This is a genomic window from Pseudomonas sp. TMW22089 (assembly GCF_022496645.1).
In the GTDB taxonomy this organism is placed as follows: domain Bacteria; phylum Pseudomonadota; class Gammaproteobacteria; order Pseudomonadales; family Pseudomonadaceae; genus Aquipseudomonas; species Aquipseudomonas paraversuta.
In genome coordinates this window covers 1-57,215 of the sequence record NZ_SCFG01000011.1, presented here as the reverse complement: position 1 = coordinate 57,215, position 57,215 = coordinate 1, and the positions used below count along the sequence as shown (strand labels likewise).

Genomic DNA, 57,215 nt, shown 5'->3' with positions numbered 1-57,215 from the left:
ACGGTTGAATACCGGCTGGCCAGGTTTCGAGTCCTTGATATCTGCGCAGAAGTAACCTTCGCGCTCGAACTGGAAACGGTCTTCCGGCTGTGCGTTGCCCAGCGACGGCTCAGCACGACAACCCGTAAGAACCTGCAGCGAATCCGGGTTGATGTTTTCCAGGAAGCCCGCACCATCCTCAGCCTTTTCAGGGTTCGGCGAGCGGAACAGACGATCGTACAGACGCACTTCGCATTCGACGCTTGCAGCAGCCGGCACCCAATGCACAACACCCTTGACCTTGCGGCCTTCAGGGTTCTTGCCCAGCGTTTCGGGATCGTACGAGCAATGCAGTTCAACGATGTTGCCATCGGCGTCTTTAATCGCTTCGTCAGCACGAATCACATAGCTGCCGCGCAGGCGCACTTCACCGGCAGGCTCAAGGCGCTTGTAACCTTTTGGCGGCTCTTCCATAAAGTCGTCACGATCGATGTAAATCTCACGGGCGAATGGCAGCACTCGTACACCCATGTCTTCTTTAGGATGGCGAGGCAGCTCCAGGTTTTCGACCTGGCCTTGCGGGTAGTTGGTGATGATGACTTTCAATGGACGCAGCACACACATCGCGCGCGGAGCGCTGTGGTCCAGATCGTCACGAATGCTGAACTCCAGCATGCCGAAGTCAACCACGCCATCGGAGCGGTTGGTGCCAACCATGTCGCAGAAGTTGCGGATTGATTTGGGCGTGTAACCACGACGACGGAAACCCGAGAGGGTCGACATGCGCGGGTCATCCCAGCCATGTACGTGCTTTTCATCAACCAATTGCTTGAGCTTGCGCTTGCTGGTGATGGTGTAGTTCAGGTTCAGGCGCGAGAACTCGTACTGACGCGGCTTGCTCGGCACCGGCAGGTTGTCGAGGAACCATTCGTACAGAGGGCGATGACCTTCGAACTCCAGGGTGCAGATCGAATGGGTAATGCCTTCGATCGCATCCGACTGACCATGGGTGAAGTCATAGTTCGGATAAATGCACCACTTGTCACCGGTCTGATGGTGATGGGCATGACGAATGCGATACAGGATCGGATCGCGCAGGTTCATGTTCGGTGAAGCCATGTCGATCTTGGCCCGCAACACACGCTTGCCGTCTTCGAACTCGCCAGCCTTCATGCGGGCGAACAGGTCGATGTTTTCTTCGACGCTACGCTCACGAAACGGGCTGTTTTTGCCAGGCTCGGTCAAGCTGCCACGGTATTCCTTGGCCTGTTCAGGTGTCAGGTCGCAGACATAGGCCTTACCTTCCTTGATCAGGTAAACCGCCCACTCATGCAACTGATCGAAATATTGCGAGGCAAAGCGCACTTCACCCGACCACTCAAAGCCCAGCCACTTGACGTCACTTTCGATCGCATCAATGTATTCCTGGTCTTCTTTGGCCGGGTTGGTGTCGTCAAAACGCAAATGGGTGACGCCGCCAAATTCCTGAGCCAGCCCAAAGTTCACGCAAATGGACTTGGCGTGACCGATGTGCAGGTAGCCGTTGGGCTCAGGCGGGAAGCGGGTCACGATCTGTTTGCATTTACCCGAGTCAAGGTCCGCCTGCACGATGGGACGCAGGAAATTAGCCGGTACAGCAGGGCCAGCCTTAGGATTCAAAGTAGGGTCGACAGTGGGCTTGCTCATAGGATCCTTGAACGTAACAGGTGCGCGGCCTGGGTCGGCCGACTAAATCAAAGCGCCTATCATAGCCGATGCTGTCAAGTCCCTGACAGAGCAGGCGCTCAATCAACGCATTTGAAATAGCGCCTTTTAGCCCCCATATCGCAAAAACAGCATCGAAATGCCGTGCGGGCACGCTAAACTGCGCCGCGCGGCTGTATCTACCCAGCCAGCTTTTAGTCTCCGAGCCAATTGGCCGGACCAAAAAGCTCACCGAATTCATCTGATAGAGCGATAGCAATCATGTCCAAAGTAAAACTGACTACCAACCACGGCGACATCGTGATTGAGCTGAACGCTGAAAAGGCGCCGATCACCGTCGCCAACTTCATCGAGTACGTAAAAGCCGGTCACTACGAAAACACTGTGTTTCACCGTGTAATCGGTAACTTCATGGTTCAGGGCGGCGGTTTCGAACCTGGCATGAAAGAAAAGAAAGACAAGCGTCCAAGCATCAAGAACGAAGCGGACAACGGTCTGCCGAACGAGAAGTACACCGTGGCCATGGCTCGCACCATGGAGCCGCATTCGGCTTCCGCCCAGTTCTTCATCAACGTGGCTGACAACAGCTTCCTCAACCACACCGCACCGACCGCTCAAGGCTGGGGCTATGCAGTGTTCGGTAAAGTGGTTGAAGGTCAGGACGTGGTCGACAAGATCAAAGGTGTCAAAACCACTTCCAAAGCGGGCCATCAAGACGTGCCGGCTGAAGACGTGATTGTCGAGAAAGCAGAGATCATTGAGTGATACTGCTGATTTCAGATTTGCATCTGGAAGAGGAGCGCCCGGACATAACCCGGGCGTTTCTGGATTTCCTGACCGGGCGTGCGCGCTCGGCTCAGGCGCTGTACATCCTGGGTGATTTTTTCGAAGCCTGGATAGGCGACGATGCAATGACGCCCTACCAGCGCTCTATCTGTGAAGCGCTGCGAACACTGAGCGATAGCGGCACGCAGATTTTTCTGATGCACGGCAATCGCGACTTTTTGCTTGGCCAGGCCTTTTGTAAAGCGGCTGGCTGCACCCTGATCAAAGACCCCAGCGTTGTAGATTTCTACGGCGAACCGGTCTTGCTGATGCACGGCGACAGCCTGTGCACCCGCGACGAATCCTACATGCGCCTGCGGCGCTACCTGCGCAACCCCGTAATCATGTGGATTTTACGCCACCTGCCACTGGGCACCCGGCAAAAACTGGCGCGCAAGTTACGCAGCGAAAGCCGCGCCCAGACCCGCATGAAAGCCAACGACATCGTTGATGTGACCCCCGAAGAAGTACCGCTGATCATGGCCCGGCATGGCGTACGCACGCTGATTCATGGCCACACTCACCGCCCGGCCATTCACAAGCTGCAGATCGGCGAACATGCCGCCAAACGCATTGTGCTCGGCGACTGGGACAAACAGGGCTGGGCACTGCAGGTGGATGAGCAAGGCATGCAACTGGCGCCGTTTGATTTCGCCACCCCGCCTTTACTGCAACACAGCCAACAGTAGGATGGTGGGAGCCGGCTTGCCAGCGATGGCATCACCCGGCATCAGCCAGACCCCGGCGATATTATCGCCGGCAAGCCGGCTCCCACAGCCTTGCGGCTTTTACCGCATTAATGTCCGCTCGCCTCCGGCCCCGCCTTCGCGGCAAACGGCGGTTTGGCCAGCCACACCAGCAAGATCAGCCCCATGAACATCCAGCCCATCAACGTGAAGTAGTCCACAGTCGAGAGCATATAGGCCTGACTGGTCAGGACTTGATCCAGCTGGGCGTAAGCCTTGGTGCTCGCCCCGCCGAGATTCTCCAGCGCGTGCCGGGTGATGGGGTCATAGGTACTCATGCTTTCACTCATGTAGGCATGGTGCTGATCAGCACGACGAATCCAGATCCAGGTGGTCAGGGATGCCGCAAAACTCCCCCCCAGCGTTCGCAGGAACGTCGCCAGCCCGGCGCCATCGGCGATCTGATGTGGCGGTAAATCCGACATCAAAATGCTCAAGGTCGGCATAAAGAACAGCGCCACACCTATCCCCATAAACAGCTGCACCAGTGCCACATGCTGGAAGTCCACCTGGCTGGTGAAATCGGCCCGCATAAAGCAGCTCAGGCCAATGGCCAAAAAGGCCAGCCCCGCCAACAGGCGCAAATCGAATTTATGCGCGTACTTGCCCACAAACGGCGACATCAGTACCGGCAAGATACCGATCGGCGCCACGGCCAGACCGGCCCAGGTCGCGGTATAGCCCATCTGCGTCTGCAGCCATTGCGGCAAAATCAGGTTGATGCCGAAGAAGCCTGCATAGCCCAATACCAGCACGATGGTACCGATACGAAAGTTGCGATAGGCAAATAAACGCAAATTTACGATGGGGTGCTTGTCGGTCATTTCCCAAATGATAAAAGCCGCCAGCGCCACCACTGACAATGCAGTGCCCATAAGGATGAAATTGGATTCGAACCAGTCCAGATCATTGCCCTTGTCGAGCACTATCTGCAGCGCACCAACGCCAATGATCAGAGTTATAAGACCCACATAGTCCATCGGCTGACGGGTAATCACCACCGGACGCGCCTTGAGTTGCTGGCGAACCACCATCACGGCAAAGAAGCCGATCGGGATATTAATGAAGAAGATCCACGGCCAACTGTAACTGTCCGTGATCCAGCCACCCAATATGGGGCCCGCAATGGGCGCAACCACCGTGACCATCGCCAGCAATGCCAATGCCATCCCCCGTTTCGCAGGCGGATACACCGCAATCAGCAGGGTCTGGGTCATGGGATACAAGGGGCCGGCGACCAGGCCTTGCAACACCCGAAAGCCCACCAGTTCAGGCATCGAGGTTGAAATACCGCACAGGAACGAAGCCAGCACGAACAGAACCGTGGCCCACAGAAACAGCTTCACCTCACCAAAGCGCCGGCTCAGCCAGCCAGTCAACGGCAAGGCAATAGCGTTACTTACGGCAAATGAAGTAATTACCCACGTACCCTGCTCCGAACTCACCCCCAGGTTGCCGGAGATAGTGGGCAACGCCACGTTGGCGATGGTGGTATCGAGCACCTGCATAAAGGTCGCCAGCGACAGGCCAATGGTGGCAAGCACCAAGCTGGGCGGGGAAAAAGACGCGTTTGTACTCATCGCAAATCCTTTAAAACTCGGGCTGCAGCCCTGCCCGTGCGGCAGAGCTTATGGATTGGCGAATCAGCGTTGAGCCGCAGTGTTGCCCGTCAAGGCGCTGTTGCTGTCAATCAAGCGCGTAATCATGGCTTCGGCGTCCGCCAGCTGCTGCTCGTATACATTGGTGGTGAACGACGCTTTTTGCGGCGGCTGCTGGGCCAGCACCGGGCCACTCTGGTCACGCAGGTTCACATCGACCGTGGTCGACAAGCCGACCCGCAGTGGATGCTTTTCCAGCTCCTGGGCATTGATATGAATACGCACCGGCACCCGCTGCACGATCTTGATCCAGTTGCCGGTGGCGTTTTGCGCCGGCAAGAGGGCGAATGCGCTGCCGGTACCGGCACCGATACTGTCGATGCTGCCGCTGTACTTGACGTCACTGCCATAGATGTCCGACTCGATGTCCACCGGCTGCCCGATGCGCATCTTGTGCAACTGGGTTTCCTTGAAGTTGGCATCGATCCACAACTGATTCAGCGGAATGACGGCCATCAAGGCAGTACCCGGCTGAACCCGCTGCCCCAGCTGAACCGTACGTTTGGCCACATAACCGGTCACAGGAGCAATCAACGTGGAGCGGGCATTCGCCAGGTAGGCCTGACGCAACTGCGCTGCTGCAGCCTTCACATCGGGATGATCGGCAATCGTGGTGTTATCCACCAGTGCACTGGTGGTATCGAGCTTCTGCTCGGCATTGCGCAAGGCACTTTGGGCAGAGGCCAGATCATCCCGGGCGTGGGATAGTTCTTCCTGGGAAATCGCCCCGCCTGCGGCCAGACTTTTACGACGGTTGTAATTGTCCTGGGCTTTTTGCACCTCGACTTTTTGCGCCGAGACCTGGGCCTTCATGCCGTTCACATCACTGAACAGGCCGCGGACCTGACGCACGGTGCGGGCCAGATTGGCTTCGGCACTCTGCAGGCCAACCAGTGCATCGCTTGGGTCGAAGTTGAGCAGCACCTGCCCCTCATGAACCAGATCGCCATCATCGGCGCCAATACTCACCACCGTTCCGGTGACCAGCGGGGTGATCTCCACCACATTGCCGTTTACATAGGCGTCGTCCGTGCTCTCACTCCAGCGACCATAGAGCTCATGCCAGGCCCAGACGCCCAACGCGACCAGGATCACCAGAATCGCCAGCCCGCCGAGCCAGAGCTTGCGTTTGCGCTGATTGCCAGCGTCCTGGTTTTGTTGCGTTTCATTCGGTGTTTGCACAGTGGCCATGACGAGTACCTAAATTTATTCTGCCAGCGAGGCTTGAGTGGGAACGACCGCAGCCGTGTTGCCGGGCTCAAAGCCACCGCCCAGGGCTTGCATCAGTTGAATCGAAAGATCGATCTGCTCAGCATTCAGGTCCGCCAGCTGGCGCTGGGCCTGAAGCAGTTGTTGCTCAATGCTGAGGACATCAAGGTAATTGCCCACGCCCGATTCATAGCGCTGCAACCCGGTGTTGTAGGACTCTTGAGCAATATCCGCCGCACGCTGCTGCGCGCCGATTTGCAGCCCCATGGCTTTTAGCTGCTCCAGGGTATCGCTGACATCACCGAGTGCCGCCACCAGGGTCTTGTTGTACTGCGCCACGGCCAGATCGTAGTTGGCGTCTTCAGCATCCAGACCGGCACGCAGGCGCCCGCCATCAAAGATCGGCAGCGAAACCGCAGGTGCAATATTGAAGAAGCGGCTGGCCGAGCCGAACAGCGCATCCCCCAGCAACGACTGGGTACCCGCCGCCGCAGTCAAATTGAGGTTGGGATAAAAACGCGTTTTGGCGGCGGCAATGTTCTTGCTGGCAGCCTCTACCCGCCAGCGGGCAGCGACCAGATCGGGACGACGACCCAGCAGCTCGGCGGGCAAAGTGCTTGGCAACGCCACGGCACCGGGTGCCAGAATCTTCGGCCGGGCAATCTCGATGCCCCGGTCAGGCCCCTTGCCCAACAACACCGCCAACGCAATACGGGCGCTTTTGAGTTGTTTTTCGGCATTGATTACCTGCTCCTGGGAGCTGGCTTCAAGGCTTTCGGTTTGCTGGTACTGATAGTGACTGTCAATCCCGGCTTGCAGGCGCCGCTTGCTCAAGTCGAGCATTTGGCGAGTACGCGCCAGATCGTCATTGGCCAGATCACGCACGCTGTAGGCATGCCCCAGGCTGCTGTAAGCCCGCGCCACATCAGCAGCCAGAGTCAGGCTCGCGGCCTGGCCGTCGACCTCGGCGGCACGGGCTTCGCCCAGAGCGGCCTCCCAGGCATCACGCTGACCGCCCCACAGATCGAAGGTGTAATTGAACGTCAGATTGACGTCGCGCACCGTGTCATAAACACCGCCGCGACCGCTCGGATCCTGGGAGCGCGCCAGGCGCGAACGCGTAACGTCCGCCCCGGCATCCAGGGTCGGCATGCGTGCGGCATTGGCTGCACCGGCCGCTGCGCTCGCCTGGTGAGCCCGGGCACTGGCAATCTGCATATCAGGGCTGTCGCGCAATGCTTCCTGAATCAGGCCGTCGAGCTGCCCGTCGCCCAGGCGTTTCCACCAGTCCTTTTGCGGCCAGGCGGCAGGCGTGACGCTGACACCCTTGAGCGTCTGCGCTGCCTTGAGGCTTTTGGCTTCAAGGCTGGCACCCTCGGTGCCCAGGCCGCTATAGCTGGCGCAACCGGCCAACGCCATGCAGACAAATACCAGGCTCAGGCCTGTACGTAGCGTTTTGTTGCTCATTTTTCACCCAAGCGCATGACAGTGATCGGATCACCGGCCGCCAGCAGTATTTTTTTGAGGATCTGTTCCAGGCTCTGCAACTCTTGCGGGCTGATAGCAGCCGCCAACTGGTTCATGGCATCGGCGCCAACCTGCGGTAGCAAGGCCGCCAGTGCTTGCCCGTCATCGGTGAGTACCAGTCGCACCTGACGTCGGTCAGCCTCGGAGCGCTGGCGTATAAGCAGGTTTTTTTGCTCCAGCCGATCAAGCATGCGAGTCATCGAGCCGCTGTCCAGTGACAGGTGGCGGCAGAGTTCGGCCGGTGTATCGACGTCGAACTGGGCCATGATGATCAGCACTTTGAACTGCGCCGCGGTGATGCCGAAAGGCTCCATGTGGCGGTCAATGATGCGGTCTTTGAGCATGGCAGTACGCCCCAGGAGCAAACCCAGGGTGCAATTTTGAAAAGTATCGGGATGGAAATGCTTCATCAGGAAGCTGCCCAGGCAGTAATGTTTCTAAATGTTACTGCCTAGGCAGCTAATGTCAAGCCGACTATTAGCCGGCTATCTATTTGCCTGTCTGAATGTGCGTAGCCGCTGACGCAGGGAGGAGGCTTATGCCTGGGCTGGCACGCCGCTATGGAAACGGAACTCAACATCCGGCGACTCGATCAGTTCCTGCTCGGCCGCCCGCACCCGTTCGATGACCTGGGCAATATCCTTGGCATCGCCGTATTGATAGGCGAGCTTCAAGTAGCCCTGGAAGTGTCGCGCTTCGCTTTTGAGCAGACCGAAGTAGAACTTGCCGAGTTCTTCATCCAGATGCGGCACCAGGGCTTCGAATCGCTCACAGCTGCGCGCTTCGATAAAGGCCCCCACCACCAGGGTATCCACCAGCTTCACCGGTTCGTGATTGCGCACTACCTTGCGCAGCCCTGAGGCATAGCGCCCGGCCGACAGCTGACGCAGTTCGATCTTGCGCTTTTTCATCAGGCGCATGACTTGCTCGTGGTGAACCAGTTCTTCACGGGCCAGACGCGACATCATGTTGATCAGATCGACGTGGGAATGGTACTTGGCGATCAGGCTCAACGCGGTGCTGGCTGCCTTGAACTCGCAATTCTTGTGGTCGATCAGCAAGGTTTCCTGATCCGCCAGGGCAGCCGCAATCCAGCCGTCAGGGGTACGACAGCCCAAAAACTCATGAATTTCTGGAAGAATCACGGGCGCGCTCCCGAACATGGGGGGGTGCACAGCAGACCGGCAGTGTTTTGAAAAATCGCTGACATGTGGCTCACAAAGACTGGATTGAGGCGAGGGCCGCTGATTATACGGGCCCCGCGTCGCAGCACCAGCCGCACGACTTGATATGTATCAACACGGCTACAACTGACGAGCAACTATAGTGACTTCAAATCGCCTGAAAACATTTGGAGCTACCGGTCATGCAAACCATACGCAGCCTTTTGGTCGTCATCGAACCCCAATTGATGGAAAGCCTCTCCCTCAAGCGTGCCAAGGAAATCGCCAACAGCACCAAGGCGCACTTGCACCTGTTGATTTGCGATAAGGAAAATGACCATTCAGCCTTGCTCAGCGTGTTGCAAAGCAGCCTGGCGAGCGAGGCTTACAGCGTAACGAGCAACCAGACCTGGTACGAAAACCAGCACACCACCATCATCAAGGAGCAGCAAGCCAGGGGCTGTGCGCTGGTGATCAAGCAGCACGCTCCCGATTCCATGCTGAAAAAACTGCTGCTCACGCCGGAAGACTGGAAATTGCTGCGCGATTGCCCGTGCCCGGTATTGATGGTCAAACACGCCAGAAGCTGGAGCGGCGGCGTGGTGCTGGCGGCAGTGGATGTGGGCTGCAGCGATGACGAACACATGGTTTTGCACAAAACCATTATCGACCAGGGTTTTCGTGTCGCCAGCCTCGCCCACGGCCAGCTGCACGTGGTCAGCGCCCATCCAGCACCCATGCTGGCAGCAGTCGATGCGGTCTACCCCGTGGACACCCAGTACGAAGCCAGCTACAGAGCGGCCTGCAAAGAGTTCCAGAACCAGTACGAAATCGACGACAGTCGCCTGCACATCAATGAAGGGCCGGCGGACATCATCATTCAACAGGTCGCCAAAAAGCTCGATGCAGTGGTAACAGTCATCGGCACCGTAGCCCGTACCGGACTGTCCGGGGCGCTGATCGGCAATACCGCAGAAGTGGTGATCGACAAGCTTGAATGCGACATTCTGGTGCTCAAGCCCGATGACATCATCCAGCACCTGGAGCAAAAAGCGGCCAAGGCCTGATCCTCATGGCTACAACCTCACCACTGCAGGAGCCTGCCGGCGATGGCTGCATCGCTGGCAGGCCAGCACCTACAAGATCGCATCCTTGAGAAAGCCGGGCGCGATATAGCGCTCGTAGTGCGCTTCGGAAAGCAGGAAGAATTCCCGATCAATGGCGTCGCGCAACTCGGGCAGACCCCAGTCGCGAAACTCCGGCAACAGCACCATGCCGTACATCTCCAGCTGATTGATCACCCGCGCCCCCCGGGCAATCAACTGGTAGGCCCAGCAATATTCCGACTGATGCGGCACAAAACGGATCTTGCGGGCCACCAGCTGAGCGCGCAACGCAGCCGGGTCGAAAACCTCCACCTTACCCGTCATCACCTGCACCAACAGTTGCTCAAGGCGTAGCCAGACCGCACGTTTGGCCTGTTCGTCATAGCCGTTCCAGTTGATCACTTCGTGATGGAAACGCTTGCAACCGCGGCACACAAGGTCGCCGTAAACCGTAGAGCAGAGGCCGATGCAGGGAGTCTTGATGGTTTGATTGGACATGGCGAAATAGAGCACTGCAGAGCGAAACAGGTGCACATGTTAGCCCTTTGTCTAACGCAGATCACCCCTCAACCTTCAGGGGCTAACTTACCTTTAACAATTTTTTACCGTAGAATCGGCCTGCCTTTTAAGGCGCCAATGTCCGTTAGAAGCTGTTTTCAAAGCGTCACGAGCACAGTTGATCCCGAAGAACGGTGTTGGTGTGGGGTGTTTGCACTGCAAATGCCCGCATCAACATTCATCACCCTCCCCGTTCGGAAGGCGTAAAACTTTGAAAACAGCTTCTGTTGGGAATCCTTGAACTCTGGCTAAGCGGCTCAAAAAGCCCCGCAGCGCATGGGTGCTCGGCATTCCTGGATGAGCGTCCCGGACACCCATTTGGGACCAATGATGAGGGTAATAACTGTGCTTGAAGCCTACCGCAAACATATCGAAGAGCGTGCAGCCCTGGGTATCGTTCCCCAGCCGCTTAACGCCGAACAAACCGCAGGCCTGGTCGAGCTGCTGAAAAACCCGCCTGCAGGCGAAGAAGCATTCCTCGTCGACCTGATCACCAACCGTATTCCACCTGGTGTTGACGAAGCCGCCTACGTGAAGGCCGGCTTCCTGTCCGCCATCGCCAAAGGTGAAGCGACTTCCCCGCTGATCGACAAAAAACGCGCTGTTGAACTGCTCGGCACCATGCAAGGCGGCTACAACATCGTGACTCTGGTCGAGATGCTGGACGATGCAGAGCTGGCACCGGTTGCCGCCGAGCAACTCAAGCACACCCTGCTGATGTTTGACGCCTTCCACGACGTCGCTGAAAAAGCCAAAAACGGCAATGTCCACGCCAAAGCCGTGGTGCAGTCCTGGGCTGACGGCGAGTGGTTCAAGAACCGCCCTACCCTGGCTGACAAAATCAGCCTGCGCGTATTCAAGGTTACCGGCGAAACCAACACCGACGACCTGTCGCCGGCACCGGACGCCTGGTCACGCCCAGATATCCCGCTGCACGCCCTGGCCATGCTGAAAATGGCTCGCGACGGCATCGTGCCGGACGTGCAGGGCTCCATCGGTCCGATGAAGCAAATTGAAGAAATGCGTAACGCCGGCTTCCCTATCGCTTACGTCGGCGACGTAGTCGGTACCGGTTCTTCGCGTAAATCGGCAACCAACTCCGTACTCTGGTTCTTCGGCGACGACGTTCCTTACGTGCCGAACAAGCGTGCCGGTGGTTTCTGCTTCGGCAGCAAAATCGCTCCGATCTTCTACAACACCATGGAAGATGCTGGCGCACTGCCAATCGAATTCGATGTCAGCAACATCAACATGGGCGACGTGATCGACCTGTACCCGCACGCCGGCAAGGTTTGCAAACACGGTACCGACGAAGTCATCACCACCTTCGAAATGAAGACCCCGGTTCTGCTGGACGAAGTTCGCGCTGGCGGCCGTATCCCGTTGATCATCGGCCGTGGCCTGACCGAGAAGGCCCGCGCCGAACTGGGTCTGGGTCCATCCGACCTGTTCAAAAAGCCGGAAGCGCCTGTTGAAAGCACCAAGGGTTTCACCCTGGCGCAAAAAATGGTCGGCAAGGCTTGCGGCGTGACCGGCGTTCGCCCGGGCACTTACTGCGAACCGAAGATGACCACCGTAGGTTCTCAGGACACCACCGGTCCAATGACCCGTGACGAACTGAAAGACCTGGCGTGCCTGGGCTTCTCGGCCGATCTGGTCATGCAGTCGTTCTGCCACACCGCGGCCTATCCAAAGCCGATCGACGTGACCACGCACCACACCCTGCCAGACTTCATGATGACCCGCGGCGGTGTTTCCCTGCGTCCGGGCGACGGCATCATCCACAGCTGGCTGAACCGTATGCTGCTGCCGGATACCGTCGGCACTGGCGGCGACTCCCACACCCGTTTCCCGATGGGCATTTCGTTCCCGGCCGGTTCCGGCCTGGTGGCCTTTGCCGCAGCCACTGGCGTAATGCCACTGGATATGCCGGAATCGATTCTGGTTCGCTTCAAAGGCGAAATGCAGCCAGGCATCACCCTGCGTGACCTGGTTCATGCCATTCCTTACGTCGCTATCCAGAAGGGTCTGCTGACGGTAGAGAAAAAAGGCAAGGTCAACGAATTCTCCGGTCGCATCCTGGAAATCGAAGGCCTGGACAACCTGAGCATCGAGCAAGCGTTCGAACTGTCCGACGCCTCGGCAGAACGTTCGGCTGCTGGCTGCACCATCAAGCTGTCCAAAGAATCCATCACCGAATACCTGAACTCCAACATCACCCTGCTGCGCTGGATGATCGGTGAAGGTTACGGCGACGCCCGTACCCTTGAGCGTCGTGCTCAAGCGATGGAAGCCTGGGTTGCCAACCCTGAGCTGATGGAAGCCGATGCTGACGCCGAATACGCTGAAGTCATCGAAATCGATCTGGCTGATATCAAGGAGCCTGTGCTCTGCGCGCCAAACGACCCGGATGATGCACGCCTGTTGTCCAGCGTTGCCGGCGAGAAAATCGACGAAGTGTTCATCGGTTCGTGCATGACCAACATCGGCCACTTCCGCGCTGCGGGCAAGTTGCTGGACAAGGTCAAAGGTCAGCTGCCAACCCGTCTGTGGCTGTCGCCGCCGACCAAGATGGACGCTCACCAGCTGACCGAAGAAGGCTACTACGGCATCTTCGGCAAAGCCGGCGCGCGCATGGAAATGCCAGGTTGCTCGCTGTGCATGGGTAACCAGGCACGGGTTGAACCGAACTCCACCGTGGTATCGACTTCGACCCGTAACTTCCCGAACCGTCTGGGCGACGGCGCGAACGTTTACCTGGCCTCGGCCGAGTTGGCGTCGGTAGCCTCGATCCTGGGTCGCCTGCCTACCGTAGAGGAATACATGGTCTACGCGGCAGAGATCAACACCATGGCGGCGGACGTGTACCGCTACCTGAGCTTTGATCAGATCGCCGAATTCCGTGAAGCGGCAGCCACTGCCAATATCCCGGTTATTCAAGCGTAAGCTGATGCAGTAACGAAAAAGCCCCGGCTCTTGTGAGCCGGGGCTTTTTTATGTGCGGGATAAAAGCTCTAAAGCAGTGGCGCGACGATTTGCTGCTCCCGCGGCCAGGCATCCAGTACGGCCTTGAACAGGGTCGCCAGCGGTATAGCGAAGAACACCCCCCAGAACCCCCACAACCCGCCAAACAACAGCACCGCGCAAATGATTGCCACCGGGTGCAAGCTCACTGCCTCGGAGAACAGCAAGGGCACCAGCACATTGCCATCCAGGGTCTGAATGATGCCGTAGACCGCCATCAGATAGATGAACTGGTCACTCCAGCCCCACTGAAACAACGCAATCAGCAGCACCGGAACCGTCACAACCACTGCCCCCACATACGGCACCACCACCGAGACGCCCACCAACAGCGCCAGCAGCGCCGCGTAGTTCAGGCCCATGGTGACAAATGCGATGTAGGTCACACCGCCGCAAATAATGATCTCGATGACTTTGCCGCGAATGTAATTGGCAATCTGGCGGTTCATTTCTTGTGCGACACGGGTAATCAACGCCCGCTCACGAGGCAAATAACCACGCACCCAACGGCCGATCAGCGCCCGGTCTTTAAGGAAGAAGAACACCAGAATCGGCACCAGCACCAGATAGATCATGATGTTGACCAACAACGGCAAACTGGACAGGGAAAAGGTCAGTGCCAGCTGCCCGAATTTGCCGATTTCACCGCGGGCGACTTCAATGGCCTGCAGCACTTGCTCATCCGACACCAGATGGGGATAGCGCTCCGGCAACAGCAACAACAGTGACTGCCACTTGGCCAGCATGCCCGGCAGCTCGTTGAACAGCGTGATCAACTGATGCCAGAGCAACGGCAGCACTACTACGATAAACACCAGCAGTAACCCCATGAACAGCGCAAATACCAGGCCGACCGCTGCGGCAGCCGGCACCCGCAGCCGCTCCAGAGCCACCACCAGCCCCTGCATCAGGTACGCCAGCACCATGCCTGCCAGTACCGGCGCCAGCATGCCGCCCAAGGTCAGCACGGCGGTAAAGGCCAGCACCAGCAACACCGCCAGCACCACCGCCTCTTCATCAGAGAAATAGCGCTGAACCCAATCACGCAACACTTTGAACATCGATATTCCTTAGAAGAAGGCCCGCATCTCAGGCCTTGCGTAACCAGTAGCAATAGGTGCCGGCATCATTCTCTTCACGCAGCAGTTCATGGCCTGCCAAACGTGCAAAGGTCCGAAAATCTCGCTGCGAACCGGCGTCCGTGGCGATCACTTTGAGGGTCTGACCACTGACCAGGCGATTAAGCTCCAGCTTGGCCTTGAGCAGAGGCAACGGGCAGTTCAGGCCACTGGCATCCACCAGCGCATCATGCGCCAACGCATCAGTCATTACGTGCTCCTTCAGAGTCGGCATTTTGCGGCCGGTTAGAATACCCCAAGCGGACCCGCTACTGGTCGCCAGACACGTGTGCGGCTACAGTAAGCGCTTTACCGACCAGAGCTTTGTGCATGACTTTTCTGCGCCCGACCCTATTGACGCTCGCTTGCCTGCTCGCATCACCGAGTTTTGCCGACGATTTACCGTCTCTGGGTGACGCCAGTTCGTCCATCGTCTCCCCCCAACAAGAATACCAACTGGGTCGCGCCTGGCTGAGCATGCTGCGCGGCCAGGTGGCGCAACTCAACGATCCGCAGCTCAAGGACTACGTCGAAACCAGCGTCTACAAACTGGTCGAAACCAGCCAGGTACAAGACCGGCGTCTGGAATTCATTCTGATCGACAGCCCGCAGCTCAACGCCTTTGCCGCGCCCGGGGGGATCATCGGCGTCAATGGCGGCCTGTTCCTCAACGCGCAAACCGAAGGTGAATATGCCTCGGTGATGGCTCACGAACTGGCTCACTTGTCGCAACGCCACTTCGCCCGGGGCGTAGAAGCCCAGCAGCGCATGCAGCTGCCGATGATGGCGGCCTTGCTCGCAGGGATCATCGTCGCGGCCTCTGGTGCAGGCGATGCCGGGATCGCCGCCATTGCCGGGAGCCAGGCTGCCGCGTTACAGGAACAGCGCCGCTTCTCGCGACAAAATGAACAAGAGGCCGACCGCATCGGCATCCTCAATCTGGAAAAAGCCGGCTACGACCCGCGCTCGATGCCGACCATGTTTGAACGCCTGATGCGCCAGTACCGCTTTGACGCCAAACCGCCGGAATTCCTGCTGACTCACCCGGTGACCGAGTCGCGTATCGCCGACACCCGTAACCGCGCCGAACAGGCAAGGGCCGGTGGCACCGAAGACAGTTTGCGCTACCAGCTGATTCGCGCCCGCGTGCAGCTCAACTACGAAGAAACACCGGGTATTGCCGCCAAGCGCTTTCGCCAGCAACTGGATGAAAACCCGAAAAACGATGTGGCGCGTTATGGCCTGGCAATAGCCCAGATCAAGGGCAGCCAGTTCAACGAAGCGCGAGAAAACCTCAAGCCGCTGCTGGACAAGGCACCAAACGACATCACATACAACCTGGCGCAGATTGAGCTGGACACCGACAGCAACCGCCTGGCGGAAGCCCAGCAACGGGTCGATCGAATGCGCACCCTGTATCCGGGCAACTACCCGCTCAATCAGGCCAGGGTCGATCTGTTGCTCAAGCAAAACCGCCCGGCCGATGCCGACAAGGCGCTGGAAGCATTGCTCAAGAGCCGTCCGGATGACCCGGATGTGTGGTACTCGGTCGCCGAAACCCGGGGGTTATCGGGCAACATCATTGGCCTGCATCAGGCCCGCGCCGAGTATTTCGCTCTGGTCGGTGATTTCCGCCAGGCCATACAACAGCTGGATTTCGCACAAAAGCTCACCAACAACTTCCAGCTGTCATCGCGCCTGGATGCCCGCAAGCGCGAGCTGATGGATCAGGAACGTGCGCTCAAGGACATGATGAACTAACCCGCCCCACCCCTGTAGGAGCGAGCTTGCTCGCGAGCTCTATTCTCGCGAGCACCTCGTTGGTACATAGGGAAAAGCTCGCGAGCAAGCTCGCTCCTACGGTTTGTTTAGTCGTTATCAGGCATTGCCCGCCAGTTTCAAACGCGCGGCCTGGGTGAAATCCAGCATGCGTTTAAGCGGACGAATGGCCTGAGGCACCAGCGCCGGATCGACAAAGATCTCATTGCTCCCCTGCTGCAGGCACTCAAGGGTGCGCTCCAGGGTGTTCATCGCCATCCACGGGCAGTGAGCGCAACTGCGGCACGCGGCACCGTTACCTGCGGTAGGGGCTTCAATAAACACCTTGTCCGGGCACAGCTGCTGCATTTTGTAAAAAATGCCGCGATCGGTGGCCACGATAAAGGTTTTGTTCGGCAGGTTTTGCGCCGCCGCGATCAGTTGGCTGGTAGAACCTACCGCGTCAGCCAGATCAATCACCGACTCCGGTGACTCCGGATGCACCAGAATGGCCGCATCGGGATACAGCGCCTTCATGTCTTCCAGCTGCTTGGACTTGAACTCTTCGTGGACGATACAAGCGCCGTCCCACAGCAACATGTCGGCTCCGGTCTGGCGCTGAATGTAACGCCCGAGATGCTTGTCCGGCCCCCAAATGATCGTCTCGCCGTTGTCCATCAGGCTTTCGACGATTTCCAGTGCGCAGCTGGAGGTCACCACCCAGTCAGCCCGGGCCTTGACTGCCGCCGACGTGTTGGCATAAACCACCACGGTGCGCTCGGGATGCTTGTCGCAAAAGGCCGAAAACTCTTCAACCGGGCACCCCAGATCCAGCGAACAGGTCGCCTCCAGCGTGGGCATCAGCACGCGTTTTTCCGGGGTTAGGATTTTGGCTGTCTCGCCCATAAAGCGCACGCCGGCCACCAGAATGGTTTTGGCAGGATGGGCAGCACCAAAACGGGCCATCTCAAGGGAGTCGGACACACAACCACCGGTTTCTTCGGCCAGGGCCTGAATGACCGGATCACAATAAAAATGCGCCACCAACACCGCGTCGCGGGCTTTAAGCTCAGCCGCGATCTGTGCCCGCAGGCCCTGTGCTTGAGCCTCGGTCAAAGGCTTGGGCTGCCTGGCATCGAGGTGGGCTTGAACCAGAAGTCGTTCAGAAATTTGCGTCATGTTCGCAAGACCTGCAAGCGCTAGTGCGCGAAAGTCGAGTGTACCACCAGCTCTGGACCCTTCGAGTCCCGCTGGGAGAATGTGTGTGTCATCAGGCACGGACAAGCAATGAAGCGCGACAAGGCTACAGAATATCCTTGGGATTCAAAAGTTTATTGTTGCCATGAGCGGCGGATAAGCGATGCCGGACGGACGGCCCGGCATCGGTCTGAAACGGCTGCTATCTCAACCGCAAGGTTTGGCAGCGGCCGGGGTTACTTGATGGCGGCCAGCACCAGATCTGCCACCGGACCGCCGGACGCAGGATTTTGCCCGGTAATCAGCCGCCCGTCGGCAATGGCAAAGGGTGCCCAGGGCGTGCCGGCCTTCAGATACTGAGCGCCACGCTTCATCAACTCACTCTCGGTCAGATACGGCACAACGTCAGCCAGGCCTGCCAGTTTCTCTTCTTCATTGGAAAAACCGGTGAGCTTTTTGCCCTTGATCAGCAACTCGCCGTCAGACAGTCGGATATTGAGCAGCCCCACTGCACCGTGACAAACCGACGAAACCACCCCGCCCCGCTCATAGATATGGCGACTCAACGCCTGCAACTGCGGGTTGTCCGGATAGTCCCAGATCACCCCGTGGCCGCCGGTGTAATAAATGGCGACGTAATCATCCGGGTTGACCTGGTCCGGCTTGAGCGTTGCCCCGAGGCGATTCATGAAGCCCTTGTCGTGATACCACTCCCAGTCAATCTGCGACGCCATGTCCTTGGCCAGACTGTGGGGATCGATCGGCGTGTAACCGCCCTGCGGACTGACATAGTCAACGGCATACCCCGCGGCCTCGACCTTGTGCACAAAATGCACTGCCTCGCCCAGCCACAACCCTGTGGCGCGATCGAGGTCGGGGTATTTTTCGACACTGGTCAGTACCACCAGAATTTTCTTGCTCATCGTTAACCTCCTGCTGAGAGAGACAACCCATAGGTGCTGCAGGGTAGACCATGCTGATCAGGCAACCGTTCAGCCGCTGCCGCCCCGTTGGTCCCTCAACAGGCCCGCAGTGCTTTGACCGAAGTGCCCGCTTTTGAGCCAGGGACCAGAACAGGCCATAAAGACAGGAGCGAATACAAATTCACTGCATATGGTAATAATTACTATTTACATATGCGAATAAATCTCTACCATTCCGCCCTGCGTAGTCTTTGCCATACGTCTGGCGCCCCGCTGCAAGGTGTCCGCAAAGGCGACACGTCTCCCTCCCCTCTACAGGATCTCTGAGATGCTTCGTCCCTTTATGCCCGTGATGACCGGTTCTTTGCTGTTGGCTTTTTCGGCGGCGGCCCTGGCGGCTGACGAATCCGCCGACCGGCAAGCACCAGCCGCAGGCCCGTTGCCCTCGACAGCGTCAATGTGAATGCCGAAGCCGGTATTTCAGGCACCGCCACCACCGAAGGCAGCGGCTCGTACACCACCGGGGCCATGAGCACTGCCGTCGGCCTGCCGTTGTCGATCCGCGAAACACCGCAGTCGGTGAGCGTCATGACCCGCCAGCGCATGGATGATCAGGGCATCAAAGACCTCAACGATGTGGTCAAGTACGCACCGGGCATCACCCTGCGCAAGTTCGGCGGTGACCGCCAACAGTTTCTGGCCCGCGGCTTTACCATCGATAACCTGATGTACGACGGGCTGCCCACCAGCCTCAGTACTTTCACCCTGGACACCATCGCCGGGGCTGACCTGGCGATGTATGACCGGGTGGAAGTGGTACGCGGCGCCACCGGCCTGATGACCGGTGCCGGCAGCCCCTCGGCCACCCTGAACCTGGTGCGCAAGCGCCCCACTGCTACGCCGCAAGTGAGCATCACCACCAGCGCCGGCAGCTGGGATCGCTACCGCACCGAGGTCGACGCCTCGAACAGGCTCAATGAAACGGGGACCGTTCGCGGGCGGGTAGTGGCCGCTTATGAAGACAACAAGAGCTATATCGACGTACGCGACAATCAGCGCCAGACCTTCTACGGGGTTATGGAAGCCGACCTGAGCGACGCTACCACCTGGACCCTCGGGGCCTCGAAACAGCGTGACGATGCAACCTCGGACTGGGGCAGCCTGCCGGCCGGACCCAATGGTGAAAACCTGCACTTGCCACGCTCGACCTTCCTGAGCAACGACTGGGCCTACTGGGATCGGGACAACGTCTCGTTGTTCACCGACCTCACCACCCGCTTCGACAACGGCTGGACCTCAAAACTGGCATTCGCCAAAATCTGGGCCGAGTCCAACACCTTCTCCAGCTACCTGAGTGCTGCCAAGGGCGGCGGATTCAACCAGTCGTCAGGGCAATATGACACCACCGACGTGCAGACCAATCTGGATGGCTCGCTCTCGGGCCCGTTCAGGTTGTTTGGCCGTGAACATGAACTGACCCTGGGCGCGAGCCGGCGTCAGGAAAAGTTCGACCAAAAAGGCGGCTTCTGGTCCAAGGCGACTCCGATCGATATCTACAACTTCGATCCGGGGGTCATTCCCAAGCCGGACATTGCCGATCGCACCCCGTACCAGAGCCAGAATACGGCCACCGAAGAAGGCGTTTACGCCGCCGCCCGCTTCAACCCCATCGACCCTTTGCACCTAATAGTCGGCAGCCGGCTGAGCTGGTACGACTACGACAATCGCTCGGGCACCGGCGATTACAAAGTCACCCAGCAAGTCACGCCCTATGCAGGCGTCATCTACGACCTCAACGATACCTACTCGGTTTACGCCAGCTACACCGAAATTTTCAAACCGCAAACCCAGCAGGACGTCAGCGGCGCGGTGCTCAAACCGATGACCGGTGAAAGTTATGAAGTGGGGATCAAGGGTGAGTACTTCGATGGCGAGCTGAATGCCTCCCTGGCGCTGTTCGACATGACCCAGGAAAACCGTGCCTATGCGCTGGACACCCAGCCCGCCAGTTGCCTGGCCACCAACCGCACCTGCTATGAAGCCGCCGGCGAAGTCCGCAGCCGCGGGCTGGACGCTGAAATCAGCGGTGCCCTCACCCCGTACTGGCAAGCCTCGGCTGCCTACACCCTGGTGCTGAGCCAGTACGTCAAGGACAAGTCCTTTGACAAAGGCAACCTGTTCGCACCCAACCAGCCCAAGCACCTGTTCAAGGCCGCCACCACCTATCACTTGCGCGGCGACCTGGAAAAACTGCGCATCGGCGCCGACGTACTGGCCCAAAGCGAAACCTACGGCCGGGTCGGTAATGGCCATGCGGTACAGGATGCCTATGCAGTTGTCGGCTTGATGGCAGGCTATCGCCTGGACGAGCACTGGGACGCCCGGGTCAACCTGAACAACCTGTTCGACGAAAAATACTGGCAGGGCATCCCCACCGCCAGCGGCAGCGGGACCTACGGCGACCCGCGCAACCTGATGGTCTCGCTGAAGTGGACGTTGTAAGACAGCACCTCAGACACCGCGCGGGCCTCAGGCGGTCAGCGCGGCAATGACCTGAACTTCAATGCGATAATGCTTTTTCGCCATGGGCGATTGCACACACACCCGCACCGGCGCCCCCACGCCTGTCAGCCAGGCATCCCAGGCCTGATTCATGGCCTCATAGTCCGCCATGTCAGCCAACCAGATCTGCGCCGACAGTAGATGGTTCTTGTCTGAACCTGCGGTGGCCAGCAAGGCATCGATTTTACCGAATACGTCCTGCGCCTGGTCGCTGATATCACCCTCAATCAATTGCGAGACCTGACCTGCCAGATACGCGGTGTGCTGATGGATGACGATTTGGCTGAAACGCGGGGTGGTGCCGAGACGTTGAATAGCAGAGGTCATGATGCAGATCCGTTTGGGTTAAAAGATGGGTATTTAGTTGTTGTCGCTCAGTCCGGCACCGGCGCCCAGTAGCCGCGATGCTTCGGTAGCGGGCACGTAGGTACGGGCGGCCAGTGATTGCAGATAGGCAAGGTCAGATTCGGCGACCGGGCGAACGCTGCCGGCAAGCGCACTGGCCGGATCCAGAGCATCCGTGCCTTGCTTGCAGCACACACTGACTGCGCGCTGCTGGCCGAGCCCCCCTGCGTCATTCAGAAAAACCCCGCCCAGACTGTCGAAGCCCAGGCTGCAACCCGGCCACGAGAGCTCGACGGGCGCCTTGAGGCGTCTGGCCATGGCGCTGACAAAGGGGATCAGTAACTGCGGGCTGGCCACATCGTTCAACAGAATCTGTCCGTGGCTACCCAGCAGATAAGCGTGGTCACTGAGGGCCGCGCCTGTGATCAAGGGGCACAGCGCAGCGCTGGCCCCGTGCCAGGCGCCAGCGCCGATCACTGGCGCCAGCTCGCTATAAACAACCCCGTCGTCACGCCGCAACTGCCCGGCAATCACCTGCGGGCCATCGAGACCATGGGCCGACAACCATTTCGCCGCCTTGCCGGCCTCCTCCGCCAGCCCCCAGGACATGCCCGCACCACGGGCGGCCTTTTTGCACAGACTTTCGATCTCATTCAACGATGCATGCATGGCGCTGCTCCTGACTGCCAAGACCGGGATAAGACCAGTCATCGACCAACACCTGACTCAACTCATGGGGAAAGGGGGCGTTCTGATACATGTTGATGCGCACCCAACGATCGGAACGCGGGTCGAACCGGGTGGCGCCGAAGAACGAAAGTTTGCAGCGCAGCAAGTCGATCGGCAGCAGAGCCCGGTCAATCAGGTTGTCCTGTATATCGGCGTACGGGCAGCCCGGCGCCAGCTGCACACGCCTGACCACATGCCGGTGCTCGGGATGCTCCAGCAGGAAGGTGGCCACCGTCTGCCCGTCGTCGCAACCATTGAGGGCCTGCTGCAGCCGGGAAATATCCCGCGCCACTGCCAAAGGCTGCTCCAGTGCTTCGCCCGGCTCGCTGAAGCGCTGCCCGATCCGCGGCTCGAGCTTTTCCTCGGACACATACCAGAACAGCGAGTGACTCTGTTCGGTGGAAAAATCGATGGCCGCGACCCAGGCGTAATCAGTGGCAAGAATCTGTTTAAGGGCACCCACCCCCATGCTGCCGTCCACCGCGAAACCCAGCTGTTCATCGGCCTGCATGGTTTGCCCCAGATCGTCGATCAAATGCCCGTAGGGCTCGAGCAACAAAGACACCAACTGCTCTTGTGCCTCCAGCGACAGCCGGTTTTCGGCCCAGCGATAAAGCGCATCCCATGGATACTCGCGCTGCAGAATGCCTTCGCCCATACACAGTTGCAGGGCCTTGAAGTCCTGTTGCAACTCGAGGATGCGCTGCCCTTGCAACGGGTGGTCCGAGTGCCAGCTGCGGGCGTCGGCTTGTGCGCGGCGCACAAAATCCACAAACATTCCCTGCTCCGCAGGCGTTGGCCGGCGCACTGCACGCACTCGCTGCAGCGCTGTTTCCCGGGCTTGCACCCAGTTGTTTAAAAGCATCGGGTGATTCAACAGAAAAGGTGCCATGCCCAGGCCCGTGGAGTTGCCCAGGCCGAAACGGCGGCGAATTCCGGGCTCCAGCACTACCGCCGTGCCCGGGGCCTGAACCTGTGCCAGATGCTCCACCAGATCGACGCTAAAGGCCCGAATCAGGAACACCGTGAGCATTTCCGCCTGAAAAGGTGCCGACAGCTCGGGGCGCGCGGCCACCGACTCACGATCGGCCGCGCCAAACTTGCCGCTGCCATAGACCGCCGTGGTGCGCATCAGGTAACCCACCTGCTCGACAAAAGCGCAGTCCGGCTGGCGGCCTGCGGCCAGTTCCTGCAGCACATGGTCAAACAGGCGCACCGAGCGGTTGGCTCGCGCCATGCACAGCTCACGGGACGACACGCGGCCCGCTTCCTGTTTCGGCACATTGGCTTGCAGGCGCTGCAGCTCGACTTCATCAGGAACCCCGTCGAACAAAGCGAAAGTGGCATCCCAGGCCGTGGCAATCACCCGGTCAGAGCGCAGCGCAGGGTCCAGATCATGGGCAAAGGCCACCAGGCTATATGCGCGCTCCGGCCCCCGGGCCACATACACGGCCCGGCCGACGCCCTGCCCGTCGATGCTCCAGACCGTGCGCTGGAACTGCCACTGCTCGCGCTTCAAGCGGCGCAGCAGTTGGCGCATGAACGACAGCCGGGACTGATGAAAGGCACCCAGGCGCGCGGCCTTCATGACACGGGAAGGTGGTCGCAGTTGCATATCAGATCACTCCCTGGTCACGCGCCATCTGCCGGGCAATGCGCACGGCATCCCACACAGAGGGCAAAATCAGGATCGACACAGGTACTGCCGTGATCACGATAAACGACTGCAAAGCTGTGATTCCGCCTTCACCCAGGGTGATCAGAATGGCGCCGACCACTCCCATGCCGACCGCCCAGAACACCCTCAGCCAGGTTGGCGACTCGCCATGATCGGTACTGATGGCCATGGCCACGGTGTAGGACATCGACCCGGCACTGGTCACCACCGAGAAAAAACTCAGGAACAGAAACAGTGCTGAAATCAAAGTAGGCATCGGCATCGCTTGGGCAACCCCCAGCAACAGTGCTTCAGGTTGCACCCCGTGGCTGACCACACTGCCCGGCGAACTCAGTTCCAGGCCAATGCCGGTACCACCCACCAGGGTGAACCAGACCATGGTGATCAGGGGCGCCGCCACCGACAGCAAGCCCACCACTTCGCGGATGCTGCGGCCGCGGGAGACCCTGGCGACGTAGATCCCCATCATCGGTGCATAACCGATAAACCAGCCCCAGTAGAACAGCGTCCAGCTGTTGAGCCACTGGCTGTCGTCACGGTACAGGGCAGTCTGGAAAAAACTGGTCACATGCAAGGCCAGGCCTTGCACGAAGGTCTCACTGAGAAACAGAGTCGGGCCAAAGATAAACAGAAACGCGGCCAGCCCCAGCATCAGCCACACATGGACCTTGCTGACCAGACGCAGACCGCCCAGGCCCACCACGCACGACAGGGTGTAGATGGTCGTGACCGCCAGAATCACCATGGCCTGGGTAGTAATGGTATCGGGCACGCCCCACACCGAGTGCAGGACAAAAGCGATTTGCAACCCCAGAAAACCCACTGGCCCGATGGTGCCGGCAACCACGGCAATAATCGCCGAGGCATCCGCAATCACGGCGATGGGCCCTTTAAGCGCTCGCTCTCCCAGCAATGGATAAAGCAGGGTTCGCGGCATCAGCGGCAGTTTTTTCTCGTAGTGCAGGTACATGTACACCACGGTCAACAGGCTGCCGAGAACGGCCCAGGCCATGAACCCCCAGTGCAGGAATGACTGCGAGAGTGCCGCCACCGCGGCCGGCGCACTCTGCGCCGCCACGCCGAAGTAAGGCGCAGGTTTCATAAAGTGCGACAAGGGTTCGGCAGCCGCCCAGAAAGCGCCGCCACCGGCCAGCAGTGCACACATGATCATCGACACCCAATTGAAGGTGCTCATGCCCGGTGTGCTGTTCACCCCGCCAAGGCGGACCCGGCCGACCCGGCTGAAACCGATATACAGGCTGGAGGCAAATGTCAGCAGCATCAGCACTTGCCAGTACAGGCCAAAGTAATGGGTGCCCCAGGAAAACGCTCCGCCGATCAGGCCGGACAGGGTTTTCAAATCAATCAGGGCAATGATCAGGAACAGCAGGAAGAAGCCGCCACTGATCCAGAACGTTGACCAGTCGAGTTTGCCGATAGCACTTTTACGAAGCGTGCAGGGTTCACTCCCCACCAAAACTTCAGTTGGAATTTCCATTGAGCCTCCCCTCCGAAGAGAGTTGTCGATCGCCAGTATTGTTATTGTTGGAAGTACTTTTGTTGTTATTGCGCGATGTCCTTGTCGGCCTTGCAGTTGCGAATCCGGGTGGCTGAAATACTTTAAATCGCGATATCTACGGTGCGAGCCGTGGTGCTATTGCGGGCATCTTCGGGTACAAAGCCCGCTTCGAAAAACCGCAGCCAGTTGCCGCCCATCAGGGCCGCTATATCGGCAGGCCCGAAGCCTGTGGCAGCGAGGCCTGCTTCAATGTTTACGAAGTCGCGGTTGTCACGGAACCATTCGGGCTGGTCTGGAAACCCCGGATTTGCCGCAGAACCTTCGCCGTAGTCGACTTCCTTGGTCCAGCGCCCCACCCGCATCCACTCAACCACGCTGTAAGGCTGGTCCTGGCACAGGTCGGAACCCAGCCCGAGGTGTTCGACCCCCACCAGATCGGCCGTGCGGGCGACCATCTCGCAAAAACTTTGCAAGGTGCAGGCGCTCTTGCCGTGCAGGTGATGGGGGTACAGAGAAAAACCGAACATGCCGCCGCTTTGGCCCAGCGCCTTGAGCACCTGGTCGGACTTGTTGCGCAAGGCCGGATGCCAGAACGCCGGGTTGGCATGGGTGATCGCAATCGGTCGCTGCGAGTGCTCAATAGCCTCCAGGGTGGAGCGGTCGGACGAGTGCGACATGTCCACCACCAGCCCCACACGGTTCATCTCGCGCACCACCTGCTTGCCCATGCGGGTCAGCCCGGTGTCATGTTGTTCATAACAGCCGGTGGCCAGCAGCGACTGGTTGTTGTAAGTCAGCTGCATAAAGCGCGCACCCAGGGCATGGACCACTTCCACCAGGCCTATGTCGTCTTCGATCGGCGACGGGTTCTGAAAGCCGAAGAAGATCGCCGTGCGCCCGGTCTGGCGCGCCAACGCGATGTCGCCGGCCCATTTGCCGTGCAGGATCAAATCGCTGAAGCGCTCGAACAACAGGTTCCAGGCTTCGATATTGGCCACCATTTCACGAAAGTTTTCGTGATAGGCGATGGTGACGTGCACCGCATCAACCCCGCCGTCGCGCATCTGCCGGAAGATTTTCTCTGACCAGTTGCCGTATTGCATGCAGTCAACCCGGGGCCCGCGCACAGCGAATGGTCGGGCCGGATTCATAGCGGCTCTCCTGCGGCGATGTAGCCGGTTTTTACATGGGTATAAAACTCGACGGCCGACCGGCCTTGTTCCCGCGGGCCATAACTGGAATCACCGCGCCCACCGAAGGGCACGTGGTAGTCAGTACCGGCGGTTGGCAGGTTGACCATGACGCAGCCGGCCCGGGCATTGCGCCGGAAATGGCTGGCACGGGCCAGCGAGCGGGTCATGATCCCGGCAGTCAGGCCAAAACGCGTGTCATTGACCAGCGTCAGGGCTTCATCATAACTGCCGATCTTGATTACACAGGCAATAGGCGCAAACAGTTCCTGGCGATTGATCAACATGCTGTTGCGGGTTTCAACGAACAACGCGGGGGCCATGAAGTGACCGGGTGTGGCCAGTTCCAGAGGATTGCCTCCGGTGATCAATTCAGCGCCTTCCTGGCGCCCCAGCTCGACACTGGCCAGGTTGCTGGCCAATTGCGCAGCGCTGGCAACGGGGCCGATCTGGGTTCCCGCTTCCAGGGCGTGCCCCACTTTCAACGCCCGGGTAGCGGCGACCAGCTTTTCGACAAAGGCATCGTGCACGCGCTCGTGCACGATCAGCCGCGAGGACGCAGTGCACTTTTGCCCGCTACCGCCGAACGCACCGTTAACCGCGCAGGTCACGGCAAGGTCCAGGTCGGCATCATCCATGACTGCGAGGGCGTTCTTGGAGCCCATCTCCAGCTGCACCCTGGTCATATTGGCCACGGCAGCGGCGGCAATCCCCTTGCCAACTTCAACCGAGCCGGTAAAGGAGATGGCACTGATGCCCGGATGTTCGATGAGGGCCTGACCAATTTGCGCCCCGGCGCCCATCACCAGATTGAACAGGCCTTTGGGAATGTCCTGGCGGGAAATGATTTCGCTGAGGATGACAGCACAGGCCGGGGTCAGATTGGCCGGTTTCCAGACCACGGCATTGCCGAAGGCCAGTGCCGGAGCAATCTTCCAGCAGGCCGTGGCCATCGGGAAATTCCATGGCGAGATAATGGCCACCACACCCACCGCCTCGCGACGCACATCGATTTCAATGCCATCACGTACCGAGTCTGCGCTATCCCCCATCTGGCGCAGGGTTTCGGCTGCGTAATAGGTGAAGAACTGGCCGGCCCGATACACTTCGCCAGCACCTTCAGCCAGTGGCTTGCCCTCTTCACGGGACAGCATCTGACCGATTTCGGCGCTGCGATTGATCAACTCCTGACCAATGGCCATCAACACTTTGTAGCGCTGTTCGATACCGCAACGGGCCCAGAGTTTTTGCGCATGGGTGGCGGCTTCGATGGCTGTTTCCAGTTGCTGCGAAGAAGCCTGTGCGTAGAGGCCAATCAGATCCCGGGTATCGGAAGGGTTGCGGTTTTCGACTTCAGCCTGGCCCTTGAGCCACTCACCGGCGATGTAATTCAAATTGCTGTACGTCATGAATTCCTCCTGACTGGCATGCCATGAATCGGCATCGCCTGTAACTGTTATGGAGGAGATTATGAGCGGCCAGACTATTAAGTAAATCTAGTAAATTTTAACGACAGTTAAGTATTATTTAAACAAAGCCTTGATCTGCGAACTGACCGCCATGAGCATCAAAATCACCAATTTGCAGTTTTTCGTCGCTGTCGCCACCAGTCAGAGCCTGACCCAGGCCGCCCAACGGGTGCATCGCACACCGGCGGCCGTCTCGCTCTCGCTCAAGCAACTGGAAGAGGAGTTGGGCGGCGCGCTATTTGAAGGCGAGCGCAAAAACCTGCTCAGCCCCCTGGGCAGGTTTGTCTTGCAGGAGGCGCAACGCGAGCTGACCCACTTCGAGCGCACCATCACCACCATCAAGACCTATGCCAAGGCCGAAACCGGGCTGGTGCGGGTGGCAGCGGTACCGTCATTCGCCATCACGCTATTGCCACCGCTGCTCAAGCACTTCCATGAGCAATACCCGCAATTCCACCTTGATATCCGCGACATGGACTCCGAAAAAGTCGTCCAGGCGGTTCTGGCCGGCGAAGTGGATATTGGCATCGCCACCGTGCCGGCCAGTATTCCGAACATCAATCAGGACTTTCTGTTCTCGGACGCCTTTTGCGTGGTCTGCGCGGCCAATAACCCGCTGTGCTCACTCGCCCGCCCGGTACGCTGGAGCGATCTGGAAGGTCATAACTTCATCAACAGCGGCCTGGGAGCAGACATCAATGCCGCGGAGTTTCGTCACATCAGAGACCAGTCGACCCTCAGCGTCAGAAACACCACTTCATTGCTGGCTCTGGTTGCCCAGGGCATGGGCGTGACGCTGCTTCCCGAATTGCTCAGACGCTCGGCCAGTAGCACTGACCTGCGCTTTCTACCCCTGGAAGACGAGCGGATCATGCGCTCGGTCAGTGTCATCACCCCGCCCAGGGACTCGCTCAACCACGCCTCGTACACCTTTGTGAAAGCCCTGAAGGCCAGTCGTTTTCCGTAGGGACGCCGCTGGCTGTACGACTTACTGCACCAGCAACAGTGATCCCGAAACGAAAGCGAAGATCAGCACGAACCGGCGCAGGCGTTTCTCGTTGATCATGTGCCGGGCCCGGTAACTGGCAAGCACGCCGAGCGCCAGGGGCAAGCACAGGATCAGCACCGGTTCGACTTGTCCGGCCCGTAGATGACCGCCTGCCGCCAGTACCGCCAGCGAGATCAATTCGCCCACCAGAAAGCACAGGGCAACCGAGCCTCTCAAAGTGGCAACCGGAGAATGCTGGTACACCAGAGCCAGAGGCGGACCGCCCACCCCGGTGGCCGTTTCGGTGATGCCGGTAATGACTCCCGTCGAAATAAGCGCCCGCCGGCCGGGGACGAATGAGGGGGCCACCCAGGTGGCGATGCAGGCCGCAATCGTAGACAGGCCGATCAATATGTTGAGTTGCGAGAGCGGCAGCCAGAACAGAATCCAGACCCCGCCAAAGGTTCCTGCAAAGCGCCCCAGAGTGATCCACGAACTGCCTCTGAAATCGATTGCCGCCCGTTCGCGCCAGGCGATGGCGGCATTCAGGGGCAACATCAGGATCAATAAACTGATGGGCAATGACTCTGGAGCCAGCAAGCCCATGACCGGCGCCACGATAAGGGCGAAGCCCATTCCGGTGGTGCCCTGGATCAGGGCACCACATGCGACGGCTATAGCGATGATGTAAATCGGATCGAAAGGTAAGCTCATGTTTTACTCATCTACTCGCCGCGCAAAAGCACAGACGGTAACGGATGGACTTTATGAATGGGTGCCCGACTCACAACATCCCGGGCCAGAGCATCCACTTGACGCATGAGGGCCCGGGCATCCCAGTCGGTGGGCCAGCCCTGCCACAACCGCACCTTGCCCTGCACCACAACGGCCTGGATCTGATCGCGGTTGGCCAGCCGGACCAGGTCCCAGGTCAGGTTCCAGGACGGCAGCAGTTCCGGTACCGCCAGGTCCACCAGCAGAAAATCGGCCGCCAGACCGGGGGCAATTTGCCCCGTGACCTTGCCTAACCCCAGCACCTGGGCTGCGTCCCGGGTGCCCATGTCGAGCCACAGTTTGCCGCTGCCGCACACCGAGTCCCCTACTGGCAAGCCGTGGGCGAAACGCTGGGCGGCTTCGGCATAATCCAGAAGGCGGAACCCGTCACCGCGGGTACCGTCTGTGCCCAGCCCCACTGGAATACCCAGGCAGTGCATCAGATGCGCCTGTGCCACCGCATTGCCTTTCCAGGCACTGGCAACCGGGTTGTAGCTCACGGCGGCGCCACTATCGCGCAACAGGCAAATTTCATTCGGTGTGAGCAATGTGGCGTGTGCAAGCAGAGCCCCGGGGCCCAGCGCTCCGGCCCGGTGCAGGTGCTCCAGGGGGCGCACGCCATAGAGTTCCAGCGAACGTTCGACGGCCACCAGGTGTTCATTGACATGGCTCTGGAATATGCGTCCCGCCTCGTGGCACAGACCGTAGACCGCCTTGAGGGTCGAGTCGGTGGCTATTTCCGGAATGGGGATTGCCAATGAAGGCGTGACCAGTGTGTCGTTGTCCCACTCTGACAGGTGCTGCTCTGCCCTGGCGAGAATCGCACCTGCCTCCAGTACCTGCCCGCCCTGAAGGTCATTGCAGGTCTTGGCCAATACACAGCGGATGCCCACTTCATGGACGGCCCGGGCAATTGTCTCGACCCCCTCTCTGGATCGGGTACCCGCATCACATACGGTGGTGAAACCACCCCGCAGGGATTCAAATGCCGCCAGCTTGCTGGTCAGGTACAGCAGGTCGGTATCGAGGGAGCCTTCCAGTGGTATCCAGATACGTTTGAATATTTCTGAAGGCTCACCGAACACCAGCCCCTTGCCGAAACTCTGGCTCAGATGGTGATGGGTATCGATAAACCCCGGCATCAATAATTGATCATCAAGGCGCAGCACTTGATGATCGGGATAACGGCCCTGCAAAAGTGCCAAAGGCCCCACATCGGCGAAGCAGCCATTTTCAATCAGCACGGCATGTTCGCGGCGCGGCCCCTCAGGGAGCATTAGCCATTGGGGAGCCAATAATTGACCAGAGGCAACAAGCTGTTGCGGTGAAGACAGTAAGTGAGTCGCAGAGCTGGAATCCATGGAGATGCCTTTTTGTTTGAATCAGTTAATCAGCTTGGTCTTGGCGGCAACTGAGGCTGGCTGGCGACCAACGCAATGGAATACAAAGTTCATCAGTGCCGCAGTCAAGGCCCCCATGGCGACGCCGTTGCCCAGCAGGCCGGCAAGGCCGTCCGGGAAGTGGCTGTAGACCCCCGGGACCAGAATCGGCAGCAGCCCCACGGCCAGGGCCACAGACACCACGTACATGTTGCCGTGGTCGCGCAGGTCCACTTTGCGCAGCATGTCGATGCCCATGGTGCCGACAATGGCAAACACGATAAGGCTGGTGCCGCCGACCACGGCTTGGGGCACGCCCTCGATCAAACGCGCCAGTGGCGCAAGCAGTGCAAAAAGCAGTAACAGCAGCCCTGAAACGGCAGTGACATAACGGGAGCGGACCCCGGTGGCACGAATGACACCTATGTTTTCTCCGCTGGTAATAATCAGTGAGGTGCCCATAAACCCGCCCAGAATCGAGGCCAGCGCATCCCCGCGGATGGTTCGCACCACATCGCGGTTTATATCCAGGGGCTTGTCGACGGCTTCACTGATGGCGACGGTCTGGCCCGTTGCTTCGACCATGGACACCAGACAGAACAGCATCAGCGGAATGGAGGCGAACAGATCGAATTGCGGGACCCCGAACGGCATCAACGTGGGCAGGTTCAGCAGGGGCAACAGGCTCAACCGCGAGCTGTCGAATGCCCCCAGAGCCACGGCCAGCAAGCTGCCACCAATCAAGCCAAGCAAAATAGACAGCTGACCGAAGGTTCCACGCAGCAGGCGTGAACACAGCACCGTGATAAAGATGGTTGAGAAGGCCAGCAGGAGTTGCTGTGGCGCGGCGAAACCGGCAGTGCCCGGCTCCCCCACAATGAGCTGGCCCGAGAGTTTGACCAGATTGACCGACACCAGCAGCAACATGGTACCGACCACCACAGAGGGAAAAAAACGCAGCAGCCGGCGAAAAACCGGGAGTACCAGAAAGTAGAAAAAACCCGTCAGGATCACTGCGCCCGAAGCAGTGGCGACCCCGTTTTGCTGGGCAATCAATATGAACAGCATGATCGGGGCTCCGCCGGGGAGCATGATGAAAGGCAAGCGCGAGCCACATCCGCGCAAGCCCAGTGACTGCAAGAGCGTCCCCAGGCCGCAGACCAGAAAGGTGGCACTCAACAGCTGAAGGGTTAAGTCGCTGGAAAATCCAAGGGCGGTCGCCATCAGAAAAACCGACGCTATGGGTGACGCCGCCATCACCAGCACATGCTGGCCGCCAAACAGCAGCAGTTGGCGCCATGGCAGAAACTCATCAACAGGGGAAACGGGTTTCTTATTGTTATCCGACATATCCCACCTCTACGTTAAGCCAGCATCAACGGCTCATTGAGTGATTGTTCCAGACGCAGCCTTAACGATGAACATGCAGATAAATCCGCGCCAAAATCGATTTACACATGCCGCCCAAATCGATTTGGGTGGAATGTAGTCCTGTTCAATTAACCTGTCAACGGCAGACCCCGGGCAACCCGGCTTGAGTAGCTGATCCGGGTCAGGAGGCGTATAACTCGGCCCATCGTTTATTGAGTTTCCCTACCTATGCCCAGCAGCAGCTCTCGTCGCCCCACCATTGCTGATGTAGCCAGTGCCGCTGGTGTGTCGCGTACCACCGTCTCCCATGCGCTCAATGACCGCGGCCAGGTCGACCCCCAGACCCGGACCCTGGTAAAGGAAGTCGCCGCCCGCCTGGGCTATAGCCCGAACCTGCGGGCGCAGCGCCTGCGCACCGGGCGCGCCAACTCAATAGCCCTGCTGTCATCCATGCCCTTTGCCGTTGCCGGCGGATCTTCACGCCTGGGGTTTTTGATGGAAATCGCTGCCACCGCGATGGAGGCTGCATTACGTCAGGGCGTGGCTCTGGTTCTGGTGCCACCGATGGAGGGAGCGCAGGATTTGCTGGATACCCTGGATATTGACGGGGCAATCATCATCGAGCCGGTGGCAAACGACCCGCACATTGCCCGCTTGCGCAAGAGAGGAGTGAAGCTGATTTCAATTGGACGCCAGCCCGAGACCGACGATCCGGTGCCGTACATTGATATGCATGCAGACGTTGCAGGTGCCCTGTTGCTGGAGCACTTGCACGCACAGGGCGCCCGCCGGACCGGTCTGATAATCGGCGCTCAAAGCAGGCACTCCTATGTCGATATGGAGCATGCCTATCGCGCTTACTGCGCCTCCACTGACCAGCCCGTCGCCATCGTGCGGGCGGATGAAGCCGGAGGCGAATCAGCCGGCGCTGAGGCCTGCCTGCAATTATTGGAGGAGTACCCGCAACTGGACAGTTTGTGCGTCCCGGTGGATGCCTTCGCCACTGGGGCCGTACAGGCGTTGACGGCAAGAGGCTTGAAGGTGCCGCAGGATGTAAAAGTGGTGACGCGCTATAACGGCTTGCGGGCGCGGGAATGCAACCCGCCCTTGACGGCCGTGAACATGCATCTCGAACAAATCGCGGCCCAGGCCATCGAGTTACTGTTCGAGCAAATCAACAATACCGGGCAACGTCAGCGCATGGATGCGCCCCTGGTGACCCTGGTGGTGCGAGACTCAAGCGCACAGTCAGACGGCCCCCCCCGGCACTGACCCCTACAGCGGCACCACAGCGGATGGACCGCCCTGGCCGACAGCGCCGGTCACAAACTTCGCCACCTGGGCATGGGACAATGCCCGGGCATCCGCCAGCTTCTGCAGCCACATTGCCAGGCGCGTCACGCAACCGGGCTCCTGTCGGGCGACCGGGTCCAGATGGGCAAACAGATCCTGCACCAGCACCTCGGCCGACTGGCTCAGATACTCCGACTTTATTGCCCCGGCAATTTGCCCGGCCAGTTGCGCGACATCCGGGTTACTGGCTTCCAGCTCGAGCATTCGCTGCGCATAGGAGGACGTGACGGGTAACGGCATAAAGGGTTTTCCTGGGTGATGGAGGGTTAATAGAATTCTTCCCGGGATTTAACCACGCTCACCGGCTTGCGCTCCCCCGTGCCCGTAATCTCGTAAACCGTCATGACGTAGTTATCTGCTATGACTGTTTCGATGAGGTAAGCGGTCTTGGGTTTTGGGGTAAAGACTTGAGTCTCAGGCTGAGCCGCTATGGCGTAACCGAACATCGAGTGCATGGGAATGCCGTTGAGGGTCGCAACCTGTTGCTTGACCAGCGCATTGACCTTCAGCGGTTTATTGGCCTCTACCAGCGTGTCGATACTCGACGTCCCACCGGCCATTTTTTTCAGGTACCCGGGTATGCGCTTGAAATAAGCCGTGTCATACACCTGTTCGCCAGCAGACTGCATGCCGAATCGACCGGCGTCACTCGGCCCGGTGGAGTAGCTGACGGGATGGTCACCTGCGCCGCCGACAGTGCGGAACGCAAGGCTTGCATGCTGCTCATCCGCGGGTATCGTCACCAGCGGCTCTGGCGTGGATTGAACGGCAGACTGGCGGCTGGCGCAGCCGGTAATTGACAGGGCCAGGGTTATTGCGAGGGTAAAAACCAGAGTTGTTTTCATTCGATCCTTGAATTTTCATGTGTCGGGAGCAGCTATGGACTTCAATTTCTCCGGAAGGTGCCACAACCGGCGGATCAGTCAGCGCCGAGTTGCAGTTCCATTGCCTGGGACATCAGGCCGCAGCCATCACGCAGGGGTTCCAGAGGGCCGACCGGACGAAAGCCAGATGCCTTGTACAGGCCCATTGCCGGCGTGTCTGCGGCCGTTACGCCCAGGCAAACACGGCGTACACCAACACTCTTTGCCCACTCCAGCGCTTCATGCAGCAGTGCACCGCCAGCGCCCAGGCCACGGCGCGCAGGATCAACCCACATCTGAAAAATTTCGGCCACGCCGGCTTCCGGCAACTTGCACCAGACCAGCCCGCACATTTGCTGGTGATCGAGCGCAACAAATATTCGCGCCTGCCCCGAGGATACGGCACCTGCAAGCCGTGAAGCCCAGACCTCATCGGTCCTGCCCGCCTCTGACTCATAGGTGCTGGCGAAAGCATCGGGAGAGTCTTGCAACGACTGCAGACGAAGGTCCCGGTAACTGCGCCACTCACCGGCCTCAACCGGACGTACTGAAATCATGCTGCGCCCCCTCCCTGTACCAGTGTCAATACGAAGTGGCGCAGACTAGCGTGCGCCCGGGTGAGGGACAACCTTGCGCTACACCGCGTTCACAATGGCGCTTGCCAATCCGCAATGGGGTGGCTACTTTCCAGTCCATGAGCACGTACCGTATCGCCTCGACCACCACCACTACCACGACCGCACAAGGCGGGCCGTGAGAAGTGTCGTGAGCTGAACCAAAACGAACTTCAAAGGCCCGCCAGCAATGCGCAGGGCCTTTTTTGTGCCTTGCGGTCGCTGGCTCACTCGCAAGGAAATGCACCATGTATGCACTACTGATTCTCGATATGCAGGTCGGTCTGGTTCAGGGCCCCGACCAGCCCTGGCAGGTGCCAGCGCTGATAAACACATTGAACAGGCTTATGAGCGATGCGCGGCAATCCCGCGCCCCGATCTTCCTGGCCCGACACACTGGCCCGTCGGGGTCGCCCATCGAACCAGGCAGCCCGCTGACGCAAATCGTTAAAGAACTGGAGCTGCAGGGTGACGAAGTTATCTTCAACAAAAGCCGGCCAAGCGCATTTTGCATGACTGAGCTGGAGCAACAGCTGCAAGTGCGTGGATGCACGGGCATAGTCGTCACCGGAATGAAGACTCAATATTGCGTAGACAGCACCTGCCGGGCAGCCAGGGATCTGGGCTTTGATGCGGTGCTGATTGCCGACGGTCATACCTGCTCCGACACACCCTTGCTCAAGGCCCGGCAGATAGTGGCACATCACAATGCGACCCTGGCCGGACCTTTCTGCCGTGTTGTCCAGGCACAGGACTGGAGCTTTCAGGACCCCTGCGCTGACTGAATTGCCAGCAAAAAAACGCCGAAGCCGAGGACACAGATCATGCAAAGAACGGTAAGAATCGCCAATGAGACGGATATCGAGGTGATATTCGACATCCGCACCAGCGTGACAGAGAACCACCTGTCCCGTGATCAGTTAACGCAAATGGGCATTACCCCCGAAGCCATACGCCAGGCGATGTCCCGGGCGCCGTGCCTCTGGATCGCGGAGGCCGATGGCACCCCGGTGGGGTTTTCCATGGTTGATCTCGAAGAAGGCTGCGTGTTTGCGGCATTCGTGCGGGCTGAATTCGAGGGTCACGGCTTCGGCCGACGCCTGATGGAAAAAGCCGAAGCCTGCCTGTTCCGGCAGCACCCGACGATCTGGCTCGAAACCGCCGGGGCTAGCCGCGCCAGTGGCTTCTACCGCAAGCTCGGCTGGCAAGCGGTGGAGAACCTGGAGCAAGGTGATGTGCGCTTTGAGAAGCAGCGCCCATAAACCCTGCACGGCGGTCGCCTGATGTTCATTGCCGGACAGCAGGCGCCCGCCCGGCACTTCGCGCTAGCATTGCGCCCCTTCCCCCCGGCAATCGGACATCACATGCAAAGGCTCGAAGACAACGCAGCACTGGTGATCATCGACATGCAGAAAGGCATTGATCATCCCAAGCTGGGCAGACGCAACAACCCCCAGGCCGAGTTGCGGATCGAGGCGTTACTGAGTGCATGGCGACGGTCTGCAAGGCCGGTGGTTCACGTGCGGCACATATCGCGATCAGCCGACTCGGTATTTCACCCGGGACAACCCGGCTGCGAGTTTCAGGAGGCGTTTGTGCCTCTGGCCCATGAACACGTTGTGGAAAAGAACGTCCCGGATGCCTTTACCGCCACCAGCCTTGAGCGCTGGCTGACCACCCGTTCAATTCGGCAACTGGTGATCTGCGGTGTTGTTACCAATAACTCGGTGGAGTCGACGGTGCGCTCGGGAGGCAACCTGGGCTTTGAGGTGATAGTGCCTGCGGACGCTGCTTACACGTTCGATCAAAATGATCTGACAGGCCGCCACTGGAGTGCAGAGGATATACATGCAATCTCTCTCAGCAATCTGGCAATGGACTACGCGACCATTGTCGAGACCGGGCAGATTTTAAACCTTATCTGAAGCCCCGCTGGTGTTGACGCCACTTGAAGTGCAATCCGGCCAACAGCGAGCCGGCAAGATCGCCCACCCACCCCTGGGCAGGTGCTTTTGGCTGGCTCCGGAGCAGGTGATTTCCCTGCGCGAAACCTTGCACAGCATCGACCGCCGATGCCGGCTGAAATAGTTTAGCGATGGAAAAACGATTTCCGTTCATACAGCCCATCATGGCCACTACAATGCCACCCCACAATGGACGTGATATTGGGCAGGACGATGGAATTTCGAAATAACATCAATGCGTTACGGGCACTCGCCGTTATTTCGGTGGTGCTTTTCCACTTCAAGGTTCAAGGGTTTGGTGGAGGATTTGCAGGGGTCGACGTGTTTTTTGTCATCTCGGGCTTCCTGATGACCGGAATCATTTTCACCGGTCTACAAACGCAGCGCTTCTCCCTCCTGGGGTTTTACGCATCAAGAGCGCGCCGCATCATCCCGGCCCTTTTGGCCCTGTGCATTGCACTGTTGATATTCGGCTTCGTATTTCTGCCCCTGGATGATTATCGGGATGCCATAAGGACGCTCAAAAGCAGTCTGCTTTTCAGCTCGAACTTCACATTCGCCAAAGGCGGCAGTTACTTCGACGCTCCGCTGCACGAAAACTGGCTACTGCATACCTGGTCACTGTCGGTTGAGTGGCAGTTCTATATGCTTTATCCGTTACTGCTGATGGCGCTCTACAAGTTTATGGGTGCCAAAAACACAAGAAGTACCTTGGTACTGCTGGCTTTGATCTCGTTCGCGGCCTCTGTCGTTCTGACCAGGACCAGTCCCGTATTTGCCTTTTATATGCTGCCCACCCGAGCCTGGGAGATGATCGCAGGCGGGCTGGTATTTTTGTACCCGCTGCAACTTGGCAAGCGCAGCAGTTCGATTTGCGAAGGCCTGGGCCTTATGGCCATCCTGGCCAGTGTGATGTGCTTTTCCGAGCAGGATCAGTGGCCCGGTTATTTAGCGTTGCTGCCGGTTCTCGGAACAGCGCTGGTGATTTACGGAAATACCCAGTCGGCTTTCAGTACCAACAGAGCCCTGCAATACACCGGCAAGATCTCTTACTCGGTTTACCTTTGGCATTGGCCGCTGGTGGTATTGCTCTATACCTGTGGCCTGCTGACGAGCTGGCCGTACGTGACCGGCGCAATTATTCTTTCGTTCGTGCTGGGTGCCCTGTCGTTCTATCTGGTGGAGTCACGGGCGAACAGCGCTACCTCCGCTACGAAAACCATCATCAAGTACGCCTCATATGCGCTTGGCGCAGTCGCCTTGTCAGCCGTCACGTCCTCGGTAGTAAAAGACTACCCTGGCGTCAGGTTTGCCTTTGTGGACCTGGGCCAACCTGCGTATTCCGGCACACTGTACTCGCAGGAATGCTTCCCCAACGACTATGCCGCCTCCGATTGCAAACTCGGTACGGGCGAAGTGTCGGTCATTCTGTTTGGTGACAGTCACGCTCAATCAACGGCAGCAGCGGTCCAGCTCGAGAACAAGCAAGCCGCTTTATCCTGGGCGCGCGGTGGTTGTCCGACCCTGCAAAATTTTGAAATGCGTGACAAAGAACTGCAGCGCCAATGCCAGGCGTTCAACCAGGAAAAACTGGAAGTCCTGAAGAACTCCTATAAGGGAATCCCCGTGGTGCTGTTCAGTCGGGCAGCGCTGTACTGGGACCAGAGCCGAAACAACAAGCACCGAATTTTCTTCCCTGAGGCCAAAGACCCGGATGGCTCATCTTTTGTCGAAACCTACACCGCGAAATACATCGACGTCGTCTGCTCGATCGCACAAAACCATCCGGTTTATATCGTAAAGCCGATTCCGGAAATGCCCTTCAGTGTCTATAAAGGCCTGAATCTGCACAGGCGAATATTCCAGCACACCACGGATATTTCGATCCCGCTGCATGAATATGAAAAGCGCAACAGGATTGCCATTACCGCGATCGAAACTGCAGCAAAGCGTTGCAACGCAACCGTAGTGGATCCAACCCCATATCTATGCCCTGACGGCAAATGCATGGGGTCCAGGGACGGGGTTCCGCTGTATTACGATGACAACCATCTCGTAGACGCAGGCAACGAACAGTTGAAGGGATTGTTTAAAGACGTGTTCAAAGGAATTTAGCCGCGTACAGGCTCGTGGAGGCTCGACAGGGGGGCCGAAGCAACTGAGGCTGGCACTCACCCCGGAAACGACGCCAACTTGCGTTGTCGACCTGTGCGGGCCTTGGCCCGCCATGGTGGCTCTTCTCTGCGTGCCACCCTGCACCCACAAATCCCGGACACAAAAAAGCCGGTTAATCCTGAGGATTAGACCGGCTGTTTTGGTGTTGCATATGGTGGGTCGTGTGGGATTCGAACCTACGACCAATTGGTTAAAAGCCAACTGCTCTACCAACTGAGCTAACGACCCGCTTCGTTGTGGGACGTATAATACTGATTTTTAACGAGAATTCAACACCCAGTTAAAAATAAATGCGAAATAATTCAAAAATAGCGGGTTGGGTCAGTAATTCCGGCCGCTGCAAAGCCTTCAGCACGCAGTCGGCAGCTGTCGCATTTACCGCACGCACGGCCCTGAGCGTCTGCCTGATAGCAGGAAACCGTCAGGGAGTAGTCAACACCGAGCTTTACACCGGTCTGGACGATTTGCGCCTTGCTCAGGTTTTGCAGCGGAGCCTGGATGCGGAACCCGTTCCCCTCCACGCCGGCCTTGGTCGCAAGGTTTGCCATGACTTCGAATGCCTGAACAAATTCAGGACGGCAATCCGGGTAGCCCGAATAGTCCACCGCATTGACGCCGATGAAGATGTCCCGCGCTTGCAGCACTTCTGCCCAGCCCAGCGCCAACGACAGGAACACGGTGTTACGTGCAGGCACGTAGGTGACCGGGATGCCTTCGCCAAGGGTCTCTGGCACGTCAATGGAACTGTCAGTCAGAGCCGAGCCGCCAATGCCGTCCAGGTTCAGGCCGATGACTTTGTGCTCGATCGCGCCCAGGTCACGGGCTACGCGCGCGGCGGCGTCGAGTTCGGAACGGTGACGCTGACCATAATCAAAGCTCATGGTGTAGCAGCTGTAGCCTTCGGCGCGCGCCATGGCCACCACAGTCGCGGAGTCAAGACCGCCAGACAGCAGGATTACGGCTCTTTTTTCGGTGACAACAGTTTGTACGGTCATTTCAGCGCCCCGGCTCGTCGTTCCAAAGATATTTGTGCAGCTGCATTTGCAAGCGTACTGGCAGGTTATCCGCCACGATCCAGTCCGCCAGATCGCGGGCCTTCAGGTCGTGGTGACTTGGCGAGAACAAGACTTCGCCAGCCCGTCGCTCCAGGCCGTACTCGATCAGCTTGGAGACCGCCCAGTCATAGTCTTCCCGCGAGCAGATCACAAACTTGACCTGGTCATTGGGTGTCAGCAGCGCAATGTTTTCATAGAGGTTGCGATGGGACTCCTTGGAGCCCGGCGTCTTCAGGTCGAGCACCCGACTGACACGCGGGTCGACCGCAGAGATATCCAGCGCTCCGCTGGTCTCGATCGAGACCTCATAACCCGCATCACACAGTTGCTTGAGCAGAGGGATGGCATTGGGCTGCGCCAGAGGCTCCCCTCCCGTCACACAAACATAACGCGGACGAAACCCGGCCACTTGCTCAAGGATACTGTCGAGGGGACGTACGGTGCCGCCACTGAACGCGTAGGCACTGTCGCAATATTGACAGCGCAAAGGACAGCCGGTCAGGCGTACAAAAACGGTGGGCAGGCCAGCCGTTCGCGTTTCACCCTGTAAAGAGTAAAAAACTTCGGTAATTCTCAATGTGTCTTGCATATCCGCCACGGGCGTAACAGCTAAACAGGCTGTCCGCCTCCGTCAGGCACTCCAAAGAATCTGCCTGCGCAGGACTCAGAAGAGCGTATTTCATAAAAGGGCGTGGATTCTAACGAAAAAACCCGCGACAGGCGCGGGTTTCTCGATGAAAGCATTGTGTTGCTTACATGCGCTGCAGATCTCGCTGCGCCAGCTGTGCCGCCGAAGTACCAGGGTACTGGGCGATCACTTGCTGCAGAATGCCTTTAACCTTGTCGGTATGACCGAGGCGGCGCTCTACATCAGCGAGCTTGTAAAGCGAATCCGGCACTTTGGCATGCTTGGGATACAGCTGACTGACCTTGGCAAATGCCTGGCCAGCGGCCTGCAAATCACCTTTGGCCAGATTCACTTCACCCAACCAGTACTGGGCATTGCCCGCGTACTGACTGTTCGGGTATTTGCGCAGAAAGGCAGTGAACGCCAGACTGGCCTTGTCGAAGTCCTTGGCTTTGATCAGGTCGAAAGCAGCATCGTAATAGAGCTTTTCTTTCGCCGGATCGCCAGGTTCCGAACTGGCAGCGGCCTGAGAAGCAGGTGCTGCGCTGTTACCGGCGGCATTAGCACCACCGGCAGAAGAATTATCAGGAGCGGCAGCAGGAGCAACGCCGGTTCCTATTCGCCGATCAAGTTCCTGGTATCGCTCCAGGCTTTCTTGCTTCATCCGCGAAACATCATTTTGCAGAACTTCGATCACACCTTGTTGGCGGGCAATCTGCTCCTGCATTTGTTGCAACTGGTTGAACAGCTCGCCCTGTGCCGAGATAGGGGTCGAAACCCCTCCCCCGGCATAGGCGCCGCTCGCACCGTAACCCGTAGCCGGATTACTCCCCCCGCTATTGTTATAGCCAGAGTTGTCATCGACCACAGGAACCGCAGCCCATGCCGCTAGCGGCATGAGGCTGAGAGTCAGAATAGTTACAGCACGGCGGCACGTTCGCATGACGAATTACTTACGCAGTTCGACGCGACGGTTTTGAGCCCACGACTGTTCGTCGTTGCCAGTAGCGATTGGACGCTCTTTACCGTAGGACACCAGCTCCAGCTGTGCTGGAGAAACACCTTGCAGTACCAGGTAGCGTTGAACGGCTTTCGCACGACGCTCGCCCAGTGCCATGTTGTACTCACGAGTACCACGGGCGTCAGTGTTACCTTCCAGAACAACGCGAGCGCCGTTAGCTTTCAGGTCTTTAGCGTGTACGTCCAGAGCGCGCATTGCTTCTGGTTTCAGGTCCGAACTGTCGTATTCGAAGTAGAAAACAGTGATCGCGCGCAGAGCAGCTTCTTCACTCAGGGAGCCATCAACAGCGCCTGTGTTTGCGCCGTAACCAGCGTTTGGATCAACAGCAGCGCCTTCACCGGCATTGTCGCCGCCTTTGGACGAGCAACCTACAGCTACAGCCATGGCCAGTGCCAGCGCAGCGAATTTACCAAACTTCAGCATTTCCATCGTAAAACTCCTAATGAACCCCAAGTGTTATATGCAACGTAAAGCTATCACCACGTCAGTTCAGGTAAGGGGACCAGGAAGGTTCTCTGACTTCGCCTTGAGCGGTAGGAAGAGGGAGCCTTACGCGTCCGTTAATGGACACGAGCATCAAGACTCCCCGGCCCTGCTGGCGGGTGGCGTAGATTACCATGGTGCCGTTGGGTGCAACAGTAGCTGACTCATCAAGGTTGGTATCTGTGAGGATTTTCACGGTTCCACGCTGCAAATCTTGCGCTGCAACACGGAAATTAGTGAAACCGTCCTGACGATGGATCATTACCAGGGTCTTTTCGTCAGCCGAAAGCTTCGGACTGGCGTTGTAGTTCCCGATAAAAGTTACGCGCTCTGCATTACCGCTACCAACTGTGGTCTTGTAGATTTGCGGTTTACCGCCCCGGTCAGAGGTGAAATAGATGGTATTGCCATCTTTACCCCAGAACGGTTCGGTATCAATTGCCGGATTGTTCGTCACGCGAGTCAGCTGACGCGAAGCCAGTTCCATCACGTAGATCTCGGCATTACCGTCTTTGGACAATACAAACGCCAGCTTGGAACCATCCGGCGACCAGGCAGGCGCACCGTTCAGGCCTTCAAAGTTGGTGATCTGCTCACGACGGCCAGTATCAATGTTCTGCATGAAGATACGCGGACGCTTCTGCTCGAACGATACATAAGCGATACGCTTGCCGTCCGGAGCAAAACGCGGCGACAGAATAGGCTCGCGCGACTGCAGCAGGGTAACGGCACGGGCACCATCGTAGTCCGAACGCTGCAAGGTGTAGCGGGTGTTGGTCGCACTGGCACGTTCAGCCGTTACATAAAGCAGACGTGTAGAGAATGCACCTTTAATACCGGTCAGTTTTTCAAATGACTGGTCAGAGATGTAATGCGCCATGTCCCGCAGCTGATCAGTGGTACCCGACACGCTGCCGGTCAACACTGGCTGCTCGGTCGCCACGTTGAACAAGGCATATTGAACCTGCAGGCGACCGCCCGCCGGGACAATATTACCAACCATGACGTACTGGGCGCCCAGGGCTTTCCAGTCACGGAAAATGACTTCGCTGGCCTGGGTCGGCAAGCCAATCATGTTCTGCTTTGGAATCGGCGCGTAATAACCCGAATTGCGCAGGTCATTGCCAATGATTTCAGCCATGTCGTCGGGCAGGACGGTACCGCCCTGCCAGCCGAAAGGAACAACTGCAATTGGCGTTGCCCGGTCGCTACCACTGGTAACCAGAATGTTCTTTTCATCTGCTACCGCCATCCCTGCCACGCAGCAGACGATGACTAGCAGTCCTCGAAAAAATTTAATCACAAGGCTAGATCCTCAGGTGTGAATGTCATCTTGAATGATCGGTAAGGATTAAAATCGCTGGGCTTCATGCCCTGCATTTCCGTTAAACGGCCAATATTCTTGACCGCTGCCACAGCCGAGCTATCAAACGGGCCATCACCACTGGACTTGGCAACCGTCACCGACGTTACCGTGCCATCTGGCAACATGCCAATTTGCAGTACCACTGTCATATTCTTGCGGGCCGAAGGTGGACGAGCCCAGCCTTCTGCTGCTCGAGCACGAATCAAGTCATCGAAACTGCCGGCGACCTCATCGCCCTGCTCATCAGCCAAGGCTTGCTGGCGTTGTGGCGTATCGGAAAGCAAATCAGCCAGTGCTTGCGCCTTTTTGTCTTCGGTCGATTTACGCGCTGCTTCTACGGCCTTTTTCTTGGCAGCATCGGCAGCCGCCTTTTTCTTCGCATCTTCGGCGGTTTTCTTCTTCGCCTCGTCTGCTACGGCCTTTTTCTTGGCATCTTCAGCAGCTTTCTTCTTCGCATCTTCGGCCGCTTTTTTCTTCGCGTCTTCAGCGGCCTGTTTCTTGGCCTCTTCTTGCGCAGCCTTCTTGGCCTCTTCCTCAGATTTCTTCTTGGCTATATCAGCCAGTTTCTTCTCTTCGGCTTTTTTGGTTTCTGTAGCCTTTTTGGCATCGTCGGCTTTCTTGGCGTCATCTGCCTTCTTCGCCTCGTCTGCCTTTTTGGCTTCGCTCGCCTTGGCTTCATCAGCCTTCTTGGCATCAGCAGCTTTTTCGGCAGCCTCTTCTTTCTTTTGTTCCGCGGCTTTTACAGCCTCTTGCTCAACCTTCTTTTGTTCCATCTGTTCGACTTCGGTCTGGCGTGCGGCGGATTTCTTCGCCTCACCCGCAATCTTTTGATTGCTCTGGGTGGTCGCCTGACTTTTGGACTTCAGTTGATACAAGGTTGCCTGAACAATCGGCTTGGACGGCGGCAGTTCCGGAGTCATGGCAAAGCTGGCGAACAGCATGCCAAAAATCAGGATGTGCAGCCCTACCGCCCAGACTGTAGGCCAAAAATAGTTTTCAGAGGCGGACGGCTCCCGCTGTTCGCGCATCAGGGAGCCTCGGTTATCAGGCCAACGTTACCGACCCCGGCCTTCTGCAGGCCACCCATGGCGCCCATCACCGCGCCGTAATCCACAGTTTTGTCACCGCGGATAAAGACTTGGGTGTGCTTGCCGCCTTCGTTGCCCGCGCGGATGATTTTAGTCACTGCGTCAGTCATCTGCGGCAAGGTCATGGCCTTGTCCATCTGCTTTTCGGTGTCGACTTCACTGCCAAGGTTCCAGAAATAGGTCTTGTCAGCCTTGATCGAAATGGTCAGAACCTGAGTGTTGTTGTCCTGCGGCAAAGCCTCGCTGGAGACCTTGGGCAAATCAACCTTCACACCCTGGTTGAGCATCGGTGCGGTCACCATGAAGATGACCAGCAGTACCAGCATCACGTCGATGTATGGCACTACGTTCATCTCGGCAACCGGCTTGCGCTTTTTGCGCGCTCGAGCGATTAAAGCCATTGGAAATTACCTGCTTATTCTTCGCTGGTGTGCACTTTGCGGTGCAGGATCGCCTGGAACTCATCGGCGAAGGTGTAGTAGCGGCTAATCAAGGTTTCGCTACGTGCAGCAAAACGGTTGTAAGCAATAACTGCCGGGATCGCAGCGAACAGACCAATCGCCGTGGCAACCAGTGCTTCGGCAATGCCCGGGGCAACAGTCGCCAGAGTCGCTTGCTGGGCAGTGGCCAGACCCCGGAAGGAGTTCATGATGCCCCAGACCGTACCGAACAAACCGATGTACGGGCTGACAGAACCCACGGTTGCCAGGAACGGCAGGCTTTGCTCAAGCTTCTCTTCTTCACGGGAGATGGCTACACGCATGGCACGTGCAACACCTTCCATAACGGCTTCCGGATCAACACCCGACTGCTGGCGCAGACGAGAGAACTCTTTGAAGCCGGCACGGAAAATCTGCTCGACTCCGGAGTCCGGGTCCGGGTTGCTACCCGCCTGACGATACAGCTTCGACAAGTCGATACCGGACCAGAAACGCTCTTCAAAGCTTTCCAGGGCACGTCGACCGGCGCGCAGCATGGTGCTGCGCTGAAAAATCATGACCCATGAGGTAACCGATGCGGCCAGCAGGATCAACATTACCAACTGCACAACAATGCTGGCATTGCTGACCAAGCTCCACATGGAGGAATGGTCGACGACGTTAGCTTCCACGCTTTATCTCCTGCTCTAAATGTTTACCCGCGCCGCTCACGTCGGCAAAGGCCGTACGTAAAGCTTCGGGAATGGCCCGGGGTTTAAAACTATCGGCGCGCACACAGGCCACCAAAAACTGCCCCTCACAGAGCAGTGTTGCATCTGTCGCCCGCCAGACCTGCTGCTTGAAACGCAGGCTTGCACGGTTGAGCTCTGTCACTTGCGCACTAACCAACAGTTCATCGTCCAGTCGCGCCGGAGCGTGGTAACGCGCCTCGCTGGAATGCACGACAAATAACAGGTTCTCCCCCACCAGCTCGGACTGGGAAAAACCCAGTTCCCGCAGCCTTTCGGTTCGAGCCCGCTCCATAAACTTTAGATAATTTACGTAATACACGACGCCACCCGCATCGGTGTCTTCGTAATAAACGCGACAGCGATGTGCGAACGGCTCAAGCCTGTTTTGCGCGCGCATACTCTAGTGCTTACTCCTCAGGTTGCCAATCCGCCAATCGACTGTTTTTTCATTCTTCCCGGACTTTAAGACCCGGGATTTTCAGCGCCAGCCCTTGAGACAGCAAAAACGCCGAAAAAATCGACTGCCGACCGCTTATTAATCATCTAAAGCATTCAAAAACTCGTCTACGACCGGCATTTCGCCCAGGCGCGACGGAATGTTCAGTCCGAAGTGCAAATACGCGTGCCGGGTCACAACGCGACCACGGGGCGTGCGCATGATATAGCCCTGCTGGATCAAATACGGCTCCAGCACATCTTCGATCGTATGGCGTTCTTCACTGATTGCAGCGGCCAGACTGTCGACTCCGACCGGACCGCCGTCGAACTTCTCGATCATGGTCAACAACAGGCGCCGGTCCTGATGATCGAAACCATGCTCGTCGACATCCAGCAGATTCAACGCCAGGTCGGCCACCGGCTTGGTGATATGACCCTTGGCCCGCACCTCGGCAAAGTCCCGTACACGACGCAACAAACGGTTGGCGATGCGCGGTGTGCCACGTGCGCGCCGGGCAATTTCGTAGGCGCCTTCCGGATCGAGGGGCAGACCGAAGATTTTGGCCGAACGGCTGACAATCGTTGCCAGGTCATCCGTGCTGTAAAACTCCAGCCGCTGCACGATGCCGAACCGGTCACGCAACGGATTGGTGAGCATCCCCGCGCGGGTAGTCGCTCCCACCAGGGTGAACGGTGGCAAGTCGAGCTTGATCGAGCGTGCGGCCGGCCCTTCACCAATCATGATGTCGAGCTGGAAATCCTCCATTGCCGGGTACAGCACTTCCTCAACGATGGGCGACAAGCGATGGATCTCATCGATAAACAGCACATCGTGCGGCTCAAGGTTGGTCAGCAACGCGGCCAGATCACCCGGTCGTTCCAGCACCGGACCCGAGGTGCTTTTGATCGACACCCCCATTTCCTGGGCAATGATATTGGCCAGCGTAGTTTTACCCAGCCCGGGCGGACCGAAAATCAGGGTGTGATCCAGCGATTCCGAGCGCCCGCGGGCAGCCTGGATAAACAGCTCCATCTGCTCGCGCACCGTCGGCTGACCAATATAGTCGGCCAGGCTCAAAGGACGAATCGCCCGATCCTGAACCTCTTCGCGGTCCCGCCCGCCTGAGGCGGTTATCAAACGGTCAGCTTCAATCACTTAAATCATTCCCTTGAGGGCACGACGAATCATATCTTCACTGCTCAACGTTTTATCCTTGATCGCGGCTACCGCCTTGCTTGCTTCCTGAGGTTTATACCCCAGAGAAATCAAGGCGCTGACCGCATCGCTTTCTGCACTGGCCACCTGCAACGGCGCGTCCGGCTGGTTTGGCACCAGCGCAAACATGCTCGGCACCTGCTCCCAGGCCTTGAAACGATCCTTGAGCTCAACCAATAGTCGCTCGGCGGTTTTCTTGCCCACCCCCGGAACCTTGGTCAAGGCAGATGTGTCCTGCGCCTGCACGCAGCGCACCAACTCGTCTACCTCCAGGCTCGACATCAACGCCAAAGCCAGTTTGGGGCCGACACCGTTGAGCCGGATCAGCTCACGAAAGAAGTCACGCTCACGCTTGCCGATAAAACCATAGAGCAACTGGGCGTCTTCGCGAACCACCAGGTGGGTGTGCAAGGTCAGCGGCTCGCCTATGGATGGCAGCCGATACAGCGTGGTCATCGGCACTTCAAGCTCATAGCCCAGGCCATTTACATCAAGAATCAGGTGCGGCGGCTGTTTTTCAGCCAGAGTACCGCGCAAGCGTCCAATCACGTTTTAGATCCTTTTCTCTGGCCAGATCAATGGCTCACAACTGCAACGAGCAGGCTGCATCATTGCAGATAGAGCCCTGCCAGCAAGCTTAATTACATTAATAAACGTGTTTCAGAGCCGCAAACGCCCACCCCGGCTACGCGCCGCACCCAGGCCGTGGGGCAACAGGCTGGAACGAGTATGTGCATGGCACAAGGCAATCGCCAGCGCATCCGACGCATCGATTTGCGGCTTGGTCGTGAGCTTGAGCAAATGCATGACCATCATCATCACCTGCTCCTTGTTGGCTCCCCCGGTACCCGCAACGGCCTGCTTGACCTGAGTGGCCGAGTACTCGGCAATCTCCAGGCTTTCTTCAGCACCCGCCACAATGGCGGCGCCCCTTGCCTGGCCCAGCTTGAGCGCCGAGTCGGCATTGCGGGCCATGAACACTTTTTCGATGCCCATGGTTACCGGCCCGTAAGTCTGAATCACCTCGCGCACTCCGCGATAGACGATCTGCAACCGCTCATGCAACTCGCCACTGCCCGTACGAATGCATCCCGACGCCACGTACACGCAACCACGCCCGGTGTCTCGCACCACGCCATAACCGGTGATTCGCGAACCAGGATCAATACCAAGAATAAGAGTCATAACGCCTACAGCTTATGAAGTGACGCCCACGGGAACATGCCCGAACAGCTTAAAGGCAGAAGCCGGAGGTGCACAGCGTAGCGATCATCGCAACGTTGCACCTCCGGCCTCAGGTTTGTAGCACGTTATCAGGCTAGCTGTTCCAGCACCGCATCAGGAATTTCGGCATTGGAATACACGTTCTGTACGTCATCCAGGTCTTCAAGCATATCGATCAGCTTGAGCACCTTCTGCGCACCGTCCAGGTCCAGCTCGGCGCTGGTGGTCGGCAACATCACAATCTCAGCGTCTGCCGGGGTGAAACCCGCGGCTTCCAGTGCGTTGCGAACCGCGTAGAAGCTTGAGAACGAAGTGAATACATCCATGGAGCCGTCTTCGTTGGTCACCACGTCGTCGGCATCCGCCTCCATCGCAGCTTCCATCAACGCATCTTCATCAATGCCCGCGGCATAGGATATCTGCCCTTTGCGCTCGAACAGATAAGCCACCGAGCCGTCAGTACCAAGATTGCCGCCACACTTGCTGAACGCATGACGCACGGCGGCTGCGGTGCGATTACGGTTATCCGTCATGCACTCAACCATCACTGCAACGCCACCCGGACCGTAGCCCTCGTAGCTCAACTCGACCATGTCGTCGGTATCGGCGGCACCGGCACCGCGAGCGACGGCACGGTCAATGATGTCACGGCTCATGTTTGCACCAAGGGCCTTGTCCAGCGCCAGACGCAGGCGCGGGTTCGAACCCGGATCAGCCCCGCCCTGACGGGCAGCGACGGTCAGTTCACGAATCCACTTGGTGAAAATCTTGCCTTTTTTGGCATCCTGACGCTCTTTGCGGTGCTTGATGTTCGCCCACTTAGAATGACCTGCCATAACGCACTCCGAATCCTTTATGAAACCTTGCCGGTCCTGACACGTGCCACGAACCGGCAATAAAAATTCTCGACCCGAATAGCAAAGGCGCATCCGGAGATGCGCCTTTGCAGGTCAGCTTTACTCAGCCTTAGGCTGTTCGCGCAAACGAATGTGCAACTCGCTCAGTGCCTTGGCATCAACTACACCAGGAGCCTGAGTCATGACGCAGGCAGCGCTCTGGGTTTTCGGGAAGGCAATGACTTCACGAATCGACTGGGCACCGGTCATCAGCATCACCAGACGATCCAGACCGAACGCCAGACCACCATGGGGTGGCGCGCCGTATTTCAGGGCGTCCAGCAGGAAGCCAAATTTCTCTTCCTGCTCGGCTTCACCGATACCCAACAGACGGAAGACCGCCTGTTGCATTTCCTTGCGGTGAATACGGATCGAACCGCCACCCAATTCGGTACCGTTGAGCACCATGTCGTAGGCACGGGACAGCGCGGTGGCCGGGTTGGCCTCCAGCTCTTCAGGCGAGCACTTGGGTGCGGTGAACGGGTGATGCAAGGCGCTGAAGCTGCCGTCGGTGTTCTCTTCGAACATCGGGAAATCGACAACCCACATCGGAGCCCACTCACAGGTCAGCAGGTTCAGATCGTTACCGACCTTGATACGCAGTGCACCCAGCGCTTCGCTAACGATCTTGGCCTTGTCGGCACCGAAGAACACGATGTCACCATCAACCGCACCGACGCGATCGAGGATCACATTGAGGTTGGCCTCAGGGATGTTCTTGACGATCGGCGATTGCAGACCTTCAACACCTTTGGCGCGCTCGTTGACCTTGATGTACGCCAGGCCACGGGCACCGTAGATGCCGACAAACTTGGTGTAGTCGTCGATCTGTTTACGCGGCATGCTCGCGCCGCCAGGAACGCGCAAGGCGGCAATACGGCATTTAGGGTCGTTGGCCGGGCCGCTGAACACCTTGAATTCCACATCTTTAAGCTGATCGGCAACGTCAACCAGTTCCAGCGGGTTACGCAGGTCAGGCTTGTCGGAGCCGAAGCGGCGCATGGCCTCTTCCCAGGTCATGTGCGGGAATTCACCGAATTCCAGACCCAGCACTTCCTTGAACAGGTTGCGGATCATTTCTTCGGTCAGACCCATGATCTCGGCTTCGTTCATGAAGCTGGTTTCGATGTCGATCTGAGTGAACTCAGGCTGACGGTCGGCACGCAGGTCTTCGTCACGGAAGCACTTGGCGATCTGGTAGTAGCGGTCAAAGCCGGCAACCATCAACAACTGCTTGAACAGCTGCGGCGATTGCGGCAGAGCAAAGAAGGAGCCGGCGTGGGTACGGCTTGGCACCAGATAGTCACGCGCGCCTTCCGGTGTGGCACGGGTCAGGATCGGTGTTTCGACGTCCAGGAAGCCGTTCTCGTCCAGGAAGCGACGGATGCTGGTGGTCATGCGCGAGCGCAGACGCAACTTCTCGAGCATTTCCGGGCGACGCAGATCGATAAAGCGATAGCGCAGACGGGTTTCTTCACCGACGTCGGAGAATTCGTTGAGCGGGAACGGCGGGGTTTCCGCTTCGTTCAAGACTTCCAGCTCGTAGCCCAGTACTTCGATCATGCCCGAAGCCATGTTGGCGTTGCCGGCACCGGCCGGACGCAAGCGCACCTTGCCGGTGACCTTGACCACGTACTCGCTGCGCACACGGTCTGCGGCGGCGAAGGTCTCGGCGCGATCCGGGTCAAACACCACCTGGGCCAGACCATCACGATCACGGATATCGAGGAAAATCACCCCACCGTGGTCACGGCGACGATGGACCCATCCGCAAAGGGTAATTTCCTGGCCTTCCAGGCTTTCGTTCAGTTGGCCGCAATAATGGCTGCGCATCATGGTAGTGGTTTCACTTCTCGTAATTCGAAATTCGGTGGAGGTCTTGCGCACCGTCAGTGCTGGTAACAATGCAAGAGCCCGCTTGTGTTCAGACTGCTTTGGTTCAGCCTCAGTCGGATTTGTCGCCGCCTGCCAGATTCTTTTTCGAGCCTGTCTTGAAGTCTGTTTCATACCAGCCGGTGCCACTAAGGCGGAAGCCTGGCATGGACAGCATTTTCTTCAGCTCAGGGGCCTGACAGGCAGGACAATCAACCAGTGGCGAGTCACTGATCTTTTGAATGGCTTCCAGTTGATGACCACAGGAAGCGCACTGGTAATCGTACATGGGCATTGGCGTGTCTCGACAATCCGTTAGCGGCAACCCATAAGGAGGGTTACGCAGCAAAGCGCGAGATTATATCTGGTAAATCGAGCCATTGCAGCCGCATGAACAGCCATAAGACCTTAAAGGCACCATGATTCGCAAAAGATTACAAGCCACCGAACAACCTGCTCCGGCCCCACACCCCGAATCGCCCGGCAAACCGGTATTTTTCAGCAGCTTCGGGAGAAGCTTCCGAGCCCGGGTACATGCCAACCCAATGAGGCTGTCAACGTCTTGCACCCTCCATGCCCCACTATCAACTTCCCGATCAATGCAAGAACGCCAGGCATTTATCAAACAACGGCTCTTACCCTCAATATAAAACCCCTCCTGCTGATATATATCGGCAAACCGGCGACAGTCCTCCAGCCAGACCAAACTGGAAAGGGGCCAAGGCAAGTTCTTTTCGAAATCAAAAAATACAAACATCCATCCCGCCCTGCGCCCTGCACTTCTGCGCCAATATCAATCAACATCCAGCACAATCAAAGGTGGTTTTTTTGAAACAACCCCTTATGAAACACAGACCGCAAGCCTCTCAAGGCGGCATGCGCGCCCGGGCCCGACCAAAGAACATGAACCCCTGAGCAAACTAACCGGGAACGACCAGGCTAAAGCCCTCGCGCCCATCCAGAACAGTTAAGGGAAATACAATACCCCCACTCAACGTCTGGTACTTCAGCGTTAAAAAATACCCGCCCGCAACGACAACTGACACTTTATGCATGATCAAAAAAACACAAAACCGTACTCATCCAGATCATGCTCGGCACTCAAGCACCGCCTTTTAAATCACATACTACAAGCCCCCTATCACTCATAGTTTAAATACGAGCCAGCACGACACTTTCAGTACTTGAGCAAACCATTATTTTTGTCAATTCATAGCAGATTATAAATACAACTCCTTCCAGGGCTCTGCCCCCTGGAAATATGACCAACGGTCATGCCTGTACCAACATCGGCATAGGATGCTGTAACCAGCCACAATCACCCGACGCCAGCAGATGCCGCCTGAAATGGGCTGCACACCTCTAGAACAAGGCTCTACCACTAAAAAACGCGGGGGATCATCATGTGCTGTGCAATCACATCAACATCCCATCAATACGCTTAATTTGAGAAGGCCCAAGCTTTGCTGTTAAATAGGCGGCGTGTCGCCTTCGTCAAGCCTCTGGCGACGGCGCATAGGCTGATGCCCGTACGTGTCTAGCGCCTCCATCATTTTCAGAAGCGAACCGTACGCAATCAGCTCTTCCTTGCGATCCGTCTTAAATGTGAGTTTATTGAAATGTTGAAAATCGTCCACCTGCTAACGGGCGCAGCTGCATTGCTGCTGTCCTTCATTCCTAGCCTGCAACCTGATGCTCTACCTTACCTGAAACACGACGATGCTCTGTATCTGGCTTTTTTTGGTCTCCTTAACCTGACACTGGCTCCAGTCATTCCGTTCTGGAATAAAGGCCCCCGTCATCAACTGCAAAATCTGGTCAGCGCTCTATTGGTGCTGGCTGTTGTCCTGCAAACCCTGACCCTGTTCGGCCTGTTGTTGCCGATCGGCGATCAGCCAGCAATTTTGATCAGTCTCGTTCCTGCTGTAATTGCCGTGTTGCTGCATCTTGTAGTCAGCTTCTACAAATCATCACCTTCGTCGACTTCGCAAAGCTATGACATGACCAACCGCGATACAGGCACTGTAAAGTGGTTCAACACCTCCAAGGGGTTCGGCTTTATTTCCCGCGACTCCGGGGATGACATTTTTGTCCACTTTCGCGCCATTCGCGGCGAAGGTCACCGGGTACTGGTGGAAGGACAACGTGTCGAGTTCTCGGTGATGAACCGCGATAAAGGCCTACAAGCTGAAGATGTGATTGCAGCGTTGCCACGCCGCTAATTTCAGCAAAAAAAAAACCGCGATCCAGCCCTGGCTGATCGCGGTTTTTTATTGCCTGCTCAAAAATCAATAATGCGGCGGCGGAGCTTCTTCCTCGAATGATTCGAACTGTCCGCCCATTTCTTCCTGGCGCTTGAGCAGCGCAGCCATCTGCATTTGCAAACGGTCGACGGCGTTCTGCTGCATCACCAGTACATCATTCAATGCCTGAATGGTGTCATCCTGAAAAGCCAGACGGCTCTCAAGGTCCATTACCCGCGCCTCAAGGGTCATCATTGCACCTCTGAAAAAGTGAACTCGACACCAAGGACCGACTTCAACTTGTCCTGGATCGCGCCCACCTCTGCCTGGGTATACGGCTTTGCCGGGTGCTTGCCCCAGACCGGACCGGGCCATGCAACATCGGCCTGGTACCGAACAATGACGTGCATGTGCAGCTGGCTGACAACATTACCCAGCGTCGCGACATTCATTTTGTCCGCGCCGAATGCATCCTTCAGCGTCCGCGCCAGGGCTGTTGTCTCAGCCCACATCAACTGCTGATCATGTTCATCCAATTGAAACAATTCACTTATACCCTCGCGCCGTGGCACCAAAATAAACCAGGGATAATTCGAATCATTGGAGAGCAACAGACGGCACAAGGGGAAGTCCCCTATCAGCCAGGTATCCTCGTGAAGGCGTGTATCCAAAACGAACACTGGGTGTTCTCCTGTTCAACGGGCAGTTTCAGTTCAACCGGCGCCTGACGACACGTATCAACCGCCAGGCGAAAGAGCTGCAGGATACCCTTGATTGCTCCATACATCACGGCAGCAAGCATTGATTTCCACCAGCAGCGCAGCAACAAGGGCTCAATCAACAGTCATCAAACACTTGTGCACCAAAAACGCACAATATGAATGTTTTTAGTGCACCAAAACGTCACCGACCACCCCAACAGGTGTTTACCGGTAACGTTTGAGGTGTTTCCCTGCGCCAGAACCTGGCCTTTACAACGGAAAAACTGGCAGCCAGCCCTGCAATATTCCCGTTTAACCCAAGCAGCGTCTGGATTTTCAGACTGGAAATGCCCAAAAAAATATTTTTCGAGCTATTGGGTAATTTGAGCATGCTTGTTGCATAAGCCACTGACACAGTCGTCCAAGTGTCTGCAGGAGTGCGGTCACCGGGCGATAAATAACAATAGCTGCGCCGCTAGAATCCGGGATTTAAATGTGTAGGCGCAACGTAGTTTCCATGTAGCCACAGCTGTAAACAGCACTTTAAACATGCTGAAAAACGGCATACAGCTATGCGTCTGCGACATGCGGGGTAGCAATTTGCGACACGGCTGTAAAGAAACTGAATGCTTATGAGAGCAAGTATCGCCAACATGGCCGGCGTGATATAAGTTTGCGCCGACACAAAAAGAAAGAGCCGCCCCAGATAATAATTCAGGTGGGACGGCAGTACTCTTCCTAAAAACCAAAGGAGCAAATCACGATGCGCGTGATGAAGTGGAGCATGATCGCCCTGGCTGTTTCAGCCGGTACTACCCAGTTCGCAATGGCCTCATCGCAGGACGATGCTAAAGGTTTCATTGAAGACAGCACGCTGACTTCCAAAACTCGCATGCTGTACATGAACCGTGATTTCCGTAACGGCGCTGGCAACATCGCCAAGCCAGGTGGCGGCTTCAAAAGCGGCTACCGCGAAGACTGGGGCCTGAGCGAACTGCTCAACTACCAGTCCGGCTTCACCCAGGGCACCGTCGGTGTCGGTGTTGACGCTTTCGCCATGGGCACAGTACGCCTGGACGGCGGCGCTGGTCGCCAGGGCAACGGCCTGTTCGCTACCAAGGGCGACGGTTCTCCGGAAGATACCCAATCGAAAATCGGCGGTGCTGTAAAATTCCGTCTTTCCGATACCGTTCTGAAATACGGCAACCAGTTTGTTGCCAGCCCGGTTTTCTCTACCGATGACAGCCGTTTGCTGCCAGAAGTAGCTACCGGCACCTTGCTCACCAGCAAGGAAATCAAGGGTCTGGAACTGAGCGCCGGCCGCTTCACAGCGCTGAGCTCGCAAACTGGCATGGCTCGTGACAGCATCAACGGCCCAGGCCAGCCTGGCCTGACCTCTGCCAACATTGCTGGCGCAACCTACCAGTTCACCGACAACCTTGTCGGTGGTGTGGCGGCATCCGATGTTGATGACTACTTCAAGAAGCAGTACGTCAACCTGAACTACACCCTGCCGATCGCAGACTCTCAAGCCCTGAACTTCGACCTCAACGGCTACAGAACTTCGAGCCAGGGCCAGGAACTGGCTGGCAACGTAGACAACAAAATCTGGAGCTTGGCAGCTGCCTATAGCCTCGGCGCCCACAAGTTCACCATTGCTCACCAGCGCTCCACCGGTGACAGCGGTTACTACTACGGCGTAGACGGCGGCGGCACCATTTTCCTCGCCAACTCCGTGCAGTACTCCGACTTTAACGCCAAAGACGAGCAGTCCTGGCAGGGTCGTTATGACCTGAACATGGCCAGCTACGGCGTTCCAGGCCTGAGCTTCATGGCTCGCTACGTTCGAGGCACCAACATCTCCACCAATGACGGTGAAGGTAAAGAGCACGAGTTCGACTTCGAAACCAAGTACGTGCTGCAGGAAGGCCCGGCCAAAGACCTGTCTTTCCGTCTGCGTAGCGCTATCTACCGCACCACCAGCAACTACGGCAATGACGTCAACGACGTTCGCCTGATCGCTGAGTACCCACTGAACATCCTGTAATCGATGCCTTCGGGCCTTAGTTACAAGTACTGTGTTTAGTAAAAACCACGCCCCTGCCTCAGGGGCGTGGTTTTTTATTGCCCGGGGCAAAGTATATATAGCAAGCTAACTAACAACCCGGTAACCAACAACTTCTTGGCCCCTGCCCCCATCGCCTCGTATGAAGGTACTTGTCTAGTCCTGAAATAGGTTTACACCTGTTTCACCCCAACGCCCGATGCATTGCATCGGGCGTTTTGTATTTCAAAGACTGGTGCGGACGCTCGCTGTTGTAGATCGATATCGACTCACTCACCAT

Annotated in this window: 55 protein-coding genes, 1 tRNA gene and 1 pseudogene (1 of these 57 running past the window's edge); 15 read left to right on the top strand and 42 right to left on the bottom strand. The window is 57.7% G+C overall.

Features of this window, described 5'->3' with window-relative positions; genetic code table 11:
* Window positions 1-1,665, bottom strand: the 5' portion of a protein-coding gene (locus tag EQV90_RS12790) for a glutamine--tRNA ligase/YqeY domain fusion protein (RefSeq protein ID WP_003441356.1). It extends 33 nt beyond the left edge of the window; the window shows 1,665 of its 1,698 coding nt (coding positions 1-1,665); it begins with the start codon at window positions 1,663-1,665; its stop codon lies off the left edge, out of view.
* A 279-nt stretch (window positions 1,666-1,944) separates the two neighbouring features.
* On the opposite strand from EQV90_RS12790, the gene EQV90_RS12785 reads away from it, so the two are divergent.
* Window positions 1,945-2,448, top strand: a complete 504-nt coding sequence (locus tag EQV90_RS12785; RefSeq protein ID WP_003441354.1) for a peptidylprolyl isomerase — start codon at window positions 1,945-1,947, stop codon at window positions 2,446-2,448.
* Window positions 2,445-3,197 carry a UDP-2,3-diacylglucosamine diphosphatase gene (lpxH, locus tag EQV90_RS12780; RefSeq protein WP_003441352.1) on the top strand — a complete coding sequence of 251 codons (753 nt, stop codon included), beginning with the start codon at window positions 2,445-2,447 and terminating at the stop codon, window positions 3,195-3,197. Before EQV90_RS12785 ends, lpxH begins: the two co-directional genes overlap by 4 nt.
* A gap of 107 nt (window positions 3,198-3,304) precedes the next feature.
* On the opposite strand, the gene EQV90_RS12775 is transcribed toward lpxH, so the two are convergent.
* From EQV90_RS12775 to miaE, 5 genes are all read right to left on the bottom strand, one after another.
* Window positions 3,305-4,834, bottom strand: coding sequence for a DHA2 family efflux MFS transporter permease subunit (locus EQV90_RS12775; RefSeq protein ID WP_060781813.1), 1,530 nt, complete (start codon window positions 4,832-4,834; stop codon window positions 3,305-3,307).
* Between the two features lie 63 nt (window positions 4,835-4,897).
* Window positions 4,898-6,103 (bottom strand): HlyD family efflux transporter periplasmic adaptor subunit, encoded by a 1,206-nt coding sequence (locus tag EQV90_RS12770; protein ID WP_003441348.1) that lies wholly within the window; start codon window positions 6,101-6,103, stop codon window positions 4,898-4,900.
* A gap of 15 nt (window positions 6,104-6,118) precedes the next feature.
* Window positions 6,119-7,588 (bottom strand): efflux transporter outer membrane subunit, encoded by a 1,470-nt coding sequence (locus EQV90_RS12765; protein ID WP_240878174.1) that lies wholly within the window; start codon window positions 7,586-7,588, stop codon window positions 6,119-6,121.
* Window positions 7,585-8,058 (bottom strand): MarR family transcriptional regulator, encoded by a 474-nt coding sequence (locus EQV90_RS12760; protein WP_003441345.1) that lies wholly within the window; start codon window positions 8,056-8,058, stop codon window positions 7,585-7,587. The genes EQV90_RS12765 and EQV90_RS12760 overlap by 4 nt, the downstream gene beginning before the upstream one ends.
* A gap of 126 nt (window positions 8,059-8,184) precedes the next feature.
* Window positions 8,185-8,793 carry a tRNA isopentenyl-2-thiomethyl-A-37 hydroxylase MiaE gene (gene miaE, locus EQV90_RS12755; protein WP_003441343.1) on the bottom strand — a complete coding sequence of 203 codons (609 nt, stop codon included), beginning with the start codon at window positions 8,791-8,793 and terminating at the stop codon, window positions 8,185-8,187.
* A gap of 221 nt (window positions 8,794-9,014) precedes the next feature.
* Between miaE and EQV90_RS12750 the strand changes: the two genes are divergently transcribed.
* Complete coding sequence (locus EQV90_RS12750) at window positions 9,015-9,878, top strand: universal stress protein (RefSeq protein WP_003441340.1); 864 nt, start codon at window positions 9,015-9,017, stop codon at window positions 9,876-9,878.
* 69 nt (window positions 9,879-9,947) lie between these two features.
* On the opposite strand, the gene EQV90_RS12745 is transcribed toward EQV90_RS12750, so the two are convergent.
* Window positions 9,948-10,415: a DUF1289 domain-containing protein gene (locus EQV90_RS12745; protein WP_003441338.1), complete on the bottom strand. Its 468-nt coding sequence runs from the start codon at window positions 10,413-10,415 to the stop codon at window positions 9,948-9,950.
* Window positions 10,416-10,820: 405 nt separating this feature from the next.
* Here EQV90_RS12745 and acnB point away from each other — a divergent pair, with 405 nt between their 5' ends.
* Complete coding sequence (acnB, locus tag EQV90_RS12740; RefSeq protein ID WP_003441336.1) at window positions 10,821-13,421, top strand: bifunctional aconitate hydratase 2/2-methylisocitrate dehydratase; 2,601 nt, start codon at window positions 10,821-10,823, stop codon at window positions 13,419-13,421.
* A gap of 68 nt (window positions 13,422-13,489) precedes the next feature.
* On the opposite strand, the gene EQV90_RS12735 is transcribed toward acnB, so the two are convergent.
* Window positions 13,490-14,560, bottom strand: a complete 1,071-nt coding sequence (locus tag EQV90_RS12735; protein ID WP_003441333.1) for an AI-2E family transporter — start codon at window positions 14,558-14,560, stop codon at window positions 13,490-13,492.
* Between the two features lie 28 nt (window positions 14,561-14,588).
* Complete coding sequence (locus EQV90_RS12730; protein WP_003441329.1) at window positions 14,589-14,828, bottom strand: sulfurtransferase TusA family protein; 240 nt, start codon at window positions 14,826-14,828, stop codon at window positions 14,589-14,591.
* A gap of 119 nt (window positions 14,829-14,947) precedes the next feature.
* Here EQV90_RS12730 and EQV90_RS12725 point away from each other — a divergent pair, with 119 nt between their 5' ends.
* A complete protein-coding gene (locus tag EQV90_RS12725; protein ID WP_010655844.1) occupies window positions 14,948-16,378 on the top strand; it encodes a M48 family metalloprotease in 1,431 nt (476 codons plus the stop codon).
* A gap of 117 nt (window positions 16,379-16,495) precedes the next feature.
* Here the strand turns inward: EQV90_RS12725 and nadA are convergent, their stop codons facing one another.
* Entirely contained in the window at window positions 16,496-17,554 is a 1,059-nt protein-coding gene (nadA, locus tag EQV90_RS12720) for a quinolinate synthase NadA (protein ID WP_003441323.1), read from the bottom strand.
* 254 nt (window positions 17,555-17,808) lie between these two features.
* Entirely contained in the window at window positions 17,809-18,495 is a 687-nt protein-coding gene (locus EQV90_RS12715; RefSeq protein WP_003441320.1) for a type 1 glutamine amidotransferase domain-containing protein, read from the bottom strand.
* 328 nt (window positions 18,496-18,823) lie between these two features.
* Between EQV90_RS12715 and EQV90_RS21700 the strand changes: the two genes are divergently transcribed.
* Window positions 18,824-18,958, top strand: a complete 135-nt coding sequence (locus EQV90_RS21700) for a hypothetical protein (protein ID WP_276617527.1) — start codon at window positions 18,824-18,826, stop codon at window positions 18,956-18,958.
* On the top strand, window positions 18,955-20,997 hold the full coding sequence (locus EQV90_RS12710) for a TonB-dependent siderophore receptor (RefSeq protein WP_240878173.1): 2,043 nt from the start codon (window positions 18,955-18,957) through the stop codon (window positions 20,995-20,997). The genes EQV90_RS21700 and EQV90_RS12710 overlap by 4 nt, the downstream gene beginning before the upstream one ends.
* Before the next feature lie 27 nt (window positions 20,998-21,024).
* On the opposite strand, the gene EQV90_RS12705 is transcribed toward EQV90_RS12710, so the two are convergent.
* The 6 genes from EQV90_RS12705 to EQV90_RS12680 all read right to left on the bottom strand — a co-directional run bounded on the left by EQV90_RS12705 (window position 21,025) and on the right by EQV90_RS12680 (window position 27,927).
* The gene (locus tag EQV90_RS12705; protein ID WP_003441314.1) at window positions 21,025-21,384 is read right to left on the bottom strand and encodes a RidA family protein; all 360 of its coding nucleotides are present in this window, start codon (window positions 21,382-21,384) and stop codon (window positions 21,025-21,027) included.
* A 33-nt stretch (window positions 21,385-21,417) separates the two neighbouring features.
* Entirely contained in the window at window positions 21,418-22,071 is a 654-nt protein-coding gene (locus tag EQV90_RS12700; RefSeq protein WP_003441312.1) for a DUF3726 domain-containing protein, read from the bottom strand.
* Window positions 22,052-23,746, bottom strand: coding sequence for a hypothetical protein (locus EQV90_RS12695; protein ID WP_240878172.1), 1,695 nt, complete (start codon window positions 23,744-23,746; stop codon window positions 22,052-22,054). Before EQV90_RS12695 ends, EQV90_RS12700 begins: the two co-directional genes overlap by 20 nt.
* Before the next feature lies 1 nt (window position 23,747).
* Window positions 23,748-25,307, bottom strand: a complete 1,560-nt coding sequence (locus tag EQV90_RS12690) for a BCCT family transporter (RefSeq protein WP_003441305.1) — start codon at window positions 25,305-25,307, stop codon at window positions 23,748-23,750.
* Between the two features lie 122 nt (window positions 25,308-25,429).
* Window positions 25,430-26,479, bottom strand: coding sequence for a membrane dipeptidase (locus tag EQV90_RS12685; protein ID WP_003441301.1), 1,050 nt, complete (start codon window positions 26,477-26,479; stop codon window positions 25,430-25,432).
* Entirely contained in the window at window positions 26,476-27,927 is a 1,452-nt protein-coding gene (locus EQV90_RS12680) for an aldehyde dehydrogenase family protein (RefSeq protein WP_010655847.1), read from the bottom strand. The genes EQV90_RS12685 and EQV90_RS12680 overlap by 4 nt, the downstream gene beginning before the upstream one ends.
* 151 nt (window positions 27,928-28,078) lie before the next feature.
* Here EQV90_RS12680 and EQV90_RS12675 point away from each other — a divergent pair, with 151 nt between their 5' ends.
* Entirely contained in the window at window positions 28,079-28,954 is an 876-nt protein-coding gene (locus EQV90_RS12675) for a LysR family transcriptional regulator (protein WP_003441296.1), read from the top strand.
* A 21-nt stretch (window positions 28,955-28,975) separates the two neighbouring features.
* Here the strand turns inward: EQV90_RS12675 and EQV90_RS12670 are convergent, their stop codons facing one another.
* From EQV90_RS12670 to EQV90_RS12660, 3 genes are all read right to left on the bottom strand, one after another.
* Window positions 28,976-29,689: a sulfite exporter TauE/SafE family protein gene (locus tag EQV90_RS12670; RefSeq protein WP_010655849.1), complete on the bottom strand. Its 714-nt coding sequence runs from the start codon at window positions 29,687-29,689 to the stop codon at window positions 28,976-28,978.
* Between the two features lie 11 nt (window positions 29,690-29,700).
* Entirely contained in the window at window positions 29,701-30,993 is a 1,293-nt protein-coding gene (locus tag EQV90_RS12665; protein ID WP_232286840.1) for an amidohydrolase family protein, read from the bottom strand.
* Window positions 30,994-31,131: 138 nt separating this feature from the next.
* A complete protein-coding gene (locus tag EQV90_RS12660) occupies window positions 31,132-32,478 on the bottom strand; it encodes a solute carrier family 23 protein (RefSeq protein ID WP_003441288.1) in 1,347 nt (448 codons plus the stop codon).
* Window positions 32,479-32,727: 249 nt separating this feature from the next.
* On the opposite strand from EQV90_RS12660, the gene EQV90_RS12655 reads away from it, so the two are divergent.
* Window positions 32,728-33,771, top strand: a complete 1,044-nt coding sequence (locus EQV90_RS12655) for a substrate-binding domain-containing protein (protein WP_240878171.1) — start codon at window positions 32,728-32,730, stop codon at window positions 33,769-33,771.
* Between the two features lie 3 nt (window positions 33,772-33,774).
* Here EQV90_RS12655 and EQV90_RS12650 read toward each other — a convergent pair whose 3' ends face one another.
* From EQV90_RS12650 to EQV90_RS12640, 3 genes are all read right to left on the bottom strand, one after another.
* On the bottom strand, window positions 33,775-34,092 hold the full coding sequence (locus tag EQV90_RS12650; protein WP_003441282.1) for a hypothetical protein: 318 nt from the start codon (window positions 34,090-34,092) through the stop codon (window positions 33,775-33,777).
* A 26-nt stretch (window positions 34,093-34,118) separates the two neighbouring features.
* Complete coding sequence (locus EQV90_RS12645; RefSeq protein ID WP_003441279.1) at window positions 34,119-34,697, bottom strand: hypothetical protein; 579 nt, start codon at window positions 34,695-34,697, stop codon at window positions 34,119-34,121.
* A 74-nt stretch (window positions 34,698-34,771) separates the two neighbouring features.
* Window positions 34,772-35,272: a GNAT family N-acetyltransferase gene (locus EQV90_RS12640; RefSeq protein WP_010655851.1), complete on the bottom strand. Its 501-nt coding sequence runs from the start codon at window positions 35,270-35,272 to the stop codon at window positions 34,772-34,774.
* A 305-nt stretch (window positions 35,273-35,577) separates the two neighbouring features.
* Between EQV90_RS12640 and EQV90_RS12635 the strand changes: the two genes are divergently transcribed.
* From EQV90_RS12635 to EQV90_RS12620, 4 genes are all read left to right on the top strand, one after another.
* The gene (locus EQV90_RS12635) at window positions 35,578-36,114 is read left to right on the top strand and encodes a cysteine hydrolase family protein (protein WP_240878170.1); all 537 of its coding nucleotides are present in this window, start codon (window positions 35,578-35,580) and stop codon (window positions 36,112-36,114) included.
* Window positions 36,115-36,153: 39 nt separating this feature from the next.
* Window positions 36,154-36,591, top strand: coding sequence for a GNAT family N-acetyltransferase (locus EQV90_RS12630; protein ID WP_202210943.1), 438 nt, complete (start codon window positions 36,154-36,156; stop codon window positions 36,589-36,591).
* Window positions 36,592-36,693: 102 nt separating this feature from the next.
* Window positions 36,694-37,254 carry a cysteine hydrolase family protein gene (locus EQV90_RS12625; RefSeq protein WP_003441268.1) on the top strand — a complete coding sequence of 187 codons (561 nt, stop codon included), beginning with the start codon at window positions 36,694-36,696 and terminating at the stop codon, window positions 37,252-37,254.
* A 252-nt stretch (window positions 37,255-37,506) separates the two neighbouring features.
* A complete protein-coding gene (locus tag EQV90_RS12620) occupies window positions 37,507-39,408 on the top strand; it encodes an acyltransferase family protein (RefSeq protein ID WP_240878204.1) in 1,902 nt (633 codons plus the stop codon).
* A gap of 212 nt (window positions 39,409-39,620) precedes the next feature.
* Here EQV90_RS12620 and EQV90_RS12615 read toward each other — a convergent pair.
* From EQV90_RS12615 to EQV90_RS12540, 16 genes are all read right to left on the bottom strand, one after another.
* Window positions 39,621-39,696 (bottom strand) — tRNA-Lys (locus EQV90_RS12615).
* 74 nt (window positions 39,697-39,770) lie between these two features.
* Window positions 39,771-40,463 carry a 7-cyano-7-deazaguanine synthase QueC gene (gene queC, locus EQV90_RS12610; protein WP_003441263.1) on the bottom strand — a complete coding sequence of 231 codons (693 nt, stop codon included), beginning with the start codon at window positions 40,461-40,463 and terminating at the stop codon, window positions 39,771-39,773.
* A 1-nt stretch (window position 40,464) separates the two neighbouring features.
* Window positions 40,465-41,112, bottom strand: coding sequence for a 7-carboxy-7-deazaguanine synthase QueE (gene queE, locus EQV90_RS12605; protein ID WP_003441261.1), 648 nt, complete (start codon window positions 41,110-41,112; stop codon window positions 40,465-40,467).
* Between the two features lie 163 nt (window positions 41,113-41,275).
* Complete coding sequence (gene ybgF / locus EQV90_RS12600; protein WP_029612352.1) at window positions 41,276-42,094, bottom strand: tol-pal system protein YbgF; 819 nt, start codon at window positions 42,092-42,094, stop codon at window positions 41,276-41,278.
* A 6-nt stretch (window positions 42,095-42,100) separates the two neighbouring features.
* The gene (gene pal / locus EQV90_RS12595) at window positions 42,101-42,601 is read right to left on the bottom strand and encodes a peptidoglycan-associated lipoprotein Pal (protein WP_003441254.1); all 501 of its coding nucleotides are present in this window, start codon (window positions 42,599-42,601) and stop codon (window positions 42,101-42,103) included.
* Window positions 42,602-42,656: 55 nt separating this feature from the next.
* Window positions 42,657-43,907, bottom strand: coding sequence for a Tol-Pal system beta propeller repeat protein TolB (gene tolB / locus EQV90_RS12590; RefSeq protein ID WP_050949469.1), 1,251 nt, complete (start codon window positions 43,905-43,907; stop codon window positions 42,657-42,659).
* A 47-nt stretch (window positions 43,908-43,954) separates the two neighbouring features.
* The gene (gene tolA / locus EQV90_RS12585; protein ID WP_240878169.1) at window positions 43,955-45,049 is read right to left on the bottom strand and encodes a cell envelope integrity protein TolA; all 1,095 of its coding nucleotides are present in this window, start codon (window positions 45,047-45,049) and stop codon (window positions 43,955-43,957) included.
* On the bottom strand, window positions 45,049-45,501 hold the full coding sequence (tolR, locus tag EQV90_RS12580; protein ID WP_162207799.1) for a protein TolR: 453 nt from the start codon (window positions 45,499-45,501) through the stop codon (window positions 45,049-45,051). Before tolR ends, tolA begins: the two co-directional genes overlap by 1 nt.
* 23 nt (window positions 45,502-45,524) lie before the next feature.
* Entirely contained in the window at window positions 45,525-46,220 is a 696-nt protein-coding gene (gene tolQ, locus EQV90_RS12575) for a protein TolQ (RefSeq protein ID WP_003441243.1), read from the bottom strand.
* Window positions 46,210-46,677, bottom strand: coding sequence for a tol-pal system-associated acyl-CoA thioesterase (gene ybgC / locus EQV90_RS12570; protein WP_003441239.1), 468 nt, complete (start codon window positions 46,675-46,677; stop codon window positions 46,210-46,212). The genes tolQ and ybgC overlap by 11 nt, the downstream gene beginning before the upstream one ends.
* Before the next feature lie 138 nt (window positions 46,678-46,815).
* Window positions 46,816-47,874 carry a Holliday junction branch migration DNA helicase RuvB gene (gene ruvB / locus EQV90_RS12565; protein ID WP_003441236.1) on the bottom strand — a complete coding sequence of 353 codons (1,059 nt, stop codon included), beginning with the start codon at window positions 47,872-47,874 and terminating at the stop codon, window positions 46,816-46,818.
* Complete coding sequence (ruvA, locus tag EQV90_RS12560; protein WP_003441233.1) at window positions 47,875-48,483, bottom strand: Holliday junction branch migration protein RuvA; 609 nt, start codon at window positions 48,481-48,483, stop codon at window positions 47,875-47,877.
* Between the two features lie 111 nt (window positions 48,484-48,594).
* Window positions 48,595-49,119 (bottom strand): crossover junction endodeoxyribonuclease RuvC, encoded by a 525-nt coding sequence (gene ruvC / locus EQV90_RS12555; RefSeq protein WP_003441230.1) that lies wholly within the window; start codon window positions 49,117-49,119, stop codon window positions 48,595-48,597.
* A gap of 128 nt (window positions 49,120-49,247) precedes the next feature.
* On the bottom strand, window positions 49,248-49,994 hold the full coding sequence (locus EQV90_RS12550) for a YebC/PmpR family DNA-binding transcriptional regulator (protein WP_127196578.1): 747 nt from the start codon (window positions 49,992-49,994) through the stop codon (window positions 49,248-49,250).
* 120 nt (window positions 49,995-50,114) lie between these two features.
* Entirely contained in the window at window positions 50,115-51,890 is a 1,776-nt protein-coding gene (aspS, locus tag EQV90_RS12545; RefSeq protein WP_029612355.1) for an aspartate--tRNA ligase, read from the bottom strand.
* A gap of 109 nt (window positions 51,891-51,999) precedes the next feature.
* Window positions 52,000-52,221 (bottom strand): zinc ribbon domain-containing protein, encoded by a 222-nt coding sequence (locus EQV90_RS12540; protein WP_003441220.1) that lies wholly within the window; start codon window positions 52,219-52,221, stop codon window positions 52,000-52,002.
* 1,324 nt (window positions 52,222-53,545) lie between these two features.
* Here EQV90_RS12540 and EQV90_RS21695 point away from each other — a divergent pair.
* Complete coding sequence (locus tag EQV90_RS21695) at window positions 53,546-54,148, top strand: cold-shock protein (protein ID WP_276617526.1); 603 nt, start codon at window positions 53,546-53,548, stop codon at window positions 54,146-54,148.
* A gap of 66 nt (window positions 54,149-54,214) precedes the next feature.
* On the opposite strand, the gene EQV90_RS12530 is transcribed toward EQV90_RS21695, so the two are convergent.
* Together EQV90_RS12530 and EQV90_RS12525 are read right to left on the bottom strand one after the other, a co-directional pair.
* On the bottom strand, window positions 54,215-54,421 hold the full coding sequence (locus EQV90_RS12530; RefSeq protein ID WP_003441212.1) for a SlyX family protein: 207 nt from the start codon (window positions 54,419-54,421) through the stop codon (window positions 54,215-54,217).
* Window positions 54,421-54,849, bottom strand: coding sequence for an HIT family protein (locus EQV90_RS12525; protein ID WP_010655858.1), 429 nt, complete (start codon window positions 54,847-54,849; stop codon window positions 54,421-54,423). The genes EQV90_RS12530 and EQV90_RS12525 overlap by 1 nt, the downstream gene beginning before the upstream one ends.
* A gap of 784 nt (window positions 54,850-55,633) precedes the next feature.
* Here EQV90_RS12525 and EQV90_RS12520 point away from each other — a divergent pair.
* A complete protein-coding gene (locus EQV90_RS12520) occupies window positions 55,634-56,917 on the top strand; it encodes an OprD family porin (protein ID WP_202210945.1) in 1,284 nt (427 codons plus the stop codon).
* Window positions 56,918-57,091: 174 nt separating this feature from the next.
* Here EQV90_RS12520 and EQV90_RS12515 read toward each other — a convergent pair.
* Window positions 57,092-57,215, bottom strand: a pseudogene (locus EQV90_RS12515) (hypothetical protein); the annotation flags it as partial.

Excerpts from the sequence above, each read along its gene's own strand:
- EQV90_RS12785 (WP_003441354.1), top strand. The coding sequence starts at position 1,945 with ATGTCCAAAGTAAAACTGACTACCAACCACGGCGACATCGTGATTGAG.
- EQV90_RS12775 (WP_060781813.1), bottom strand. The coding sequence starts at position 4,834 with ATGAGTACAAACGCGTCTTTTTCCCCGCCCAGCTTGGTGCTTGCCACC.
- EQV90_RS12770 (WP_003441348.1), bottom strand. The coding sequence starts at position 6,103 with ATGGCCACTGTGCAAACACCGAATGAAACGCAACAAAACCAGGACGCT.
- EQV90_RS12765 (WP_240878174.1), bottom strand. The coding sequence starts at position 7,588 with ATGAGCAACAAAACGCTACGTACAGGCCTGAGCCTGGTATTTGTCTGC.
- EQV90_RS12760 (WP_003441345.1), bottom strand. The coding sequence starts at position 8,058 with ATGAAGCATTTCCATCCCGATACTTTTCAAAATTGCACCCTGGGTTTG.
- EQV90_RS12750 (WP_003441340.1), top strand. The coding sequence starts at position 9,015 with ATGCAAACCATACGCAGCCTTTTGGTCGTCATCGAACCCCAATTGATG.
- EQV90_RS12745 (WP_003441338.1), bottom strand. The coding sequence starts at position 10,415 with ATGTCCAATCAAACCATCAAGACTCCCTGCATCGGCCTCTGCTCTACG.
- EQV90_RS12735 (WP_003441333.1), bottom strand. The coding sequence starts at position 14,560 with ATGTTCAAAGTGTTGCGTGATTGGGTTCAGCGCTATTTCTCTGATGAA.
- EQV90_RS12730 (WP_003441329.1), bottom strand. The coding sequence starts at position 14,828 with ATGACTGATGCGTTGGCGCATGATGCGCTGGTGGATGCCAGTGGCCTG.
- EQV90_RS12725 (WP_010655844.1), top strand. The coding sequence starts at position 14,948 with ATGACTTTTCTGCGCCCGACCCTATTGACGCTCGCTTGCCTGCTCGCA.
- nadA (WP_003441323.1), bottom strand. The coding sequence starts at position 17,554 with ATGACGCAAATTTCTGAACGACTTCTGGTTCAAGCCCACCTCGATGCC.
- EQV90_RS12715 (WP_003441320.1), bottom strand. The coding sequence starts at position 18,495 with ATGAGCAAGAAAATTCTGGTGGTACTGACCAGTGTCGAAAAATACCCC.
- EQV90_RS21700 (WP_276617527.1), top strand. The coding sequence starts at position 18,824 with ATGCTTCGTCCCTTTATGCCCGTGATGACCGGTTCTTTGCTGTTGGCT.
- EQV90_RS12705 (WP_003441314.1), bottom strand. The coding sequence starts at position 21,384 with ATGACCTCTGCTATTCAACGTCTCGGCACCACCCCGCGTTTCAGCCAA.
- EQV90_RS12700 (WP_003441312.1), bottom strand. The coding sequence starts at position 22,071 with ATGCATGCATCGTTGAATGAGATCGAAAGTCTGTGCAAAAAGGCCGCC.
- EQV90_RS12695 (WP_240878172.1), bottom strand. The coding sequence starts at position 23,746 with ATGCAACTGCGACCACCTTCCCGTGTCATGAAGGCCGCGCGCCTGGGT.
- EQV90_RS12690 (WP_003441305.1), bottom strand. The coding sequence starts at position 25,307 with ATGGAAATTCCAACTGAAGTTTTGGTGGGGAGTGAACCCTGCACGCTT.
- EQV90_RS12685 (WP_003441301.1), bottom strand. The coding sequence starts at position 26,479 with ATGAATCCGGCCCGACCATTCGCTGTGCGCGGGCCCCGGGTTGACTGC.
- EQV90_RS12680 (WP_010655847.1), bottom strand. The coding sequence starts at position 27,927 with ATGACGTACAGCAATTTGAATTACATCGCCGGTGAGTGGCTCAAGGGC.
- EQV90_RS12675 (WP_003441296.1), top strand. The coding sequence starts at position 28,079 with ATGAGCATCAAAATCACCAATTTGCAGTTTTTCGTCGCTGTCGCCACC.
- EQV90_RS12670 (WP_010655849.1), bottom strand. The coding sequence starts at position 29,689 with ATGAGCTTACCTTTCGATCCGATTTACATCATCGCTATAGCCGTCGCA.
- EQV90_RS12660 (WP_003441288.1), bottom strand. The coding sequence starts at position 32,478 with ATGTCGGATAACAATAAGAAACCCGTTTCCCCTGTTGATGAGTTTCTG.
- EQV90_RS12655 (WP_240878171.1), top strand. The coding sequence starts at position 32,728 with ATGCCCAGCAGCAGCTCTCGTCGCCCCACCATTGCTGATGTAGCCAGT.
- EQV90_RS12650 (WP_003441282.1), bottom strand. The coding sequence starts at position 34,092 with ATGCCGTTACCCGTCACGTCCTCCTATGCGCAGCGAATGCTCGAGCTG.
- EQV90_RS12645 (WP_003441279.1), bottom strand. The coding sequence starts at position 34,697 with ATGAAAACAACTCTGGTTTTTACCCTCGCAATAACCCTGGCCCTGTCA.
- EQV90_RS12640 (WP_010655851.1), bottom strand. The coding sequence starts at position 35,272 with ATGATTTCAGTACGTCCGGTTGAGGCCGGTGAGTGGCGCAGTTACCGG.
- EQV90_RS12635 (WP_240878170.1), top strand. The coding sequence starts at position 35,578 with ATGTATGCACTACTGATTCTCGATATGCAGGTCGGTCTGGTTCAGGGC.
- EQV90_RS12630 (WP_202210943.1), top strand. The coding sequence starts at position 36,154 with ATGCAAAGAACGGTAAGAATCGCCAATGAGACGGATATCGAGGTGATA.
- EQV90_RS12625 (WP_003441268.1), top strand. The coding sequence starts at position 36,694 with ATGCAAAGGCTCGAAGACAACGCAGCACTGGTGATCATCGACATGCAG.
- EQV90_RS12620 (WP_240878204.1), top strand. The coding sequence starts at position 37,507 with ATGGAATTTCGAAATAACATCAATGCGTTACGGGCACTCGCCGTTATT.
- queC (WP_003441263.1), bottom strand. The coding sequence starts at position 40,463 with ATGACCGTACAAACTGTTGTCACCGAAAAAAGAGCCGTAATCCTGCTG.
- queE (WP_003441261.1), bottom strand. The coding sequence starts at position 41,112 with ATGCAAGACACATTGAGAATTACCGAAGTTTTTTACTCTTTACAGGGT.
- ybgF (WP_029612352.1), bottom strand. The coding sequence starts at position 42,094 with ATGCGAACGTGCCGCCGTGCTGTAACTATTCTGACTCTCAGCCTCATG.
- pal (WP_003441254.1), bottom strand. The coding sequence starts at position 42,601 with ATGGAAATGCTGAAGTTTGGTAAATTCGCTGCGCTGGCACTGGCCATG.
- tolB (WP_050949469.1), bottom strand. The coding sequence starts at position 43,907 with ATGGCGGTAGCAGATGAAAAGAACATTCTGGTTACCAGTGGTAGCGAC.
- tolA (WP_240878169.1), bottom strand. The coding sequence starts at position 45,049 with ATGCGCGAACAGCGGGAGCCGTCCGCCTCTGAAAACTATTTTTGGCCT.
- ybgC (WP_003441239.1), bottom strand. The coding sequence starts at position 46,677 with ATGCGCGCGCAAAACAGGCTTGAGCCGTTCGCACATCGCTGTCGCGTT.
- ruvC (WP_003441230.1), bottom strand. The coding sequence starts at position 49,119 with ATGACTCTTATTCTTGGTATTGATCCTGGTTCGCGAATCACCGGTTAT.
- EQV90_RS12550 (WP_127196578.1), bottom strand. The coding sequence starts at position 49,994 with ATGGCAGGTCATTCTAAGTGGGCGAACATCAAGCACCGCAAAGAGCGT.
- aspS (WP_029612355.1), bottom strand. The coding sequence starts at position 51,890 with ATGATGCGCAGCCATTATTGCGGCCAACTGAACGAAAGCCTGGAAGGC.
- EQV90_RS12540 (WP_003441220.1), bottom strand. The coding sequence starts at position 52,221 with ATGCCCATGTACGATTACCAGTGCGCTTCCTGTGGTCATCAACTGGAA.
- EQV90_RS21695 (WP_276617526.1), top strand. The coding sequence starts at position 53,546 with ATGTTGAAAATCGTCCACCTGCTAACGGGCGCAGCTGCATTGCTGCTG.
- EQV90_RS12530 (WP_003441212.1), bottom strand. The coding sequence starts at position 54,421 with ATGACCCTTGAGGCGCGGGTAATGGACCTTGAGAGCCGTCTGGCTTTT.
- EQV90_RS12520 (WP_202210945.1), top strand. The coding sequence starts at position 55,634 with ATGCGCGTGATGAAGTGGAGCATGATCGCCCTGGCTGTTTCAGCCGGT.